This window comes from Pantoea sp. ICBG 1758 (assembly GCF_002928325.1).
Classification (GTDB): Bacteria; Pseudomonadota; Gammaproteobacteria; order Enterobacterales; family Enterobacteriaceae; genus Pantoea; species Pantoea eucrina.
This window is the reverse complement of record NZ_POWL01000001.1, coordinates 1303661-1360295: the sequence shown is the minus strand read 5'-3', so window position 1 is coordinate 1360295 and position 56635 is coordinate 1303661. Positions and strand designations below refer to the sequence as shown.

56 protein-coding genes (2 of these 56 cut by a window edge) are annotated in these 56635 nt (G+C 57.6%); 25 read left to right on the top strand and 31 right to left on the bottom strand.

The annotated features are described in order from the left end of the window. From C1Y41_RS06660 to pth, 8 genes are all read right to left on the bottom strand, one after another. Positions 1-654, bottom strand: the 5' portion of a protein-coding gene (locus C1Y41_RS06660; protein WP_039384993.1) for an amino acid ABC transporter permease. Its footprint begins 111 nt before the window's first position; the window shows 654 of its 765 coding nt (coding positions 1-654); it begins with the start codon at positions 652-654; its stop codon lies off the left edge, out of view. A gap of 45 nt (positions 655-699) precedes the next feature. Continuing rightward, the gene (locus tag C1Y41_RS06655) at positions 700-1461 is read right to left on the bottom strand and encodes a basic amino acid ABC transporter substrate-binding protein (protein ID WP_071668910.1); all 762 of its coding nucleotides are present in this window, start codon (positions 1459-1461) and stop codon (positions 700-702) included. A gap of 190 nt (positions 1462-1651) precedes the next feature. Then, positions 1652-2878 (bottom strand): MFS transporter, encoded by a 1227-nt coding sequence (locus C1Y41_RS06650; RefSeq protein WP_104085112.1) that lies wholly within the window; start codon positions 2876-2878, stop codon positions 1652-1654. Positions 2879-2889: 11 nt separating this feature from the next. Beyond that, positions 2890-3651, bottom strand: coding sequence for an ABC transporter ATP-binding protein (locus C1Y41_RS06645; protein ID WP_039384982.1), 762 nt, complete (start codon positions 3649-3651; stop codon positions 2890-2892). After that, entirely contained in the window at positions 3648-4652 is a 1005-nt protein-coding gene (locus C1Y41_RS06640; protein WP_369826786.1) for a FecCD family ABC transporter permease, read from the bottom strand. The genes C1Y41_RS06645 and C1Y41_RS06640 overlap by 4 nt, the downstream gene beginning before the upstream one ends. A 35-nt stretch (positions 4653-4687) precedes the next feature. Next, the gene (locus C1Y41_RS06635) at positions 4688-5686 is read right to left on the bottom strand and encodes an ABC transporter substrate-binding protein (protein ID WP_039384973.1); all 999 of its coding nucleotides are present in this window, start codon (positions 5684-5686) and stop codon (positions 4688-4690) included. 214 nt (positions 5687-5900) lie between these two features. Next, positions 5901-6992, bottom strand: a complete 1092-nt coding sequence (gene ychF, locus C1Y41_RS06630) for a redox-regulated ATPase YchF (RefSeq protein WP_039384969.1) — start codon at positions 6990-6992, stop codon at positions 5901-5903. A gap of 109 nt (positions 6993-7101) precedes the next feature. Then, a complete protein-coding gene (gene pth / locus C1Y41_RS06625; protein ID WP_039384967.1) occupies positions 7102-7689 on the bottom strand; it encodes an aminoacyl-tRNA hydrolase in 588 nt (195 codons plus the stop codon). Between the two features lie 262 nt (positions 7690-7951). Here pth and ychH point away from each other — a divergent pair, with 262 nt between their 5' ends. After that, positions 7952-8227: a stress-induced protein YchH gene (gene ychH, locus C1Y41_RS06620; RefSeq protein ID WP_071668907.1), complete on the top strand. Its 276-nt coding sequence runs from the start codon at positions 7952-7954 to the stop codon at positions 8225-8227. Here ychH and C1Y41_RS06615 read toward each other — a convergent pair. The 4 genes from C1Y41_RS06615 to lolB all read right to left on the bottom strand — a co-directional run bounded on the left by C1Y41_RS06615 (position 8224) and on the right by lolB (position 12186). Next, the gene (locus C1Y41_RS06615) at positions 8224-9396 is read right to left on the bottom strand and encodes a GGDEF domain-containing protein (RefSeq protein ID WP_104085111.1); all 1173 of its coding nucleotides are present in this window, start codon (positions 9394-9396) and stop codon (positions 8224-8226) included. The two genes, ychH and C1Y41_RS06615, sit on opposite strands and share 4 nt — an antisense overlap. A 225-nt stretch (positions 9397-9621) precedes the next feature. Continuing rightward, positions 9622-10569 (bottom strand): ribose-phosphate diphosphokinase, encoded by a 948-nt coding sequence (prs, locus tag C1Y41_RS06610; RefSeq protein WP_104085358.1) that lies wholly within the window; start codon positions 10567-10569, stop codon positions 9622-9624. 136 nt (positions 10570-10705) lie between these two features. After that, complete coding sequence (ispE, locus tag C1Y41_RS06605) at positions 10706-11563, bottom strand: 4-(cytidine 5'-diphospho)-2-C-methyl-D-erythritol kinase (RefSeq protein WP_104085110.1); 858 nt, start codon at positions 11561-11563, stop codon at positions 10706-10708. Next, entirely contained in the window at positions 11560-12186 is a 627-nt protein-coding gene (gene lolB, locus C1Y41_RS06600) for a lipoprotein insertase outer membrane protein LolB (RefSeq protein ID WP_039384950.1), read from the bottom strand. Before lolB ends, ispE begins: the two co-directional genes overlap by 4 nt. Positions 12187-12401: 215 nt before the next feature. Here lolB and hemA point away from each other — a divergent pair, with 215 nt between their 5' ends. The 6 genes from hemA to kdsA are packed head-to-tail and all read left to right on the top strand — an operon-like array spanning position 12402 to position 17707. Beyond that, positions 12402-13658, top strand: a complete 1257-nt coding sequence (hemA, locus tag C1Y41_RS06595) for a glutamyl-tRNA reductase (RefSeq protein WP_071668905.1) — start codon at positions 12402-12404, stop codon at positions 13656-13658. 41 nt (positions 13659-13699) lie between these two features. After that, on the top strand, positions 13700-14782 hold the full coding sequence (gene prfA, locus C1Y41_RS06590; protein WP_071668904.1) for a peptide chain release factor 1: 1083 nt from the start codon (positions 13700-13702) through the stop codon (positions 14780-14782). Continuing rightward, positions 14782-15612 (top strand): peptide chain release factor N(5)-glutamine methyltransferase, encoded by an 831-nt coding sequence (gene prmC, locus C1Y41_RS06585; RefSeq protein ID WP_104085109.1) that lies wholly within the window; start codon positions 14782-14784, stop codon positions 15610-15612. Before prfA ends, prmC begins: the two co-directional genes overlap by 1 nt. An 11-nt stretch (positions 15613-15623) precedes the next feature. Next, complete coding sequence (locus tag C1Y41_RS06580) at positions 15624-16022, top strand: SirB2 family protein (RefSeq protein ID WP_039384943.1); 399 nt, start codon at positions 15624-15626, stop codon at positions 16020-16022. After that, the gene (sirB1, locus tag C1Y41_RS06575) at positions 16019-16828 is read left to right on the top strand and encodes an invasion regulator SirB1 (protein WP_039384942.1); all 810 of its coding nucleotides are present in this window, start codon (positions 16019-16021) and stop codon (positions 16826-16828) included. The genes C1Y41_RS06580 and sirB1 overlap by 4 nt, the downstream gene beginning before the upstream one ends. 24 nt (positions 16829-16852) lie before the next feature. Beyond that, positions 16853-17707 carry a 3-deoxy-8-phosphooctulonate synthase gene (gene kdsA, locus C1Y41_RS06570; protein ID WP_039384940.1) on the top strand — a complete coding sequence of 285 codons (855 nt, stop codon included), beginning with the start codon at positions 16853-16855 and terminating at the stop codon, positions 17705-17707. Positions 17708-17770: 63 nt separating this feature from the next. On the opposite strand, the gene chaA is transcribed toward kdsA, so the two are convergent. Continuing rightward, positions 17771-18856, bottom strand: coding sequence for a sodium-potassium/proton antiporter ChaA (gene chaA, locus C1Y41_RS06565; RefSeq protein ID WP_039384935.1), 1086 nt, complete (start codon positions 18854-18856; stop codon positions 17771-17773). Positions 18857-19222: 366 nt separating this feature from the next. Here chaA and chaB point away from each other — a divergent pair, with 366 nt between their 5' ends. Together chaB and C1Y41_RS06555 are read left to right on the top strand one after the other, a co-directional pair. Further along, positions 19223-19453, top strand: coding sequence for a putative cation transport regulator ChaB (chaB, locus tag C1Y41_RS06560; RefSeq protein ID WP_039384929.1), 231 nt, complete (start codon positions 19223-19225; stop codon positions 19451-19453). Positions 19454-19684: 231 nt separating this feature from the next. Further along, a complete protein-coding gene (locus C1Y41_RS06555) occupies positions 19685-20359 on the top strand; it encodes a gamma-glutamylcyclotransferase (RefSeq protein ID WP_166713929.1) in 675 nt (224 codons plus the stop codon). Here C1Y41_RS06555 and C1Y41_RS06550 read toward each other — a convergent pair. From C1Y41_RS06550 to C1Y41_RS06515, 8 genes are all read right to left on the bottom strand, one after another. Further along, positions 20356-21774, bottom strand: coding sequence for a serine/threonine-protein kinase (locus C1Y41_RS06550; protein ID WP_104085108.1), 1419 nt, complete (start codon positions 21772-21774; stop codon positions 20356-20358). The genes C1Y41_RS06555 and C1Y41_RS06550 overlap by 4 nt on opposite strands. 64 nt (positions 21775-21838) lie before the next feature. Beyond that, positions 21839-22789, bottom strand: a complete 951-nt coding sequence (locus C1Y41_RS06545; protein ID WP_104085107.1) for a hypothetical protein — start codon at positions 22787-22789, stop codon at positions 21839-21841. 15 nt (positions 22790-22804) lie between these two features. Then, on the bottom strand, positions 22805-23581 hold the full coding sequence (locus tag C1Y41_RS06540; protein WP_104085106.1) for a PP2C family serine/threonine-protein phosphatase: 777 nt from the start codon (positions 23579-23581) through the stop codon (positions 22805-22807). Next, positions 23578-24708, bottom strand: coding sequence for a type VI secretion system-associated FHA domain protein TagH (gene tagH, locus C1Y41_RS06535; protein ID WP_104085105.1), 1131 nt, complete (start codon positions 24706-24708; stop codon positions 23578-23580). Before tagH ends, C1Y41_RS06540 begins: the two co-directional genes overlap by 4 nt. Positions 24709-24741: 33 nt before the next feature. Further along, positions 24742-25440 carry a type VI secretion system-associated protein TagF gene (gene tagF, locus C1Y41_RS06530; RefSeq protein ID WP_071668900.1) on the bottom strand — a complete coding sequence of 233 codons (699 nt, stop codon included), beginning with the start codon at positions 25438-25440 and terminating at the stop codon, positions 24742-24744. A gap of 13 nt (positions 25441-25453) precedes the next feature. Then, a complete protein-coding gene (gene tssM, locus C1Y41_RS06525) occupies positions 25454-27568 on the bottom strand; it encodes a type VI secretion system membrane subunit TssM (protein ID WP_104085104.1) in 2115 nt (704 codons plus the stop codon). Next, complete coding sequence (icmH, locus tag C1Y41_RS06520) at positions 27568-28782, bottom strand: type IVB secretion system protein IcmH/DotU (protein WP_071668898.1); 1215 nt, start codon at positions 28780-28782, stop codon at positions 27568-27570. Before icmH ends, tssM begins: the two co-directional genes overlap by 1 nt. 85 nt (positions 28783-28867) lie before the next feature. Further along, positions 28868-29356, bottom strand: a complete 489-nt coding sequence (locus tag C1Y41_RS06515; RefSeq protein WP_104085357.1) for a hypothetical protein — start codon at positions 29354-29356, stop codon at positions 28868-28870. A gap of 594 nt (positions 29357-29950) precedes the next feature. Between C1Y41_RS06515 and flhB the strand changes: the two genes are divergently transcribed. From flhB to C1Y41_RS06500, 3 genes are read left to right on the top strand one after another with little or no spacing between them, the layout of a single operon-like run. Beyond that, entirely contained in the window at positions 29951-31105 is a 1155-nt protein-coding gene (gene flhB, locus C1Y41_RS06510; RefSeq protein ID WP_039384913.1) for a flagellar biosynthesis protein FlhB, read from the top strand. Beyond that, positions 31098-33185 (top strand): flagellar biosynthesis protein FlhA, encoded by a 2088-nt coding sequence (flhA, locus tag C1Y41_RS06505; RefSeq protein ID WP_039384912.1) that lies wholly within the window; start codon positions 31098-31100, stop codon positions 33183-33185. Before flhB ends, flhA begins: the two co-directional genes overlap by 8 nt. 2 nt (positions 33186-33187) lie before the next feature. Further along, a complete protein-coding gene (locus C1Y41_RS06500; RefSeq protein WP_071668897.1) occupies positions 33188-33589 on the top strand; it encodes a flagellar protein FlhE in 402 nt (133 codons plus the stop codon). Between the two features lie 45 nt (positions 33590-33634). On the opposite strand, the gene argS is transcribed toward C1Y41_RS06500, so the two are convergent. After that, positions 33635-35365: an arginine--tRNA ligase gene (argS, locus tag C1Y41_RS06495; protein ID WP_104085103.1), complete on the bottom strand. Its 1731-nt coding sequence runs from the start codon at positions 35363-35365 to the stop codon at positions 33635-33637. 174 nt (positions 35366-35539) lie between these two features. Next, on the bottom strand, positions 35540-35662 hold the full coding sequence (locus tag C1Y41_RS20335; RefSeq protein WP_255402039.1) for a hypothetical protein: 123 nt from the start codon (positions 35660-35662) through the stop codon (positions 35540-35542). A gap of 310 nt (positions 35663-35972) precedes the next feature. On the opposite strand from C1Y41_RS20335, the gene C1Y41_RS06490 reads away from it, so the two are divergent. Then, positions 35973-36533 carry a VOC family protein gene (locus C1Y41_RS06490; protein WP_094111062.1) on the top strand — a complete coding sequence of 187 codons (561 nt, stop codon included), beginning with the start codon at positions 35973-35975 and terminating at the stop codon, positions 36531-36533. Here C1Y41_RS06490 and C1Y41_RS06485 read toward each other — a convergent pair. Then, positions 36530-37669, bottom strand: coding sequence for a MalY/PatB family protein (locus tag C1Y41_RS06485; protein ID WP_104085102.1), 1140 nt, complete (start codon positions 37667-37669; stop codon positions 36530-36532). The genes C1Y41_RS06490 and C1Y41_RS06485 overlap by 4 nt on opposite strands. Before the next feature lie 85 nt (positions 37670-37754). Between C1Y41_RS06485 and cutC the strand changes: the two genes are divergently transcribed. Beyond that, on the top strand, positions 37755-38507 hold the full coding sequence (cutC, locus tag C1Y41_RS06480) for a copper homeostasis protein CutC (protein WP_071668894.1): 753 nt from the start codon (positions 37755-37757) through the stop codon (positions 38505-38507). A gap of 268 nt (positions 38508-38775) precedes the next feature. Continuing rightward, complete coding sequence (locus tag C1Y41_RS06475) at positions 38776-39624, top strand: hypothetical protein (RefSeq protein WP_104085101.1); 849 nt, start codon at positions 38776-38778, stop codon at positions 39622-39624. 45 nt (positions 39625-39669) lie between these two features. On the opposite strand, the gene cmoB is transcribed toward C1Y41_RS06475, so the two are convergent. The 3 genes from cmoB to C1Y41_RS06460 all read right to left on the bottom strand — a co-directional run bounded on the left by cmoB (position 39670) and on the right by C1Y41_RS06460 (position 42262). Beyond that, a complete protein-coding gene (gene cmoB, locus C1Y41_RS06470; RefSeq protein WP_039384896.1) occupies positions 39670-40638 on the bottom strand; it encodes a tRNA 5-methoxyuridine(34)/uridine 5-oxyacetic acid(34) synthase CmoB in 969 nt (322 codons plus the stop codon). Next, positions 40635-41363: a carboxy-S-adenosyl-L-methionine synthase CmoA gene (gene cmoA / locus C1Y41_RS06465; protein WP_039385978.1), complete on the bottom strand. Its 729-nt coding sequence runs from the start codon at positions 41361-41363 to the stop codon at positions 40635-40637. The genes cmoB and cmoA overlap by 4 nt, the downstream gene beginning before the upstream one ends. 77 nt (positions 41364-41440) lie before the next feature. Then, positions 41441-42262, bottom strand: a complete 822-nt coding sequence (locus C1Y41_RS06460; RefSeq protein ID WP_071668892.1) for a DUF72 domain-containing protein — start codon at positions 42260-42262, stop codon at positions 41441-41443. 201 nt (positions 42263-42463) lie between these two features. Here C1Y41_RS06460 and aspS point away from each other — a divergent pair, with 201 nt between their 5' ends. The 6 genes from aspS to ruvB all read left to right on the top strand — a co-directional run bounded on the left by aspS (position 42464) and on the right by ruvB (position 48023). Continuing rightward, the gene (gene aspS, locus C1Y41_RS06455; protein WP_039384894.1) at positions 42464-44245 is read left to right on the top strand and encodes an aspartate--tRNA ligase; all 1782 of its coding nucleotides are present in this window, start codon (positions 42464-42466) and stop codon (positions 44243-44245) included. Further along, the gene (gene nudB, locus C1Y41_RS06450) at positions 44245-44676 is read left to right on the top strand and encodes a dihydroneopterin triphosphate diphosphatase (RefSeq protein ID WP_039384893.1); all 432 of its coding nucleotides are present in this window, start codon (positions 44245-44247) and stop codon (positions 44674-44676) included. Before aspS ends, nudB begins: the two co-directional genes overlap by 1 nt. 270 nt (positions 44677-44946) lie before the next feature. Next, complete coding sequence (locus C1Y41_RS06445) at positions 44947-45690, top strand: YebC/PmpR family DNA-binding transcriptional regulator (RefSeq protein ID WP_039384891.1); 744 nt, start codon at positions 44947-44949, stop codon at positions 45688-45690. Positions 45691-45726: 36 nt separating this feature from the next. Continuing rightward, entirely contained in the window at positions 45727-46254 is a 528-nt protein-coding gene (gene ruvC, locus C1Y41_RS06440; protein WP_039384890.1) for a crossover junction endodeoxyribonuclease RuvC, read from the top strand. A gap of 141 nt (positions 46255-46395) precedes the next feature. Next, positions 46396-47010 (top strand): Holliday junction branch migration protein RuvA, encoded by a 615-nt coding sequence (gene ruvA / locus C1Y41_RS06435; RefSeq protein WP_039384888.1) that lies wholly within the window; start codon positions 46396-46398, stop codon positions 47008-47010. Positions 47011-47018: 8 nt separating this feature from the next. Then, the gene (ruvB, locus tag C1Y41_RS06430) at positions 47019-48023 is read left to right on the top strand and encodes a Holliday junction branch migration DNA helicase RuvB (RefSeq protein WP_065649104.1); all 1005 of its coding nucleotides are present in this window, start codon (positions 47019-47021) and stop codon (positions 48021-48023) included. Between the two features lie 68 nt (positions 48024-48091). Here ruvB and znuB read toward each other — a convergent pair whose 3' ends face one another. Together znuB and znuC are read right to left on the bottom strand one after the other, a co-directional pair. Beyond that, positions 48092-48877 carry a zinc ABC transporter permease subunit ZnuB gene (znuB, locus tag C1Y41_RS06425; protein ID WP_071668887.1) on the bottom strand — a complete coding sequence of 262 codons (786 nt, stop codon included), beginning with the start codon at positions 48875-48877 and terminating at the stop codon, positions 48092-48094. After that, positions 48874-49629 carry a zinc ABC transporter ATP-binding protein ZnuC gene (gene znuC, locus C1Y41_RS06420; RefSeq protein WP_039385977.1) on the bottom strand — a complete coding sequence of 252 codons (756 nt, stop codon included), beginning with the start codon at positions 49627-49629 and terminating at the stop codon, positions 48874-48876. The genes znuB and znuC overlap by 4 nt, the downstream gene beginning before the upstream one ends. A gap of 77 nt (positions 49630-49706) precedes the next feature. Here znuC and znuA point away from each other — a divergent pair, with 77 nt between their 5' ends. The 3 genes from znuA (at position 49707) to lpxM (ending at position 53106) form a co-directional block, all read left to right on the top strand. Then, positions 49707-50666 (top strand): zinc ABC transporter substrate-binding protein ZnuA, encoded by a 960-nt coding sequence (gene znuA / locus C1Y41_RS06415; protein WP_104085100.1) that lies wholly within the window; start codon positions 49707-49709, stop codon positions 50664-50666. Between the two features lie 14 nt (positions 50667-50680). Further along, on the top strand, positions 50681-52006 hold the full coding sequence (mepM, locus tag C1Y41_RS06410; RefSeq protein ID WP_071668885.1) for a murein DD-endopeptidase MepM: 1326 nt from the start codon (positions 50681-50683) through the stop codon (positions 52004-52006). Positions 52007-52131: 125 nt separating this feature from the next. Further along, the gene (gene lpxM / locus C1Y41_RS06405) at positions 52132-53106 is read left to right on the top strand and encodes a lauroyl-Kdo(2)-lipid IV(A) myristoyltransferase (RefSeq protein WP_039384875.1); all 975 of its coding nucleotides are present in this window, start codon (positions 52132-52134) and stop codon (positions 53104-53106) included. 45 nt (positions 53107-53151) lie between these two features. On the opposite strand, the gene C1Y41_RS06400 is transcribed toward lpxM, so the two are convergent. Both C1Y41_RS06400 and pyk read right to left on the bottom strand, forming a co-directional pair. Continuing rightward, positions 53152-54387 (bottom strand): MFS transporter, encoded by a 1236-nt coding sequence (locus C1Y41_RS06400; RefSeq protein ID WP_104085099.1) that lies wholly within the window; start codon positions 54385-54387, stop codon positions 53152-53154. 90 nt (positions 54388-54477) lie between these two features. Next, entirely contained in the window at positions 54478-55953 is a 1476-nt protein-coding gene (pyk, locus tag C1Y41_RS06395; protein ID WP_052246499.1) for a pyruvate kinase, read from the bottom strand. A 617-nt stretch (positions 55954-56570) separates the two neighbouring features. Here pyk and zwf point away from each other — a divergent pair. After that, on the top strand, positions 56571-56635 hold the beginning of the coding sequence (zwf, locus tag C1Y41_RS06390; RefSeq protein ID WP_071668883.1) for a glucose-6-phosphate dehydrogenase. The gene runs 1414 nt beyond the window's last position; the window shows 65 of its 1479 coding nt (coding positions 1-65); the start codon lies at positions 56571-56573; its stop codon lies beyond the right edge, outside the window.

The following is a 56635-nucleotide window of genomic DNA, read 5'->3' as shown; positions in this document are numbered from 1 at the left end:
AGTCGCATAGGCGCCTGAAACCGTACGGGCAGCATACGCCAGATCGGCGAGGCCGATCGCTGACGCCAGCGATGAATCCTTAACAATAGCGATCGCGTTGTTGCCGAGCGGCGGCAGCATGCGGCGAAACGCCTGCGGCAGGATCACTCTGCGCATAGTGCGACCATATGGCATGCCGAGCGATCGCGACGCTTCCATCTGGCCGCGATCGATCGACTGGATCCCGGCGCGAAAAATCTCTGATACGTAAGCGCCTGCATTAAGAGTGATGGCCACAACGCAGGAAAGAAAAGCGCCATAGTTAGCGCGCAGCTCGCGGGCAAACTCTGCCGGCATAATGCCGTTCGCCACCAGCACGCCGTCGCGCGGATTGATAAATAGCGGGATCAGCGCAAAGTGCACGACCATAATCTGCACGAACAGCGGCGTGCCGCGAAAAGCGCTGATATAGATGCGCACCGGCCACTGAATGCCGTAATGCAGTATATATTTCCACGGGCCGTGCGGCGCCGACGCCAGGCGGCCTAAGCCGAGCGTCAGGCCCCACAGGGTGCCCGTGATCACACAGATAAGCGTGCATTTGAGGGTCATCATCGCGCCGTCGATAAACAGCGGCATATATTCCCCGATGATTTCCCAGCGGAAGCCAGTCATAAAAACGTCCTTATTGTGCCGCGCGAGCGCGCGGCGACGGGAAAATTACTGCGCGGGAAGAGCAGGAACGTTGCTGTCGAACCAGGTCGCGTAAATTTTCGCATAGGTGCCGTCGGCAATGATTTTTTGCAGGCCGGCGTTGATCTTGCTGCGTAATTCATCGTTGCCTTTTGCTACCGCGATGCCGAAATACTGGCGCTCAAACTTGTTATCAGAAACCAGTTTGAACTGCTTTTCCGGATGCGTTTTTATGTAGTATTTCACCACGCCAACATCCCCCACGGCCGCGCCAATACCATCTTCATACAGCTCCTGCAGCATCAGCGGCGTATTATCAAAACGTTTAATCGCCGTGCTGTTTTTGCCCAGCACATCGGAGACCACGATATCACCGGTACTGGAGTTCACCACGCCTACGTTCAGGTTCTTCAGCGACGCCAGTGACGATACGCTGGCGGTTTCCGGTACCACAATAGCCTGTTCAGCCGGGAAGTAGGGCGCGGAGAAATCCACCATCTGTTTGCGCTTATCGGTGATGGTAATGCCGGAGATAATGATGTCGCGATCGCCCGAATTGAGTGTGGCAAAGATGCCTTCCCACGGGGTATTGACCAGCTTAATATCAAAATTTTCCGCTTTGGCGACGGCCTTGATAATGTCGATATCAAACCCTTCCAGCTGCTTCTGCGCGTTTTCAAATTCGAACGGACGGTAAGTGCCACCAGAGCCGACAACATAGGTAACGGCCTGCGCCGCCGTGGCTGACAGTGCCAGCACTAAGCCCAGCAGGGCTGAACGGGTAAACATAGTGATTCTCCTGGAGAAGGGACAAGATGCGTAATTTATGCAAATTTAATGCATAAAAATACACATTGCTGCATGCTCTGGCAAGCGGAATAGTCAGCGCTGAGGACAATATTCATCAAAGCGTGAAGGGGGGCATCCGCCCGTTGTGGCACAGTGCGGAACGCAGGAGAGCAGCGCGTCCGGCCGCAGGTCACGCTTTGCGCAATGGCGCACAGATAATGCGCATGGCAATCGCGCTGGCGAGAGGAAACAGCGCCAGCAGTAGCCACGGCAGCCGTGCCGCCTCTGAGGGTTCGCGCGCCTGTTCCAGCACGCCTCCCAGCAGGACGTTACCCAGCAACACCGCCACGCCACCGGCAGTGGCCAGGGCGCCATAGTGCGCGCCTAGCGATGACGGCTCCGCAAACCACGGCACCAGGTCTTTTGCCGCCGGCACCAGCAGCATCTGTCCCAGCGTCAGCAGCGTGACAAAAGCTGCTGCGGGCAGCAGGCGTAGCCAGCCCGCGGCGGGAGTAGCATCAGCACACAGCGCTACGCTGAGAAATGCCACGGTAATCAGCGCAAAGCCCCACGGCACAACCCGCGCCGCGCCGGTGTGGCGGGCGAGACGCGCCAGCGGCAGCTGCAGCGTAATGATCAGCAGCGAGGCCAGCATAAACAGCGGCGCCAGATCGCTCTCCTGACCGCCGGCGCGCTGGATCTCCACCGGCAAGGCCAGATAGAGCTGGTTATAGCTCAGCAGCCAGCTGCTGTAAGCGATAATAAATGCTACAAAGCGCGGCTGGTGAAAGGTGCGCCACCACGGCACGATCTGCAGCGAAGCGCGGCGTACTGGCGCGGCGGGCAGGGTGAAAAAGAGCACAATCATCGCCAGCACAAATACCGCCGCGCCGGCATAGGCGATCTGGCGAAAACCGTAGCCGGTCAGCAGCGCGCCCGCGGCCGGACCGATAACGGCACCCAGTTCACCGCAGACGGCAAACAGGGCGAACCACTCTGCCCGGCTGCGTTTACCTTCAGCTTCACTCTGCGTACCCGCTTTCGCCAGCAGCGCTTCAATAGAGGGCGAAAACAGCGCGCCGCCAATACCGGTCAGACAGGCACCCATGATAACCGGCGTTAAAGATTCACCGCCTGCCAGCAGCAGATAGCCGCTAATACGCACCATGCAGCCTGCCAGCACCACACGCCGGGCACCAAAGCGATCGGAGAGCGCGCCGCCGAGCAGAAACATACCCTGCTGACAGAAGGTGCGCAGTCCCAGTATCAGCCCGACAAGCGTGCCGGAGAGCGCCAGATCGTCGCGCAAAAAAATGGCCAGGAAAGGCACCACGGCGTAAAAGCCAAGGTTGAAAATAAACTGGCAGCCCGGCAGCAGAGGCAGCCAGAGCCGCGTGGCGGGCCGGGGCACAGACATGAAGGTTTCCGTCAGGCGATATAGTGAATGTGTTTACCGCTGTGGTAAGGGGAGTTTTCAATTTTTGCCCGCACGCGGAAAACATCCCACAGCAGATCCTCATTCAGAATCGCCTGCGGCGTGCCGGTGGCAACAATCTCTCCCTGCTGCATCACAATCAGCGTATCGCAAAACATCGAGGCGTGATTGAGATCGTGTATTGCGACGATGCTGGTCACCGGCAGTTCGCTGATCAGTTTCATTAACTGCATCTGGTGATGAATATCGAGGTGGTTGGTCGGCTCGTCCAGCAGAATTTCGCTCGGCATCTGCGCCAGCGCCCGCGCAATATGCACCCGCTGCCGCTCACCCCCGGAGAGGCTCTGCCAGCCCTGTTCACTTTTCTCTACCATATCCACGCGCTGCAGCGCCGCCAGCACCGCGGCGTCATCCTGCGCACTCCAGCTGGAGAAAGGGGAGTGATGCGGAATACGTCCCAGTTTCACCACGTCGCGCACGCGCATATTGGCCTCCGTCATCCCGTGCTGCTCAACAAAGGCCACCCGGCGCGCCAGCGCTTTTTTGGCGATAAAGCGGATATCGTTGCCATCCAGCGTGACCTGTCCTGCATGCGGACGCCGCAGGCCCGCCAGCACGCGCAGCAGCGACGATTTACCGGAGCCGTTTGGCCCCAGCAGGCCCACGGTCTCTCCGCGCGCTACGTTCAGCGAGACATCATTAACAATGACTTTCCTGCCCACTTTCCACGTAATATTTTCAGCGCAAATACTCATGGTTTATTTCCTGAGCGGTAAATGATGATGGCGAAGAAAGGAACGCCGACCAGCGCAGTAACCACGCCTACCGGCAGGCTTTGCGGCGCAATCAGCAGGCGCGAGGCGATATCCGCCAGCACCATCAGAATCGCTCCCGCCAGCGCGCACGCGAGCAGCAGGGTGCGATGCAGCGGGCCGAAGAAAAAGCGCATCACGTGCGGCACAACCAGGCCGACAAAGCCGATCGAGCCGGCCATGCTGACAATGGTGGCGGTGATCAGTGCGGTAGTGGTAAACAGGATCAGGCGCACCCGCGGTACGGCGATACCCAGCGACGCGGCGGCATCATCACCAAAGGTAAACGCATCCAGCGCGCGCGCGTACCAGAGACAGATCGCCAGCCCCAGCAGCACCACAATCAGCACCAGCTGAAATTCCGGCCAGCGCACGCCGCTAAAACTGCCCAGTAACCAGAACATCACGTCACGCGCCTGCTGGGCGCTGGCTGACGTGCTGATGGTGTAGGCGGTCACGGCATTAAACAGCTGAGAGGCCGCGACGCCGGCGAGGATGGTGCGTTCATTGCCGCTGCGCGCGCCCTTAGTGAGAAAAGCGACAAACGCAAACGCGGCAAAGGCGCCGGCAAACGCCCCCGCCGAGAGCGAAACAGCGCCGGTGCCGAGACCCAGAATAACAATGGCCACCGCGCCGGTAGAGGCGCCCGCCGATACGCCCAGCACGTAAGGCTCCGCCAGCGCGTTTTTCAGCAGGCTCTGCAGTACCGCGCCGCAGATGGCGAGACCCGCGCCGCAGCAGGCGGCAACCAGCGCCCGGCTAAGCCGGAAGTCCCAGATCACGCTCTCATAAATTCGATTGAGCGGCTCTGCCGTCAGGCCCAGACGATTGCTGAACGCGTAAAACACGCTTCTGAGCGGCACCGGGAGTTCGCCCACGCTGATCCCCAGGGCAATGACCAGGGTCAGAAGCAGCAGCGCCGCTGCTGTGGTCACGCTGAGCATCAGCGTCTGCCGCACGGCGGTAACAGCGGAGGGCATTAATTCAGCCCCAGCTTACGCAGCTGCTCTGCCACCTGCTCCGCGCCGTAGATGGTGCGGATAGTCGGGTTCATCGCCTGGCCATCCATGACCACGATATGCCCTTTTTTCACCGCATCCAGCTGGCTTACCGCCGGGTCGCTCTTAAGGAATTTAATCTTCTCTTCGGCGCTGTCCAGCGTCCAGCGGTTACGATCGAGGCTGGAGACAACAATCACATCCGGGTTGGCAGCAATAATGCTCTCCCAGCCCACGGTAGGCCACTCGGTCTCGGTAGTAATGGCGTTATGCCCGCCCAGCACGCTGGCAATGAAACCGGAAGCGCTGTTTTTGCCGCCCACATAGGCGTCTGCCGCAGGGGAGGAGCTGGAGAACCAGAAGACAAAAGAGAGGTTACGCTTGTTTTTACTGAAGGTTTCACGCAGTGCGGCTTCACGCTGTCTGAAATCCGCAATCAGCGCCTGACCGCGATCTTCCACATTGAAGATACGTGAGAAATCGTCAATCTCTTGATACAGATAAGTCATGTCCCACAATTTCTGACGACTGCCGTACATATCACCCGCGCCTTTTTTGGTGGCGCACATGCCGGGCGACATATAGCTGTTCAGCCCCAGCGTGGCAAAATCTTCACGCTTTGCGACCTTGCTTTCCGGACCGAGCAGCAGCGGCGCCTGCGCCGGTACAAAGTCCGGGTTCTGCGCCAGAATCGATTCCAGCGTCGGGATCTCCACGGTCAGCGTTTTGATTCCGGCGTTCTGCTTCGCCAGCTGCGGCAGCACTTTTGTCGGCCAGAAAGCGCTGGCAACAATCTTATCCTGCAGCCCGAGCAGCAGCAGGATCTCCGTGGTGTTCTGTCCCAGCGCAACCACGCGCTCCGGCGCCTTGGTAAACGTCTCTTTATAGCCACAGTTTTCGATGGTCAGCGGGTAGGGGGCAGCAGCGACTTGACTGGCGGCAGTAAACAGTAAAGCAAATGCACAAATGACGTTTTTCATCTAACCCTTTCTCGTTTAAAAACGCTGATCCGTAAAGTTTATGCCCGCGATAATAATGATAATGAATTACATTATCAATGGTTGGCTATCGCCGGTGACTGCCTGACGGTAATGGCATAAGCCGCCATAAAAAAATCCACGCCGGAGCGTGGATTTGAAAGCAGTTGCTTAGCTTCGCGAGATTAACGGTGATCCCGCGAACCAGCCGGGGTCATCAGACGTTGAACAGGAAGTTCATCACATCGCCATCTTTAACGATGTACTCTTTGCCTTCGGAACGCATTTTGCCCGCTTCTTTGGCACCCTGCTCACCTTTATAGGTGATGAAGTCATCAAAGGCGATGGTTTGCGCACGGATAAAACCTTTTTCAAAATCGGTGTGAATTTTACCGGCGGCCTGTGGGGCAGTGGCGCCTACCGGGATGGTCCAGGCGCGCACTTCTTTAACGCCAGCGGTGAAGTAAGTCTGCAGGTTCAGCAGCGCGTAACCGGCGCGGATCACGCGGTTCAGACCTGGCTCTTCCAGACCCAGCTCAGCCATAAACTCATCGCGCTCTTCATCATCCAGCTCAGCGATGTCAGATTCAACGGCAGCACACACCGGCACCACTACCGAGCCTTCTGCTTCAGCAATAGCGCGTACCTGGTCAAGGTACGGGTTGTTCTCAAAGCCATCTTCATTGACGTTGGCGATGTACATGGTGGGCTTCAGCGTCAGGAAGCTCAGGTAGCGAATAGCGGCTTTTTCATCAGCGTCCAGCTTCAGGGCACGCAGCATACCGGCGTTTTCCAGGTGTGGCAGGCACTTCTCCAGCGCAGCCAGCTCCGCTTTCGCGTCTTTATCACCGCCTTTGGCTTTTTTCTGGCAGCGCTGGATGGCGCGCTCACAGGTATCAAGGTCAGAAAGCGCCAGCTCAGTATTGATGATATCAATATCCTCCGCCGGGTTAACTTTGCCTGAGACGTGAATAATGTTCTCATTCTCAAAGCAGCGCACTACGTGACCAATTGCTTCAGTTTCACGGATGTTGGTCAGAAACTGGTTGCCGAGGCCTTCGCCTTTCGATGCGCCTTTTACCAGTCCGGCAATATCCACGAACTCCATGGTGGTAGGCACCACGCGCTGGGGTTTAACAATCTCGCTCAGCTGATCGAGGCGCAGATCGGGCATCGGTACTACGCCAGTGTTTGGCTCGATGGTGCAGAACGGAAAGTTCGCTGCTTCGATACCCGCTTTGGTCAGCGCGTTAAACAGGGTAGATTTACCAACGTTTGGCAGGCCCACGATACCGCATTTAAATCCCATGATCTGATTACCTTTCTCACTGAGGGTGGCACACCGCCGGGCGGTACGCCTGATTCAAAAAATTTCGCGCATTATACACAGAATTGCCCGGCGCGGCGCGGGAATTGCCTTAGCCCGCTTTGAAAGCGTGCAGACGATTCATCGCTTTAATCTTATCCTCTTTCAGCCATAGCTCCGTGCAGCGCACCGCTTCATCAACCGCGTCATCAATCAGCTTCTGCTCGCTGGCCGGCGGTTTCCCCAGCACAAATCCGGTCACCTTGTTGCGATCGCCAGGATGACCGATACCTACGCGTAAACGGTGAAAATTATTGTTGTTACCCAGCTTGCTGATAATGTCTTTCAGGCCGTTATGCCCGCCGTGCCCGCCGCCCTGTTTAAATTTGGCAACGCCCGGCGGCAGATCCATCTCATCATGCGCCACCAGAATCTCTTCAGGCGTAATGCGGTAAAACGTGGCCATTGCCGCCACCGCTTTACCACTGAGATTCATATAGGTGGTCGGCACCAGCAGCCGCACATCATTCCCGGCCAGAGCCAGGCGCGCCGTATAGCCAAAGAATTTAGGCTCCTCTTTTAGCGCCTGATTATGGCGGCTGGCCAGCAGATCCAGATACCACGCGCCGGCGTTATGACGCGTCGCCGCATATTCGGCACCGGGATTTGCCAGTCCCACAATCAGTTTAATGCTGCTCACAATAGTTATCCTGTTCTCCTGCAGAAAGGTGGCTAGTTTACTGTCTGCTGAGAGGGATGACAAAGATTGTCAGGCAAAAGTAGTGTCAGAGTGTGATTAGTCAATTTCTATATAAAACAAGATGCTGCAGGTAAATTTTTGTCATTTGCACATTGTGTTGTGTGATCCTGGGCGCAAAATGTCCCGCTATCATTGCCTAAACTTATGACAGGTTAACGTTATGTGCGGTTTTTTACTTTGCTCATAAGGATGGAGGTGATTCATGAAACGTCATCAATGCCGCGTTATAGGCAATAGCCTGATGTGTCTGGGACTGCTGACCATGGTTGCAGGCGTCGCCTCATCCGTGATCAATCAGCTGCCGTCAGTGAATATGCCGCCTCTGCTGGCCAGTGGAGCCATGTTTGGCATCTTTATCGGGGCGCTGTTGTGGCTGGCGGGCGCCCGCGTCAGTGGCCGCGAGAAGATTGAAGATCGTTACTACTGGCATCGTCACCATGGTGACGTCCGCTGTCGCCGTAACCATACGCCACATTAAATCGCCACTTCAGTAACCGGCTGTGGCCGGGCAATGTAGCACTCTGTCCGGTTGCGGCCGTGGGCTTTCGCGCGATAGAGCGCTTCATCAGCCAGCACCAGCAGCGCCGGAAACTGACTGACGGTCGGATCGGCCGGCGCATAGCCAATGCTGACGGTATAACCGATGCCGGCCGGCTGCGACCGCTGCGTTGCCACGCGAATAGCTTCGCACACGCGCTGCACCTGTGCACTGTCGCCTGTCACCAGCGCGGCAAACTCCTCGCCGCCAAGTCGGGCGAAATAGCTCTCTGCCGGCATTTGCGCCTCAGCTATCTGACAAAAGTCGATTAACACCCGGTCACCCTGCAGGTGGCCGTAGCGGTCGTTAATACTCTTAAAATGGTCAAGATCGAACAGCACCGCGCTAAACCCGGCGGCAGAGGAGATTCTGACCCGCCGCCGCAGCACATTATCCGCCTGCTCAAACAGCGCGCGCCGGTTCCATGTGCCGGTCAGCGGATCGCGCAGTGACGCCAGCCTGTGCGCCACCTGCGACCGTTCATTAACCATGGCCAGCAGGGTAAAGGTCAGGCCAATCACAAACAGAATCGACTCAAGGATCACGTAAATCGAGAAACCCGAGCCGCCAATGGCGCCCGGCAGGCGGCTGGCCACGGCGTCATCGAGAAAAATCCGCGCAAGATGAAAGCCGAGATGGATCCACAGCAGCGTCTGCGCAGGCCAGAACGTCACTTTCAGCATGCTGCGCGCGCGCCACAGCAGAGTGATAAACGCTGCGGTGTAGAGTATGCAGAGCAGGCAGAGCACCAGCACCCGCAGTGGCTGACTGTGATAGAAATCGGGCAGCAGGCAAAGCAGCGCCCAGAGCAGCGCGCCACCGGGCCACAGCAGGCCAGCGGGTCGTTTACAGAAAGTACGAAATGCGCACAGCAGCGTACCATAAGCCAGCATAACTATGACATTGCCCAGCGCAACCGGAAGAAACTGCAGGCCGGCACTGCGCAGGCTGCTGAGAAACACCGCGCACAGCGTCAGGATCAGGGTCAGCGTGGTAAAGCCCAGCACGCGATCGTACTGAGCGCCGACCCAGGCAAATATCATAATGATGCTCAGAAACCCCAGCACATAAAGCTCGCAAACAAACAGCGTATAAATATCGAGCATCATGGCAGTGGGCGTTCCCGGAAAAAAGTGGCGCTGAAAATAGCACTATTTCCGGGGCTGCTGAAGTGCCGGACAGCGCGAAAGTGAAAAAGAGCAGAAGGCAGGGGAAATAGTGCACAGACTGAAAATTTATAGGGCGAAGCGCGCGGGAAAAAGCAGCTTCAGCAAGGCAGGAGGAAGCGGATAAGCATAAAAAACCGGGCGCGAGGCCCGGTTAAGCGTGAACAATTAATGTTCAAACATAGCAGAGATAGATTCTTCGTTACTGATACGACGAATAGCTTCAGCCAGCATGCCGGAAAGCGTCAGCGTGCGCACGTTTGGCAGCGCTTTCATCTCTTCCGAGAGCGGGATGGTATCGCAAACAATTACTTCATCAATGACGGACTTGCGCAGATTTTCAACCGCGTTGCCTGAGAAGATAGGGTGGGTGGCATATGCAAATACGCGCTTGGCGCCACGCTCTTTCAGTGCTTCAGCCGCTTTGCACAGCGTACCGCCGGTGTCGATCATATCGTCGACCAGCACGCAGTCACGGCCTGCGACATCACCAATAATATGCATAACCTGAGAAACATTCGCGCGCGGGCGACGTTTGTCGATGATAGCCATATCCGTGTCATTAAGCAGTTTGGCAATTGCGCGGGCGCGCACCACACCACCAATATCCGGAGAAACCACGATAGGGTTTTCCAGGCCAAGCTGCAGCATATCTTCCAGCAGAATCGGGCTGCCGAAGACGTTGTCTACCGGCACATCAAAGAAGCCCTGGATCTGTTCGGCATGCAGATCAACGGTCAGCACGCGATCCACGCCGACGCTGGAGAGGAAGTCAGCCACCACTTTAGCGGTGATCGGTACACGCGCTGAGCGCACGCGGCGATCCTGACGGGCATAACCGAAATAGGGGATAACAGCGGTAATTCGACCAGCAGAAGCCCGACGCAGCGCGTCGACCATCACAACCAGCTCCATCAGATTATCGTTGGTGGGGGCACAGGTGGACTGGATGATGAAAATATCGCCACCGCGTACATTTTCGTTAATCTGTACACTTACTTCGCCGTCGCTGAAACGACCGACAGCGGCGTCTCCGAGGCTGGTGTAAAGGCGGTTGGCAATACGTTGTGCTAGTTCCGGGGTGGCGTTACCAGCAAATAGCTTCATATCAGGCACGAGAAGAACCTCAGGCTTGGACGTCCAGAGAATGAACCGCTCAAACATAACCGGCGAATATGTTTGAGCCTGTTCATACGGTGTGTTAATGCGCAACGTGCCATATCTGGAACGGGTAATACGGTCACGTAAACGCTTAAAGCCCGGAAAGGATTTGCTGCAACGGCGAGAGGTTAAGCCCGCGCGCCACAAATCCGCGAATCCATTTCGGGGCAAGCTCCAGCACCTGACGAGCGTCGGACTCGGTGTCAAATTCAGCAAACACGCAAGCGCCGGTCCCGGTCAGGCGCGACGGCGCGTATTCTAGCAGCCAGGAAAGCAGCGCATCAACCTCACGAAAACGTTTTCTTGCCACAGCTTCACAATCATTGTGAAAAGGCAGGCTCAACAGTTCATCTAATGTGCGTATCGGTGAATTGCGCGTCAGATCGGGATCGCGGAAGATATCGGGCGTGGCGATACTCACGCCCGGATGCGCCACCAGATACCACTTTTCTGGCGGCGAGGCGGGCTGCAGCAGCTCCCCGACGCCTTCGGCAAACGCAGCGTGGCCGCGCACAAACACCGGCACATCGGCACCCAGCGTGACGCCAAGCGCAGCCAGTTCATCTGTGCTCAGCCTGCACTGCCACAGGTGGTTCAGCGCCACCAGCACCGTGGCGGCATCCGAGGAGCCGCCGCCCAGCCCGCCGCCCATCGGCAGTTTTTTTTCCAGCGCAATCTGCGCGCCCGCGCGATCGTCAAGCGTGCCTTTTGCCACCGCCGCCTGCTTCAGCGCCCGCGCCGCGCGTACAATCAGATTGTCAGCGTCCGCCACGCCGGCCAGCGGCGTCAGCAGGCTGATGCGCCCGCTGCGGTCCGGCGTCATCTCCAGCGTATCGCCGGCATCAAGAAACTGAAACAGCGTTTGCAGATTGTGGTAGCCGTCAGCGCGCTGGCCGGTAATGTAGAGAAACAGATTAAGTTTTGCCGGAGCGGGCCAGGTGGTCATCATTGCAGGGTCCAGCTATCCATACGCAGTTTGATACGCTGGTCACCTTCGGTCAGCTCCAGATTAGCGGGCAGAGAGGGCGTGACTTTCGTGTCGTAGTCGCCGATAGCGACGTGCCACTGCTGGCCGTTGCGGCTGTAGCTCAGGCTTTTCAGCTGGTAGCTATTATTGAGCTGATAATCGGTGGCATCGCCCGGCAGACCCATCATCCACTGCCGCAGGTTGGCCAGCGGAATATCCATGCCGGTGAGCTGCGAAATCATTTTCTCAGCATCGTTGCTGGTGTAGCGCTTGCCCTTGTTGTCAACAATCTGCACCACGGAGCCCTGCGCATCCAGCTGCAGTTCGGTGCTGCCCAGCGGGTTGGTCAGCAGCAGACGATAGCGGTCAGGGGCGGTCTGCTGCCAGTTGAAGCGGGCGTAGACCTTCTGTTTATCGGACAGATAAGCAAAGGCGCCGCGCGTCTGATAATGGCTGATACCGGCTACCTGCTGCTGGTGCTGTTGCCACTGCGGTGCGGTGGTAGCGGGCCCTGCGCCCTGCTGCGGTTTGTTGATGCTGCAGGCCGCCAGCAGAACGCTGGCAAGGGGTAAAAGGCGCAACAGTTTGCGCGTGGGCAATGGCATCACGTGGTCATCTCCTCAGACACGTTTTTAATTCGTAACCGATAACGCTAACTGCCCGTCTGAGAACCGTCAATGCCGGCCAGCGGAAAATTGCGCACGATCAGTTTAATCTTATCACTGTCATAGTCTTTGTATGGCTTTCCATGATCTGCCGCATCTTGTAGAATGCGCTTCACAAAACCAGACAATCAATGGGACTTCCCAGCCGCAATCACATGACGCTCCTGGCACTCGGAATCAATCACAAAACTGCTCCTGTCGCTCTGCGTGAACGCGTGTCGTTTACGCCGGACACGCTTGACCAGGCGCTGAACAGCCTGCTGTCGCAGCCAATGGTACAGAGCGGGGTGGTACTCTCGACCTGTAACCGCACCGAACTCTACCTCAGTGTAGAGCAGCAGGCGGATTTGCAGGAGAAGCTGGTGCGCTGGCTATGTGATTATCATAATTTGCCGGAAGCGGACGTGCGCAACAGCCTTTACTGGCATCAGGATAACGCTGCGGTCAGCCATCTGATGCGCGTAGCCAGCGGCCTCGATTCGCTGGTACTGGGTGAGCCGCAAATCCTCGGTCAGGTGAAAAAGGCGCATGCCGACTCCTCACGCGACCGGGCGCTGACCAGCGAGCTGGAGCGTATGTTCCAGAAAACCTTCTCCGTGGCCAAGCGCGTGCGGACCGAAACCGAAATCGGCGCCAGCGCGGTCTCTGTTGCGTTTGCCGCCTGCTCGCTGGCGCGGCAGATATTTGAGTCGCTCAGCACCGTTAATGTGCTGCTGGTCGGGGCGGGCGAAACCATAGAGCTGGTCGCACGCCATTTGCGCGAGCACAGCGTAAAAAAACTGATGATCGCGAACCGCACCCGCGAACGTGCTCAGCTGCTGGCTGACGAGGTGGGTGCCGAGGTGATCAACCTCGCTGAGATTGAAACCCGTCTTTCTGAAGCTGATATCATTATCTCCTCTACCGCCAGCCAGCTGCCAATTATTGGTAAAGGCATGGTGGAGCGTGCGCTGAAAGCGCGACGTAATCAGCCGATGCTGCTGGTGGATATCGCCGTACCGCGCGACGTTGAGCCTGAAGTGGGCAAGCTGCCCAACGCCTACCTCTACAGCGTCGACGATCTGCAGGCGATCATTGAGCAGAATATGGCGCAGCGTAAAGCGGCAGCCCTGCAGGCGGAAAGCATTGTCGTGCAGGAGAGCGGAGAGTTTATGGCGTGGCTGCGCGCGCAAAGCGCCGGCGAATCGATCCGTGAATACCGCATGCAGGCAGAGCAGGTGCGCGCTGAACTGCAGGAGCGCGCGCTGGCTGCGCTGCGGCAGGGAGCAGACGCAGAAAAAGTGCTGCAGGAGCTGGCACATAAACTCACCAACCGCCTGATCCATGCGCCAACCAAATCACTTCAGCAGGCCGCCCGCGATGGCGATGGCGAACGCCTGCAGATCTTACGCGACAGCCTCGGTTTAGAGTAATCTCCGCTGTCACGACCTATCACCGGGATACCTACAATTAAATGAAAAGCTCGATTATTGCCAAGCTGGAAGCGTTACAGGAACGCCATGAAGAAGTGGAAGCGTTACTGGGCGATGCCGGCGTGATTGGCAATCAGGAACGTTTCCGCGCGCTGTCACGCGAATATGCCCAGCTGAGCGATGTGACCCGCTGCTTCCGCGACTGGCAGCAGGTGCAGGATGATGTGGATACCGCTGAAATGCTGCTTGAGGACCCGGAAATGCGCGAAATGGCGCAGGACGAACTCAGAGTGGCGCGCGACAAACGCGAGGTGCTTGAGCAGCAGCTGCAGGTGCTGCTGCTGCCGAAAGATCCGGATGACGAACGCCCCTGCTTTATTGAAGTGCGTGCCGGAACCGGCGGCGACGAAGCGGCGATTTTTGCCGGCGATCTGTTCCGGATGTACAGCCGTTACGCTGAAGGGCGGCGCTGGCAGGTAGAGATCATGAGCGCCAATGAAGGCGAGCATGGCGGCTATAAAGAGGTGATCGCGCGGGTGACGGGCGAGGGCGCTTACGGGCGGATGAAGTTTGAGTCGGGTGGTCATCGCGTTCAGCGCGTGCCGGAAACTGAATCGCAGGGGCGTATCCACACTTCGGCCTGTACCGTGGCCGTTATGCCGGAGCTGCCGGAAGCGGAACTGCCGGACATTAATCCGTCCGATCTGAAAATCGATACCTTCCGCTCCTCAGGCGCGGGCGGGCAGCACGTCAACACCACCGACTCGGCTATCCGCATCACCCACCTGCCTACCGGCATTGTGGTTGAGTGTCAGGATGAGCGTTCACAGCATAAAAACAAAGCCAAAGCGCTGGCGGTGCTGGGTGCGCGTATTCACGCAGCTGAGATGGCAAAACGCCATGCGGCTGAGGCATCAACCCGGCGCAACCTGCTTGGCAGCGGCGATCGCTCCGACCGTATCCGCACCTATAATTTCCCGCAGGGACGCGTGACCGATCACCGCATTAACCTCACGCTTTACCGGCTGGATGAAACCATGGAAGGCAAGCTGGATACGCTGATCGAGCCGATCGTTCAGGAGTATCAGGCCGATCAGCTCGCCGCGCTGGCCGGACAGGATTGATGGAGATCCGCTGCTGGCGTCAGCTGGCTATGACGGCGCTGAGCGGAGGCGAAAGTCCGAAGCGGGACGCCGAGATCCTGCTCAGCTTTGTGACCGGCAAAACGCGCAGCTGGCTGCTGGCCTTTGATGAGCACCCGCTGAGCGACGCACAGCTGGCACAGCTGGAGCAGCTGCTGGCGCGCCGTCAGCGGGGTGAACCGATCGCTCACCTGACGGGCGAGCGGGAGTTCTGGTCGCTGCCGCTGCGCGTCAGTGACGCCACGCTGATCCCGCGTCCGGATACTGAAGTGCTGGTGGAACAGGCGCTGCTGCGTCTGCCTGCGGGACCCTGTCACGTGCTTGATCTGGGCACCGGCACCGGTGCTATTGCGCTGGCGCTCGCCAGTGAACGACCTGACGCGCAGATCACCGGCTGCGATCGCATTCCCGCTGCCGTTGCGCTGGCGCAGGAGAATGCGGCACGGCTGGGTCTCACCAACGCCCGCTTTCAGCTCAGCCACTGGTTTGACAGCCTGCCTGCGACCCGTTATCACCTCATCGCCAGCAACCCACCTTATATCGACATGGACGATGCGCATCTGCTGCAGGGCGACGTGCGTTTTGAGCCGCGCAGCGCGCTGGTAGCCGATGACGCCGGACTGGCTGATATTCGTTTTATCATTCACAGCGCCCCGGCGTGGCTGCAGCCGCAGGGCTGGCTGCTGCTGGAACATGGCTGGCAGCAGGATGCCGACGTGCGCACCCTGATGCTTGAGCAGGGCTATCAGCAGGTTACCACTCTCAACGACTACGGCGGCAATCCGCGCGTGACGCTTGGGCAATATGCATAAAGGGGCACTGGATGGCCAGCTGGTATCCGCAGATTAAGCAGTTTCATATTTTTATCGTGATAGTCAGCGTCAGCCTGTTTCTGCTGCGCTTTTACTGGCTGACGACCGCTTCAGGCTTGCTGCAGCAGCGCTGGGTGCGGATTGTGCCGCACCTGTGCGACACGTTTTTACTGCTGAGCGGCGCGCTGCTGGTGATAATTACTCACTTTTATCCTTTCACACCACAAGGAAGCTGGCTGACGGAGAAGCTGTTAGCGGTTATTATCTACGTCGCCTTGGGTTTTGTGGCACTGAGTCGTCGTCCGCGGAAGCTGAGCACGCGCTGGATCGCCTGCCTGCTTGCGCTGGTTGCTCTGCTGTTTGCAGGCAAACTGGCGATGACCAAAATGCCGATTTTGGGGATAGTATGACCTCATCAGTAGAATTTGATTTTAATGAATCACCGTTAAGTGAAGCGGTTATCGGTGCAACCTGCGCCATCCGCGACGATTTTTCCGCGCCTTCGGTTCAGCAGCAGCTGTCAAAGCTGGTGGAAGAAGCGCGCGACTATATCAGCAGCGCCACAGATGCCGATCTGCGGCTGGAAAAGCTGCTGGAGCTGTTCTATCGCGAATGGGGCTTTGGCGGCGCCAGCGGTGTTTACAACCTTTCAGATGCGCTCTGGATTGATAAAGTGCTGAAAAGCCGTCAGGGCACGGCGGTGTCGCTCGGCGTGATACTGCTGCATATCGCCGAGCAGCTGGAGCTGCCGCTGATGCCGGTGATTTTTCCGACTCAGCTGATTCTGCGCGCAGACTGGCTGGATGGCGAAATGTGGCTGATCAATCCGTTCAACGGTGAAACGCTCGATACCCATACGCTTGAGGTCTGGCTGAAGGGCAATATCAGCCCCACGGCCAAACTCTATACCGACGATCTGGATGAAGCCAAAACGCTCAGCGTAATGCGGAAAATGCTCGACACGCTGAAAGCGGCGCTGATGGAAGAGAAGCAGATGGAGCTGGCGCTGAATGTCAGTAAAGTACTGCTGGAGATCGATCCTGACGACCCCTATGAAATCCGCGATCGCGGTCTCATCTACGCCCAGCTGGAGTGCGAGCATATTGCGCTCACTGACTTAACCTATTTTGTTGAGCAGTGCCCGGAAGATCCGGTGAGTGAAATGATTAAAGTACAGATCCACGCAATCGAACAGAAACAGGTCACGCTACACTAAGCGTTGCCGGCATAAGGAAAGGTCATGACAGAGAAAGTAGTTAAAATTGGCGATATCGATGTCGCAAACGATCTGCCGTTTGTGCTGTTTGGCGGCATGAACGTACTGGAATCACGCGAGCTGGCGATGCGCATCTGTGAGCACTACGTGACGGTTACCGACAAGCTGGGTATCCCTTACGTTTTCAAAGCCTCTTTTGACAAGGCAAACCGCTCCTCGATTAAATCGTATCGCGGTCCGGGTCTGGACGAGGGGATGAAGATTTTTCAGGAGCTGAAGCAGACGTTCGGCGTGAAAATCATCACCGACGTCCATGAATCCTGGCAGGCGCAGCCGGTTGCCGATGTGGTTGATGTTATTCAGCTGCCAGCGTTTCTGGCACGCCAGACGGACCTGGTAGAGGCGATGGCAAAAACCGGCGCGGTAATTAACGTTAAAAAACCGCAGTTTGTCAGCCCGGGCCAGATGGGTAATATCGTGGATAAGTTTGCGGAAGGCGGTAACGATAAAGTTATCCTGTGCGATCGCGGCAGCAACTTCGGTTATGACAACCTGGTTGTGGATATGCTGGGCTTTAACGTGATGAAGAAAGTCACCAACAACAGCCCGGTCATTTTCGACGTGACGCATGCGCTGCAGACGCGCGATCCGTTTGGTGCCGCATCGGGCGGTCGCCGTGCTCAGGTTGCCGAGCTGGCGCGTGCCGGTATGGCCGTGGGTATTGCCGGCCTCTTCATCGAAGCGCATCCGGAGCCAAACAGCGCAAAATGCGACGGTCCTTCCGCGCTGCCGCTGGATAAACTGGAGCCGTTCCTGGCGCAGATGAAAGCGATTGACGATCTGGTCAAGAGCTTCCCGGCGCTGGACACCAGCAGCTGACAGCCTCTGGCAAATAAAAAGGCACCCGTAAGGGTGCCTTTTTTGTTTTCGCGGTGTATCCGGTCAGAGCATTATTGTCAGCAGATAACCGGCGAACAGCGCCAGATGTGCCGCACCGTTAAGCACATTCGTTCGGCCGGTTGAAAACGAAATATGGCACAGGATCAGAACGGCGATGAGCATGACCATATGCGGTGGCTCCAGGCCAAAAATCAGCGTCTGACCCGTCAGCGTGGCGATGATACTGACCGCGGGCACGGTAAGTGAGATTGTCGCCAGCACGGAGCCGAAAAACAGGTTCATGGCGCGCTGCACCTGGTTGGTCAGTACCGCCCGGATGGCACCCAGCCCTTCCGGTGAAAGGATCAGCAGCGCGACGAGGAAGCCGGTAAACTGTTCCGGAGCGTTAAGCTCTGTGAGCAGCAGCTCAAGCGGGTTAGCGTTCATTTTAGTCACGCTGATAACCGCAATCAGATGGACGATCAGCCAGATTGTATGCCACAGCGAGCTGTGTGCTGAAGGCTTACCGTGATGCGGATCGTCCCCCTCATCCTCATGCTCATAGACAAACAGGCTCTGGTGCGTTTTGGTTTGAATCAGCAGGAAAACGCCATACATCGCCGCAGAGATAGCCGCGATAATCAGCGCCTGTGCGGTGGTGAAATTGCCGCCCGGCAGGGCGTTCGGGAATACCAGTACCAGAATGGCAAGCGGGAAGATGGCAATCATATACTGTTTGACGCCGGCCAGATTGACGTACTGAGTAGCGAATTTTCTGCCTCCCAGCAGCAGCGCGCAGCCTACCAGCCCGGATGTGACGATCATAATGATGGAATAGAGCGTATCACGCATCAGTGCCGGTGCGGCGTCGCCCGTTGCCATCAGCGCAGAGATCAGGCTTACCTCCAGAATCACCACGGAGAGGCTGAGGATCAGCGAGCCGTAAGGTTCGCCCAGCCGGTGAGCCAGCACGTCAGCATGGCGCACAACGCTGAAAGCGCTGCTCAGAATAGCCACCAGTGCCAGCAGGTTGATACCGATAACCGGCAGAAGCGCTGTCTGATCGCCAAAAAAGGTCAGCACCGTCAGCGCAGCAACGGGAAGAATCAGCGAAAACTCGCTGTGTCGTGTTTTCTCATGTCCAGGCATTCACCATCCCCATTAGCAAAATGTTTAAAAACCGGCGTCATTGCCTGTTAACTATACGCATTAATTACACTGGCGCAGTGTAGCTTTTCATCACTCGCTGAACAGTTTTTTTACGCGACTTTACTTTTTGCACTTTATTGCTCCTGGTGGCTTAAACAGGAAGTTATTGTCATATTTATATTTAAATTCAGCTAAATATAAACTGCAGGTAAGCAGACAGAGCACAGAAAATATTGTTTAACGGCTGCAATGACAGGATTTTTTTTGCCTTATGCAGGCCACTTAAGCGATGAGCGGCAAAAGACAGCATTTGCATTTTAGCTAAGCTGTTCCAGACTTTAAGTGATACCTGATACCGGAGGAGCTATGCCTTATTCATCAACCAGCGAACTGCCGGACAGCGTGCGTCATGTGCTGCCGGCTCATGCACAAACCATTTACCAGAACGCGTTTAACAGCGCCTGGGATCAGTACAAGGATAAAGAGGATCGGCGGGGCGACGCATCACGGGAAGAGGTCGCACACAAGGTCGCCTGGGCGGCAGTAAAGCATGACTACGTGAAAGGTGACGACGACAAGTGGCATCCGAAAAAGTAGTTGCTGCTGCGGGCCTGAAGAGCCCGCATCATCCCCGGTTTTAATCCTCTCATTATTTTTTCCCGCCCGCCGATACTCTGAAACAGTTGTTTATGTGAAAAGCGTCAGGACAATCTTGAAACCGCAGCAATGAATGCATTACTGTTTCTGACTGTGCCGACGCGCGTCGTTTTCGGGATACCGGTTCGGGATCCAGGCGTGCGGGATGCCAGGGCAGTAGAGGAGATCGCAGTGTTAACCCGGGAATTCTTACTTAAAGCCGATTGCAAAACATCCTTTGGTGATATCGATGAAGCACTGCTGTGGAGCTGTGAAAAGCGCGCCGCTTCGCTTTCTGCCACGCTCGCCTGTCGGCCCGATCAAAGTCCGGTGTGGATCTTTGGTTATGGTTCGCTGATGTGGAACCCGGTGTTTGACGCGGAGGAGGTGGCTTCGGGGCGCCTGGAAGGGTGGCATCGTGCGTTCTGTCTGCGGCTCACCGCCGGACGGGGCACCGAGGCCGCACCCGGACGCATGCTGGCGCTGAAAGAGGGCGGCAGCACCAGCGGCCTGGCCTTTCGTCTGCCGGAGGCGCGCCTGCATGAAGAACTGGAGCTGCTCTGGAAGCGCGAGATGATCACCGGCTGCTATCTGCCCACCTGGTGTGAGCTGCAGCTGGAGGATGGACGCTGCGTTACCGCGCTGGTGTTCATCATGGATCCGCGTCATCCGCTATATGAGGATGACTCTTGCCGCAGTACCATTGCACCCCTGATTGCGCAGGCGAGCGGGCCGCTCGGAACCAATGCGCAGTATCTTTTCTCGCTTGAGCAGGAGCTGGTCAGACGCGGCATGCAGGAAGCCGCGCTGACGCGTCTTGCCGCTGAGGTAAGAGCGCTGCAGCAGCGCAGCGCACCTCAGGCTTAATTACCGGGGTTAATGAGCCAGGTACCAGGCTGCTTAATCGTCAGGGCCTGGCTGCGCACCTGGTCGCCATGCCGCACCTCAAGACGATAGCTGCCGGCAGCGAGATTGAGTGACGCAAAACCGCTGCTGGCGGCTTTCACATCCTGCACTTCACCATTCAGCACGACGCTTTCGCCTGACTGCAGCTGCAGATAGATGGTGGCAATGGCAGGCGTACTGGCCGCCGCCGCCGGTACCTTCGTTGCTGCCGGCGCAGCGGCTTCCGGCGCGGCTGCGACAGGCGGCGTCTCACTGTGACGCACCGTCTGCCACACGACCAGACCCACAGCCAGCAGCGCCACAGCAGCCAGCGCCACTATACCCGGCGAGACGCGCCGGCCTGCTGCACTGCCAGCGATCGGCTCAGCGGCGGCGGCGGCGGGATTCACCGCCACCAGCGGAGGTTCCGGTTCAGCGGCGGTCTCCGGCAGCCCGGCGGGCAGGGCAACAACCGGCAGCGGCGTGCTGAGCGCTTCGGCATCGCTCACCGGCAGATCGATAAGCTGCGCAAAGGCGTCGATGGTCTGCGGACGATCCTGAGGCTTCATCGCCAGCGCACAGTCGATGGCGTGCAGCAGCGGCAGGGAATAGCCTTCAGGCCGGGTGACGGCAAGCGGCTGGTAATTATCCTCAATGCAGCGCACTACGCTGACCGGCGGCGCATGGCCGGTAATCAGCGTGTGTAATACCGCCCCCAGCGCGTAGATATCGGTCCACGGACCCTGTTCAACCTCACCCTCTTCGCTATATTGCTCGATCGGCGCAAAGCCCGGCTTCAGCATGATTTCAGTTTCATCTGACAGATTGCCGATCTCTTTACGCGCTGAACCAAAATCGAGCAGTACCGGCAGCTGGTTATCCTGAATCTGAATATTATCCAGCGAGATGTCGCGATGCAGATAGCCGGCAGTATGAATGGTGTTGATGGCACCAAACAGCGGCGGAAGCAGGCGACGGATCCAGGCTTCATCAACGGCGTCAGACTGGCTCGCCTGCCACGCTTTCAGCGTCATACCGCTATAGAACAGCGTGCCCATATAGGCGGTGCCGTTCTCTTCCCAGAAGCGCAGCACGTGCAGCAGCCCCGGATGATTAAAGCGTGCCAGCAGGCGTGCTTCCTGAATAAAGCTGTTGCGGCCCGCGTTGAAGAGTTTCTGAAAGCGCTCACCACGCAGTTCAAGCGACATGTCGGCAGCGCGCACGGCCAGCGACTGCGGCATATACTCCTTGATGGCGATAAACCGTTCCAGCTGGTGATCCCAGGCGCGGTAGACGATGCCAAAGCCGCCCCCGCCCACGACGTCCCTGATTTCAAACTCGTTAAACCGGTAGCCCGCAGGCAGGGCATTAGGGATATGATTTTCGTTTGCCGACATAGTGAGTTCTCTGAACACATCCTGTAGTGCCTGTTGCCGCGGGGCAGCAGGCAGCGATCGCTGATTAATTAATGTTACGCCAGGCACCGATAGCCGGATCGGCGAGATCCGCATGCAGGGTGTCAATCAGTAACACTGTCACTTTTTGCTGTGGCATAAACTGCGGCGACCAGATGCCGCGTAAACGATCGACCTGCGCTTTCACCGTGCTGCTGTCACTGCCAGCTTTTTTATCCATCTGAATCAGCAGGGTACCGCCAAAGCGCCAGACATGCTCCCGCGCATCAAACGGCAACACCAGCCAGCTCCCGGCAGCGTCCGGCCGGGTCACAATCATTCGCTGTTTATTGACCGCGACAATCTCCAGCGGTTTGCTGCCGGTCGCGAGGCTGGCGACCGGATACCCCTGATAAAAGGTCACCGGCAGCGTTGCAGGTTCACCTTTACTCAGCAGCGTTATGCTGGCTGCGCCTTCCAGCCAGCCTTCCGTTGAGCAGTGCTGCGCCGGCGCATCAGGAATAAACAGCGAAGCACCTTTGTCGTCCCACCAGGTGCGGAAATGACAGTCGCCCGGCAGCGCAAAGTGCTGCAGCGGCGTGTTGTCCGCCGGACGGGAGAGATCCAGCGGTGCGGCGGTGGTGGCGCTGGCGCTGGCGGTTGCATCATTCAGGATAATCGGGCGCCAGTTCTGCAGTTTTGCTGCGCTGCCGTTAGCCAGCACGCTGCCTTCTTTGGTCATCATCTGCCACGGCAGCTCGTCAAGGCTGCCGCACTGGTTCGCCAGCAGCGTGCCTACCCGGGGCAGGAAGCTGGTGAGAATGCGCGTGTCGCTGCTTTTACCGGAGACAATACGTAACGGCAGCGTCTCTTTGCACCAGTCGTCGGGCGCTTTACTTGCAACGTTGTCGATCCAGACCTCGAGCGCCAGGCTGGGCGAATAGACCACACGATAATCTTCTGCCTGTGCATTCTGGGCCAGCAGCAGGGCGGCAATGCCCGACAACCACACTTTCATAGGGATCCTTGCAAATCAATAGTGAGGCGGCACAAAGCGCGCCGCATCAGCCTGAGAATAGAGCAACGTGGCATCCTGCGGTTCGCCAATCCAGATTGCCAGCGCGCTCAGGTTGTCCCGCTTGTCGCTGCGATTGACCGCCTGTTCCATCAGCGTCAGCCACTCTTCACAGGCGTTAACCATGCGTAACGCCTGTTCCATCTCCTGCGTGGTCAGGTTGAGCCAGAAGCCATCCGTGCAGACCAGAAACGCATCGCCGTCCTGGAGGTCAATCGCGCTGCTGAAGGTCACCGGGCGTACCGGCTCAGTGCCGAGGGCATTATAAAGTAAATTACTGTTAATGCCGGAATTTTCATAGCCTGCCTCTTGCAGATGTTGGGCCAGACTATGGTCCCGGGTTACCTCACATAGCGTACCATGACGAAAGTGATAAACCCGGCTATCACCGGCGTGCGCCCACCATGCACGCTGTTTTTCACGGTCAATAAACAGAGCCGCGAGCGTGGTGCTCATGCGGGAAAATTTCGGATTCTTCCCCTGCTCAGCCGCCAGCGTTTGCTGACAAAGAGTGATAGCCGCCTGGGTAGTGGCAGGCGTAAAGCTGCTGCTGTTTTGCACCGCGCTGAGGAGCGTATCGCGCACCAGCTGCGCTGCGTAGTCGCCACCGGGTAATCCGGCTACGCCATCACACACCAGAAAGCAGGCGCGCTCGTCGTCGAGTTGCGCACCGGTGCGATCCTGATTTTCGTCACGCCGGCCCTGCTGACAGCGGCTGGCAAACATCATTTTCATGTCTCATCCGTCCGCGTCTGTGAATCTTTATACTGATTAACTTCCATGTCATACGCGTTGAGAAACGCTTCGCCAAACAGCGTATGGAAGTCATCTTCAATCTCGCCGGCAGTGCGCTGATAGTGTCGCGTAAAGGCGTCCCACAGGGCGGCCTTGCGCCCGCTGCTGAAGGCGATTTTAGGCAGAGCGCCATCCTCGCGCGCGCGATCTTCCAGCCGCTGCGGATTAAACGATTGCAACATGGCAGCAATGATCGCCCGGATACCGGCAATCATGCCCAGCTGATGCGCCTGCAAATCTACCAGCGCATCGCGCACTGCGGCTTCAGGCGGCATAAAACCCGGCATCTGGCTCTGATACATCTGCATCAGCACGGTTTTGCCGGAAGGCAGGATCTTAAACGGATTGTTGGCTTCGTTCAGAATCATGGTCATATCCGCTTTCACGCCGCGCTTAAGAATTGAACGCGAGGAGAGCAGGGCAACGGTTCCCTGAGAAAACAGGCTGAGCATACGACCGGTAACGCGCATCTGCTCTTCACCGAGCGATGTCTGATGACCATTATTGAGTCCCATTCCCTCCAGCAGAGCGGCGATAAGCTTCTCCTCGCCGGCTTCTGCAGGCTGGCGGGTTTGCGGTGCGCTGTCTCGGGCGGGATCGATGGCCAGCCGCGGATCGGGCCGCCGCTCCTGACGTACCGGGGCTGGGGGTTCCGGCATCAGCTCAGCACTCAGGACGGCCTCCTGCTGCATGCCAAGTGGATCGCTGGCGTCCTCGCTAAAAAACGACAGCGGATCATCCTGTAGCGCAGGCTGGTGCGCAGGATCGGTAATTTCCAGCATATATTGACCAATCTGCAGCCGATCGCCATGCTGCAGCAGGGCCTGGGCACCCCGCTGCACCACCTGACCATTGAGCTCAATCGCCGTCACGCTGCCCTGTGCGGTCAGACGGCATTCCCCTTCGGCAGAGAGATGGACAAGCGCCTGCAGGCGTGAGATGGCGCGCGTCTCATCAGGCAGTATCAGATCGTTATCCTGACTGCGGCCAATGGTGCCGCCAGGCGGCATAAAGGTGACGCTTCTGGCGGGCACATCCGTATCGCACTGCACAAAGGTAAATTGCATGAGTCATCCCGTTAACAAGGCAAACGTGCCGGCTTATTCAAACATGGGTGGATAGAGGCCATTACGTCCCGGCTGCGCACCCGCCGCCGGGTTAAATAACAGTGAAAAAAGCTCTGCGGTCAGCGGGCCGCTGTGTTTATGGGTGGCGTGGGCAAAGCCGTCACTGCGATTGCTCCACCAGTAGCTGATATGCTGCTGCGGTTCAAACCGTTCTGCCACTTCCTGCCAGCTCAGGGTGCAGGGAAGATCCGCAAAACCGATGACATCCATAATATCGCTGCGCTGATTGCCGGGCACCAGCAGGGGTGAGAGCTGCTGCATCTCTGCTTCCAGGCTCTCCGGCAGGGTGCGCTCGCGCACCGCTGACCAGAGCAGCCCGCCCAGTTCGCGAAACCAGTCGCCGGAGATAGTCAGCTGCGCCGGGTGCCACTCATTCAGCGTAAAGGTGCGCAGGGCCAGCAGCGGCCAGGCGCGTCCCACGCGATCGCACGAGGGCAGCAGGCAGCCCATCTGCACCTGCTGACGCAGCGGCGACAGCGGCAGAACAAAGTTCCACACCGGCGCGCGCAAAAAGAGCTGCGTGCTGGCATGCTGCTGCTGATGCCAGTGGGTGAGTCCCTGCTGAAACCAGTGACTCCAGGGGGAGACCGTGGCCTCGCTCAGGCGCTGCCGCAAAAAATCGCCGGTAGCGGGGAGTTTGCCATACCAGCCCGGCACGCTGTGGTTCGCCATGTTTACCTCACCGTCACTCACTATAGCGGGTCAGCTGTCCGGCAGAGGCCTCTGGCGCGGTCGCCAGCACGCTGCTCTCCTGACCCGCCCGTTTCAGGTTTTCTGCAAGCTTGCGCATCATCAGCGCGTTATCACGAGCATAGGGTGAAGATTGTATCTGCTGATCGAGCAGCTGACTGAGATGCCAGTCGAGCTGCTGCAGATCGCGCACGCTGACATCGGCCGGCAGCGTGCGCTGCAGATTTTCGATCAGCCAGCTGCGCAGAAACGTGCCGTCGTAATTTCGCGGCTGATAAAGCATCTGATAGGCGCGCAGCGCGTTGCGGCTGTAAGCGTTATCGGTGCCAGGATCGTCGCGCAGCAAATGCGTGATCTGCTGCGCCACCCGCGGCAGCAGCAGAGACTTAAGCGCATTTTGATAAAGCACCCAGGCCGCGTCGCTGACCTGTGTGCCGCGATAGAGTCCGGCGCGCATAGTAAGCGGCGGATTATCCAGCGAAAAGCGCTCGGACAGCGGCAGCTTAACCAGGTTATTTAAGAAGGGTAGCAGATCAAAAATATTATCGACGGGCTGATGTGTGACCTGCTGACTCTGCTGCGTCAGGGGCGCAATACGGCTCGCCACCTGATCAAGATAGCGCTGGTTTTGCACATAGCTGGTAAGCCATAAGCCGCACAGCAGGATCAGCGCACCCGCCAGCGCGCCATAGCCGATCCAGTGCAGCAGACGGTTGCGGTATTCCCAGTGGCGGTTGCTGCCGGCAAGGCCGCTTTCGCGAAACACCAGTTCGCTGAGCAGATCGCGGATAAAGTAGCTCTGGCCTTTATTGCCCGGAATAGGATTACTGCGGTTAACGCTGTCCCAGGCTGCCAGGGTGTGGTCACCGCTCTGCGGCAGCTGCAGCTTGCGATTAAGGGCGCCCATAATGCGGTCAAACGGCAGGCCTTCCTGGGTCCCGCTGGTAAAAAACAGCCCGCGGGCAGACCAGGCAATATCCTCCTCATGACGGGAGAAGATCACGTCCAGATACTCATTAAGCAGCGGGCGCAGGGAACCAAACTCCTGCGGAAAGAGAAAGCTGTCAGCGCGCTGCATCAGATCGCGGTCGGCCGCCATGCGCTCCGCCAGCTGCTGCTTAAGCTGCTGCTCAAGCCGCTGAAAACGTGCCGTAAAACTGCTCTGCCACTCGTCTTTGTGAGGTTTGCCCGGCTCCCAGGGAAAGGTAAATCCCCAGATGGCATCCCGCTGCGGCTTGCTGAGGCCCGCATGAAAGCTCAGAAATCCCTTCAGCAGATCCGTTTTGGTTACCATGATATAGACCGGAAAATGGATACCGGTTTGCTGATGCAGCTCAGCCATACGGCAGCGCAGCGCCGTGGCCTGCGCATGCCGCGCCTCTGCGGTGTCGGTCAGCAGGTCGGCCACGCTGATGGTGAGGATCACGCCATTAATTGGCTGACGCGTGCGGTAGCGCTTGAGCAGGTTGATAAAGCTCTGCCACTCGGCGCTGTCGCGCGCGCGCTGGCTCTCCTGCAGCGCATAGCGCCCGGCGGTGTCGATCAGCACGGCGCTGTCGGTAAACCACCAGTCGCAGTGACGGGTGCCGCCTACGCCACGCACTGCGCTATTGCCGTGCGTATCCGTAAGGGGAAAAGAGAGGCCGGCGTTCAGCAGCGCGGTGGTTTTGCCCGCGCCCGGTGCGCCGACAATCAGATACCACGGAAGCTCATAAAGATAGTGACTCTGAAAACGCGCCAGCCAGCTTTTTTGATGATGGCGACCAAACTGCGTGCGTTTCAGACGCAGCGCGGCTTCGCTAAAGCGCTGTGCCAGCACCTGTTCGGTGGAGTGACGATCGGAGAGCTCTTCCTGACTCATGCTCTGGAGACGATTCAGCAGCTTGCTATTGAACCAGCCGCGCCATATTGCCGGAATAAGCTGAAACAGCGTCCAGCAAAAAAAGAGCAGGGCCACGGCCAGCTGCCGGGAGAAAACCGGCTCCAGCGGTCGGGTCTCACCCCATACCCAGAGCGGGCCAAGCATCCACACCAGGCAGCTGAGGGCGGTAACACCAATCAGACTCCAGAGCAGGCGATGAGTCAGCAGGTGACGAACAGATGTGCGCATCAGCGTTGGCCCTCCGGGGTAGCCGCTGCTTCCGGCGCAGCGAAGAGTGTGATCTCAACCCGGCGGTTGCGGGCGCGGTTTTCATTGCTGTCGTTAGGCAGCAGCGGATTACTGTCGCCGCGCCCCTCAGCTTTAACGCTCTGCCCCGACGCCAGCTGCGTCGTCAGCAGCTGCGTAATAGCGCGCGCGCGGGCCAGTGAAAATTCATAGCTGGAGGCGAAACGGCCATCGACGGCGCGGTTATCGGTATAGACCGAGACCAGAACGGTTCCTTTAACGCTTTTCATAGCGCTGGCGACGTGCGCCAGCAGCGCGCGGCCGACCGGGTTTACAACGGTGCCGTCCGGAACAAAAAGTTTATCGGCGGGAATAATGACTTTGCTGCCAAACGCGCCATCGCTGACTTCCAGCTGACCGGCGGCAATCACATCATTCAGACGCTGGCGCAGATCGAGCAGCGCCTGCGGTGAAGCGGGGCGTCGTCCGGGCATGATCTGCGGCAGGGGAGTCTGATAGATATCGCGCAGCAGCGGTTCAGCCGCATTGCCGAGCCGCCAGTTCAGCATGCTGTAGACCATGCAGGCGATAAGCGCCGCCACGGTGGCACAGGCCCAGAGCGGGACCATCGGCCGCGTCAGGCTGTTCACTAACGGATGCACCTCGACCAGCGGCGTTGCGGTGCTACTCTCTGCAGCGCGCGCGTCGTGGATCAGCTGCGCCAGACGTTTACGGATCCCTTCACACTGTGTGCGGCCGCTTTCGCTGCCGCGGTAGCGACCTTCATATCCCAGCAGCAGACAGTAATGGATGACTTCAAGCAGCCACAGATGCTGCTGCGGACTTTGTGAAACGCGGGAGAGAAGCTGAAAGAATTTTTCACCCCCCCAGCTCTCATTGTGAAAACTCACCAGCATGCCGTTGCCTGACCAGACGCCGCGCGTCCCCCACGGCGTCTGTGCCGCCGCCTCATCCAGCACGCTGCAAAGACAGTAGCGTGCGCCGATGATCATCTCAAACGGCAGGCCAGCCTGCTTGCAGCGCTGTTCAAACAGCCGGATCTCATCAATCAGCAGCTGGCGCAACCCGGCCGGATCGTCATGCGTGGCAGCCTGCCGGATGCGGACAACAGCATTCAGCACCGGGGCGGCGGCGTTCAGCAAAAGGTTATCGTTGCCCGCGCTGATATCCTCGCGGGCAATGGGATCCTGCATCATTAACTCTCGTTTTTCCTGGCGATGACGGCGCTATTTTGCCATAAACTGCGGTATGACTGTCGCCAATATGCGCCAGATTGTTGACTCAATCCAGGATCCAGGTCGCGGTATCAGTGGTGCGGCACGCCTTACTGGCACCGCCTACTGCCACGCACACCTGTTTAGCGCGACGCGGTTTCGGGCGATCGCTGCGCAACGTGGCGTCATAGCGGCTGGTCTCAACGGCCGCTTTAGGGGGGATATAGCCTATCAGCTGGCCTTCAGGCTCTTCAGCAATCGCCAGCCAGCTATGCTCCACCCGGCCAAGCACTTCAAAGCGCTGGGCATTATCAAGGTAGCGCACGACTTTACCGCCGTAGTCAGGGGTGGTCATAACGGAAGCGGCGTAGAGTGCGCGCCAGGATGCATTGACGGGGGTGAACTCTGCCGGTGCGGCAACCGCATAACGATGCGTCAGGGTAACGCCGTTAACCGTACTGGTTACCAGCGTATCCTCTGTCACTGCCGGCGGCGGGGTTTTGCACCCGGCCAGCGTCAGGGTCGCCAGCAGCGTAAGCATAAGCGTTTTTTTCACCATCATCCTTATCATTCCATCAGATTAATTGCAGAGTAACAGTGGGCGTACCCGGCGAGTATGAACATAGTGTGTTGCGAAAAAACCACGAAAAACAGCCAGATCTCTTCAGGACAACGTGCGTCTCAGTCTACCTAAGACTTTTGAGAATTCAAACTATTGCATCGCGGTAAATTGCGTGTTAGCGCCATAACATCACGCCTGAAGCCGCAGAGGAGGTCTGCAGAAGGCTGCAACAGTTAAGCGACTTTTACGGTTCACCCGGCATCGGGCAGGCCGGGTAGCGAAGAATCTTTTCAGGCAAACGTCTGTCCGGGATAAAACATTATAAAAATTTATGTTTTACAGTGAAATTAATAATGTGATCTCTTTGCAGAAAATTCTCATTTTAAGATTTTCCGCGCCTGTTCAGATCCCCAAAACCCCGATCGCGTCACGTCTTTTGTGCGCTGTTTCTGCTGAGAAAACGGACAGGGCACGACAACGATTTTACTTATGACGCAATAAGCAGGTTATTTCGTCGTTTAATCCGCGCTTCACTCCCGGGTAAGTTTGTCATCCTGTACTCAGAATTTCTGCCAGCTGAGGTGTGCTGTGTCTGAAGAGAGTAGCAGCGAGGACAAAACAGAATCGCCCACCCCCCACCGACTTGAGAAAGCGCGGGAAGAGGGGCAGATCCCGCGATCGCGCGAGCTGACATCGGTGCTGATGCTGCTGACCGGGCTGATGATCCTCTGGCTTGGCGGTTCCCACATGGCCACGCAGCTTGCCCGTATGGTGGCAACCGGTTTTCGCTTCGATCACGGTATGGTGAACGATGACAAAATTATTGTGGCGCATATCGGCAATCTGGTCATGCAGGCAGTGGTGGCGCTGCTGCCGCTGATGGGCGGGCTGGTAATTGTTGCCATGGCGGCCCCGATGGCGCTGGGCGGCATTCATATCAGCGGTAAGTCGATCAAACTCGATTTTAAGAAGCTCAACCCGCTGCCAGGCATAAAACGCCTCTTTTCCGGCCAGAGCGCGGCTGAACTGGTGAAGGCGATCCTCAAGGCGGTGCTGGTAGGGGTGGTAGCGGGCTGGTATCTCTGGAGCCACTGGCAGGAGATGCTGCGGCTGATCGCGGAATCGCCGGTTAACGCGCTGCACCATGGCCTGAGTATGGTCGCCACCAGCTGCGGGCTGGTGATGCTGGGTCTGTTTCCGATGGTCGGTTTTGATGTGTTCTGGCAGCTCTACAGCTATTTCAAAAAGCTGCGCATGACGCGTCAGGAGATCCGCGACGAACATAAACAGAATGAGGGCGATCCGCACGTGAAGGGGCGGATCCGCCAGGCGATGCGCGCGGCGGCCCGCCGCCGCATGATGGCTGATGTACCGAAAGCTGACGTGATTGTGACGAACCCGACGCACTACTCGGTGGCGCTGCAGTATCAGGAAGGCAAGATGAATGCGCCAAAAGTGGTGGCGAAAGGCGCAGGTGACATCGCGCTGCGCATTCGTGAAGTGGCAAAAGAGCACCGCGTGCCGATCCTTGAAGCGCCGCCGCTGGCGCGAGCGCTCTATCGGCATACTGAAATTGGTCAGTTTATCCCCGGTGCGCTGTACGCTGCCGTAGCGGAAGTGCTGGCCTGGGTCTGGCAGCTGCGGCGCTGGAAGCGCGAAGGCGGCCTGATCCCGACCAAACCTAAGCATCTGCCGGTCCCGGCAGAGATGGACTTTGCAGGAGAGAACAGAGACGATGGCTAATCTGGCCGAAAAGCTGCGTTTACCGGGCAGTTTTAAAGAGACGCAATGGCAGGTGCTGGCAGGACCGGTGCTGATAATGTTGATCCTGTCGATGATGGTGCTGCCGCTGCCCGCCTTCATTCTCGATCTGCTGTTTACCTTTAATATCGCACTATCGATCATGGTGCTGCTGGTGGCGATGTTCACCCAGCGCACCCTGGAGTTTGCGGCATTCCCCACCATACTGCTGTTCTCAACGCTATTACGCCTGGCGCTGAACGTCGCCTCCACCCGTATCATTCTGCTGGAAGGGCATACCGGGGCCGACGCAGCGGGCCGCGTCGTAGAAGCGTTTGGCCACTTTCTGGTCGGTGGTAACTTTGCCATCGGTATTGTGGTGTTTATCATTCTGGTGATCATCAACTTCATGGTCATCACCAAAGGCGCCGGACGTATTGCGGAAGTTGGCGCCCGCTTTGTACTGGATGGAATGCCCGGCAAGCAGATGGCGATTGATGCCGATCTTAACGCCGGTCTGATTGGCGAAGATGAGGCCAAGCGTCGCCGTTCCGAAGTGACGCAGGAGGCCGATTTCTACGGTTCAATGGATGGTGCCAGCAAGTTTGTGCGCGGGGATGCCGTCGCCGGTATTCTCATCATGGTGATCAACGTCATTGGCGGCCTGCTGGTGGGCGTTGTGCAGCATGGGATGGATGTTGGCCACGCCGGTGAGACCTATACGCTGCTGACTATCGGTGATGGCCTGGTGGCGCAGATCCCGGCGCTGGTGATCTCCACGGCAGCAGGCGTCATCGTCACCCGCGTCGCCACTGACCAGGATGTCGGTGAGCAGATGGTCGGGCAGCTGTTTAATAATCCACGCGTGCTGATGCTCAGCGCCGGGGTAATCGGCCTGCTTGGTCTGGTGCCCGGCATGCCTAACTTTGTCTTTCTGCTGTTTACCGGCGCGCTGCTCGGGCTTGCCTGGTGGCTGCGCGGCCGTGAGATGCAGCCGAAGAAGCAGCCTGAATCAGCCAGCCTGATGAAAACCCAGGAGACGCCCGCCACGGTTGAGGCCTCCTGGACCGACGTTCAGCTGGAGGATTCGCTGGGAATGGAAGTGGGCTATCGCCTCATTCCGATGGTTGACCATACCCAGAATGGCGAGCTGCTGGGCCGTATCCGCAGCATCCGTAAGAAAGTGGCACAGGAGGTTGGTTTTCTGCCGCCGGTGGTACATATCCGCGACAACATGGAGCTGCCGCCCGCACGCTATCGCATTCTGATGAAAGGCGTGGAGATTGGCAGCGGTGACGCCTACCCTGGCCGCTGGATGGCCATTAATCCCGGCACCGCAGCCGGCAGCCTGCCGGGCGAGCCTACCGTTGATCCGGCGTTTGGCCTGGCGGCGATCTGGATCGACAGCGCCCTGAAAGAGCAGGCGCAGATTCAGGGTTATACCGTGGTCGAGGCAAGCACCGTGGTGGCAACGCACCTCAACCACCTGATTGGACAGTACGCCAGCGAGCTGTTTGGCCGGCAGGAGGCGCAGCAGCTGCTGGATCGCGTTACTCAGGAGATGCCGAAGCTGACGGAAGATCTGGTGCCGGGGGTAATCAGCCTGACCACGCTGCATAAAGTGCTGCAGAACCTGCTTACCGAGCGGGTATCAATCAGGGATATGCGCACCATCATCGAAACGCTGGCGGAGCACGCGCCGGTGCAGAGCGACCCACAGGAGCTGACCAGCGTAGTACGCGTGGCGCTGGGGCGGGCGATCACCCAGCAGTGGTTCCCGGGCAGCGGAGAGGTGCAGGTTATTGGCCTGGATGCCATGCTGGAGCGTCTGCTGCTGCAGGCGCTGCAGGGCGGCGGTGGCCTGGAGCCAGGGCTGGCCGATCGTCTGCTGATGCAGGCACAGGCGGCGCTGCAGCAGCAGGAGATGAGCGGTGCGCCGCCGGTCCTGCTGGTGAACCATCCGCTGCGTGCGCTGCTGGCGCGCTTCCTGCGGCGTAACCTGCCGCAGCTGGTGGTACTTTCCAATCTGGAGCTGAGTGACAATCGCCAGATCCGCATGACCGCCACGATTGGAGGCAAATAATAATGCGGCGCTGCTATCCGTTAATGTTGCTGCTGCTGTTCACACCGCTGGCGGGCATAGCCGCTACCGGTGCGTGGAGCGCCAGCGTCAGCGGTCCCGGACTTGGGGCACGCGGCAGCTGGCTGTTATCGCCAGCGCTCAGGGCGCCTTCTGCGGCACCCGGCAACATCGCCGTGGTGAACTGGCGCTATCAGCTCAGCCGTCCGGCACCATCCGGGCTGGTGGTGCGCCTCTGCGCCAGCCAGCGCTGCGTGGAGCTGGATGGTGCCAGCGGATCCACGCGCGGTCTGGCGCTGATCCCGGCCGAAGAGCCGCTCTATCTGGCGTTTGGCTTTCAGGGGCAGGGAGCGCTGCCGCCGGGTCTGCGGGTGCTCAGCAGTGAAGTGACCGTAAACTATCGGTAATAACAAAAAACCCGCACAAGGCGGGTTTTTTATCAGCTGCTGTCATTACATCCGTTCGACGGTTTTAATCCCCAGCGTATCCAGCCCCTGTTTCAGGGTCTTCGCGGTGAGAGCCGCCAGCTGCAGGCGGCTGTTGCGTACAGACGCCTCTTCAGCCGCCAGAATCGGGCAGTGCTCATAGAAGCCGGAGAAGAGTCCGGCCAGGTCATACAGATAAGCACACATAACATGCGGCGTACCATCACGCGCAACCTGCGTGATCACCTCTTCAAACTGCAGCAGGCGCGTGGCCAGCAGCGCTTCGCGCTCATCCGTCAGCGTAATCTCACCGCTCAGGGTCTCTGCATCCAGACCCGCTTTACGGAACACCGACAGGACGCGGGTATAGGCATACTGCATATAAGGCGCGGTATTGCCCTCAAATGCCAGCATGTTGTCCCAGTCGAAAATGTAATCTGTGGTACGGCTCTTGGAGAGATCGGCATATTTAACCGCGCCGATGCCAACAATTTCCGCCAGATCGGCCAGTTCCTGCGGCGACATCTCCGGATTTTTAGCGCTGACCAGCGTGTGGGCACGTTCAACGGCTTCATCCAGCAGATCCGCCAGCTTAATGGTGCCACCGCTGCGGGTTTTAAACGGACGGCCATCTTTGCCCAGCATCATGCCGAAGGCGTGGTGCTCAAGCGGCACGGAGGCTGGCACGTAGCCCGCTTTACGTACGATGGTCCATGCCTGCTGCAGGTGCTGATGCTGGCGTGAGTCGATATAGTAGAGCACGCGATCGGCATGCAGCGTTTCATAGCGATATTTTGCGCAGGCGATATCGGTAGTGGTATAGAGATAGCCGCCATCCTTTTTCTGGATGATAACGCCCATCGGCTCGCCTTCCTTGTTTTTATACTCATCAAGGAAAACCACCGTCGCGCCTTCGCTGGTGACCGCCAGACCCTTTTCACGCAGGTCAGCGACAATGCCTGGCAGCATATCGTTGTAGAGGCTCTCTCCCATGACATCATTACGCGTCAGGGTGACATTCAGACGGTCATAGACCAGCTGATTCTGACTCATGGTGATATCAACCAGCTTTTTCCACATGGTGCGACAATACTCATCGCCGCCCTGCAGCTTGACGACATAACTGCGCGCGCGCGCGGCGAACGCTTCATCTTCATCGTAAGTACGCTTTGCTTCGCGATAAAATGCTTCCAGATCGGCGAGAGCAATATCAGCATGATCTTCATTCTGCTGCTTTTCCAGATAGGCGATAAGCATGCCAAACTGCGTACCCCAGTCGCCGACGTGGTTAGCCCGGATCACATTGTGACCCAGAAACTCCAGCGTCCGCACTGCCGCATCGCCGATGATGGTGGAGCGCACGTGGCCCACGTGCATCTCTTTCGCCACGTTAGGTGCCGAGTAGTCGATAACAATGGTTTGCGGTTCAGGTTTGCTGACGCCGAGATCGGGCTGCTGCAGCGCCTGCGCGGCCTGCTGTGCCAGCCACTGGCGATCGAGGAAAATATTGATAAAGCCAGGCCCTGCAATCTCGGTATGACTGGCAATGCCGGTCAGATCCAGATGCTTCACCACCTGTTCAGCCAGCTGACGCGGTGCCTGGCCCAGCCGTTTTGCCGCGCCCATGATGCCGTTCGCCTGATAATCACCAAACTGGACTTTAGCTGACTGACGAACCAGCGGTTCGCAATCGTCGGGCGCACCCGCTGCACGCATCGCCTGACTGACTTTATCGGAAAGAAGAGCCTGAATATTCACCGCGTTACCTTCATATGCTGAAAAGGCCCGTCAGCAGAGGACGAGCCGATACCATCATCCCGCGCTTGTGTCGGGACGGAAAAAAAGAGAGGGGAAGTATACGTGAAATGTTAGGATGCGTCAGCAACAGCAGTCGGCCCGGACTGGTCAGCTGACGGCAAAACCGCGCGCCGATTAACGGCGGCGCGGGTGACGACGAGGATTTTTGACGCTTTTGTCTTCACGCACCTTCCAGTGACGGGAAATGGCGAATCCCGTTAATGCAATGAGAACCGCGACAACAATGAGCATAGACATAGAGCCGTTCCTTGTGAGGTAGAAACTCAAATTTATAAGAAAGGGGGGTTATCTGCAATTCATTGGCGCCCAAATAAGAGTTATCTCATTGTGTAAAGATTCGTCAATCTAATCATAAGCTTAGCTTGTTTTTATAAAGTTAAGCCTGGCCCTGATTAGGCGAATAATCTGAATGTAAGCCTGTTTTTATCTGGTTTTGGCGGTTTTTATTGACTAAATCGGATGAATCCGAAGGTTTTGTCTGGCTGAAAAAGCTGGCATATTGATTTTAATGATTAATTTCACTGAACAGACGTTGAGGTTTCAGGTAATGAAGCTGGACTTTCCCCCGGAGTTAGACGATTTAACAGAAGATTTTTGCCGTTTTGAGCAGGCGCTGCAGGCTTTTGCTGCGCGACTCGGACTTTCACCGCAGGCACACGAGATTGATCATCTGGCCGTGCGCTGTCACCAGTTTGCTACCGCCGAACGCTGGAAGCGCGGCTTTTTGCAGATTGGTGAGCTCTTTTCAGAAGCGATGATTAACGGTCGACCGATCTGTCTGTTTAAACTCCGGCAGCCGGTCACGCTGGCAGGGCAGCAGATTGATGTGATTGAGCTGCCTTGGCCGGGCGCGAAGCTGTACCGGCACGAGGGCTGGGAACATATTGAGATCGTCCTGCGCGGTGAGCCGGAAACGCTGGGCATGCGCGCCATGGCGCTGCTCTCTGATGCGGCGTTGACACAGCCCGGCATCTCTTTTAAAACCAGCGCGCCGCAGGGCGAGAATGAACGCCTGCCTAATCCTGTGCTGGCCGTCACCGATGGTGAAACCACGATTAAATTTCACCCCTGGCGACTTGAAGAGATTGTCGCCAGCGAGCGCGATTAACGCCGGGCTTCCACCGCCTGCTTCAGGCGCGCTGCCGCTTCCTGCAGGGTGGCGCGCGTGCAGCCAAAATTGAAGCGGACAAAGCGGTCATCGCCAAAATCGCCTCCGGGCGAGAAGCCGAGCCCGTACTGCTCAAAATAGCGCGCCGGGTTTTCACTCTGCAGGCCGCTGGCGTCAATCCAGCCGAGATAGGTCGCGTCCGGCACGACCATATCGAGGCCGGGCAGGGCATCAATGCGGCTCGCCAGCCAGTCGCGGTTTGCGCGCAGATAGGCAATTTGCGCCTGCAGCCACGCATCACCCTCGCGCCACGCCGCCTCGGCGGCAACCAGCGCCAGAATATCCACGCCCGGCACGATCCCCTCACGCACCTGCTTAAAGCGCCGGCGCAACGTATCATCGGGAATAATGGCCATAGAGGCGCCCAGCCCGGCGATATTGAAACTTTTAGAGGGAGAGATAAGCGTTATGCTGCGCTGTGCGGCATCCTCACTCAGCGCGGCAAACGGCGTGTGCTGCACGCCCGGCGTAAGCACCAGATCGGCATGGATCTCATCTGAACAGACGATAAGATCGTGACGCTGCGCAAATGCGAGCTGGCGGGAGAGTTCATCGCGCCGGTATACCGTGCCGCCGGGGTTTTGCGGGTTGCACAGCATCAGCAGTCGCTCGTTGCCCGTCATCTCCGCCCGATCTATGTCCATGACCCAGCGATCTTTTGTCCGCTGCAGCGGCAGACTGAGCTGCGCGCGATCGGCCAGCCGGGAAGCGCCGCGAAACGGCGGATAGATGGGCGCAGGCGCCACGGTACGTTCTCCGGCTGCGGTAAAAGCACGCACGGCAATGTTAAGTCCGCTTACCACACCCGGCAATATCACTATCCATTCCGGCCTGATAATCCAGTCATAACGCTCCGCCATGCGCTGCACGGTAATCTCTGTCAGTCCGGCAGGCGTGACACCGTAACCAAATACGCCGTGTGCGACTCGTTTTTGAATGGCCTCAATAATACAGGGTGGCGAGCGAAAATCGGTATCTGCAATCCAGAGTGGCAGCACATCACGGTCACGATATTTGTGCCATTTAAGACTATCACTGTGACCGCGGTCTATCCGTTGATCAAAATCGAATACCATAGTGCGCTTTCCACGTAAAATGAGTGAGTAACAGACTAACCGAAGCTACCCCCTCTGAGCCAGCAGTCGTGATAAGGAGAAACCGATGACGAAACTGGAAATTTGTTGCTACGGCATTGATTGCGCAGTGACCGCCCAGCGCGCCGGTGCCGATCGCGTAGAGCTTTGCAGCGCCCCGCGCGAGGGCGGGCTGACGCCATCAGCGGGCATGCTGCAGGCCGCGCTGCGCGAGCTGACTATTCCGGTGCATCCCATCATCCGGCCGCGCGGCGGCGATTTTTGCTACTCCCGTCTGGAGTTTGACATCATGAAATCGGATATCGCGCAGATACGCGAATGGGGCTTTCCCGGCGTCGTCGTGGGCGTTCTGGATGAAGATGCGCATATCGATGTGCCGCGTATGCAGCAGATTATGCAACTGTGCGATGGCCTGGCCGTGACCTTTCACCGGGCGTTTGATCTGTGCCACAGCCCCAGGCGGGCGCTGGAGGTGCTGACCGATCTGGGTGTCGCGCGCATTCTGACGTCAGGCCAGCAGCAGAGTGCAGAAACAGGAATTGCACTACTCAGGGAACTTAATCAATTAAGCACGGGTCCAATCATTATGGCCGGTGCTGGTGTACGCCTGAGTAATCTGCAGAAGTTTCTGGATTGCGGCTTGCAGGAGGTCCACAGCTCAGCCAGTCGCGCCATCGCTTCCCCTATGCGCTATCGCAAAGCGGGTGTTTCGATGTGCGCCGAAGCAGAAACCGATGAATTCAGCCGTTCCTGCGTTGATGGTGACGTAATAGAAGCCATGAAAAGCATGATGCAGATGAACGTTAACCGGGTCGCCTGATCCGCTATCGATTTTGCCGCACAGCACGCCACCAACCCTGACGTGATGTTTGCAAGTACCACGCCCCAGTCATTTGCTGGGGTTTTTTTTATGCCGTTAAAAACGCGCAGGTGAGCCGGCTGCCGGCAAACATAGCCTGTTCTGCGGTTGATTCAGCCCCTTGTATATTCGCTATACCCGGCATAATTTTCCTCTCCGCCCGCCATCTGCATAGCGATTTGCCGGAAAAGGTGCTTTGCTTAACAGATGGCTCCATGCGGATAACCCTATGAAATGCCACCTTTGTGCAACGCTGTTGCTGACATATTTAGCTGCCTGCCCGACGCAGGCGGCCACCGCTCCCTGTCCGCCGCTCAGCCATAACATCAGCAGCAGCAATCTCTGGATCCTGCTGGGCGGCGCGGCAAAAGGCGCGGTGCGGCAGGTTATTGCCGGGGAGTTTGGTAAAGACGTTGACTCCCAGAAACGCGTGCTGGGCCAGTTTGACCGCTGCGGCGACCTGATGGTGGCTGATATCAGCTACGATAAGCGCGAAGGGAATATTGTGCTGAGCATGGAGCAGCATATTGCCCGCGTACAGCGCGGCTGGGTAGCGGAGTACGCCTGGCGGGTTACCGCGATTAAGTCGGGGCGTGAAGAAGTGGTGGATCAGCGACAGGGTACGCTGAGCTGGCGCAAAGGGCCGCAGGGAAACATCATCAGCGCCACCGATAAATTCGTGAATATGGGCAGTGAGGGTTCTGCAGCGATCGCCTATCATTACGACCCGCGATTACGGGTGCAGAAGAGCGTCACGCGCGGCAGCGATAAACAGAATAACGGTGAAAACCGCTGGCGCTGGAATGCGCAGGATCGGGTGGTTGAGACGCAAAGCGCGCGCAGCCGGGAGATCTGGCGTTATGATAAGCAGTGGCGCGAGCTGGGATTAAGCGGGCTGGCGACCACGCCGGTCAGCACGCTGCACTCTACGGACACCTGTCAGCTCTGGGATGAAGCCGGCAACTGTACGCTGAGTTTTCTGCACGAAAAAGAGATGTTTGCCAAAGGCACTATCGAGCGTCATCTTACTTCCGCCTATAAATATCAGTACTGGGATCGGTCAGCAGATGAGCAGTAGCAGGATAATACCTGACGCGCCGCGATGCCGTCGCGGCGCGTATTTTCAGGGCTTGCGGGCAACCAGTACGGCGCGCAGCGGCGCGGGGTAACCCTCAACCGTTTTGCTGCTATCGGCCGGATCGAGAAACTCTGCCAGCGACTCGCTGGTCATCCAGCTGGTGCGACGCTGCTCTTCCACGGACGTGACCGCATAGTCGGCAATGCGTACATCAACAAAACCGCACTTCTCCAGCCAGCCTTTCAGCGCTGCCGCTGACGGAATAAAGTAGACGTTGCGCATCTGCGCATAGCGCTCACCCGGTACCAGGACGGCATGTTCATCGCCCTCAATCACCAGCGTTTCCAGCACCAGCTCACCCTCGCTCACCAGCTGATTTTTCAGCTGCAGCAGATGATCGAGCGGTGAACGGCGGTGGTAGAGCACGCCCATTGAGAATACGGTATCAAACGCCTGCAGCGCGGGCAGCTGTTCAATGCCGAGCGGCAGCAGATGCGCGCGGCGATCGTCACCCAGCAGCTTACGTACCGCTTCGAACTGGCAGAGAAACAGCTGCATCGGGTCGATGCCCACCACCATCTGCGCGCCAGCGCCCAGCATACGCCACATGTGATAGCCGCTGCCGCAGCCAACGTCCAGAATCGTCCGCCCGGCGAGCGGAGAGATATGGGGTAACACCCGATCCCATTTCCAGTCAGAGCGCCATTCCGTGTCGATCTCCGTGCCGTAAAGCGCATAGGGGCCTTTACGCCACGGCATCAGATTACGCAGCAGCTTTTCAATACCGGCGCGCTGGCGATCGGTCAGATCGTCACGCTGCGCGCTGACGCTGTGCACCAGATCCAGCGTTTGCGGCGTCAGCAGCGGCAGATACTCCACCGCTTTTTCCCAGTTGCGAAAATGTCCGTGCAGATTGTCACGCTGCCAGGCCGCGATTTGCGCCGGCAGAACTTCCAGCCAGCTCGCCAGCGGGCCGGTGGCGATTTGCTGATAAAAACGGCCAAAGTCGATCATTTCAGCGCCACCAGTGAACCAAAGTTGAAGCACTGGAACCAGAGTTCTGCATGAGCAAAGCCCGCCGCTTTAAGGCGGGCTTTGTGCGTTTCCACGCTGTCGGTCAGCATGACATTCTCCAGCATGCTGCGCTTCTGGCTAATCTCCAGTTCGCTGTAGCCGTTGGCACGCTTGAAATCGTGATGCATGTTAAACAGCAGTTCGCCCACCTCAGCATCTTCAAAGCTGAACTTTTCTGACAGCACCAGGGCGCCGCCGGGATTCAGGCCGCGGGCAATTTTTTCCAGCAGCGCAATGCGGGCGTCAGGCGCCAGAAACTGCAGCGTAAAGTTGAGCACCACCAGCGAAGCGTTCTCAATTTCGATATCGCGGATATCAGCCTCCAGCACCTGTACCGGCGTATCGGCACGAAAGGCGTCGATATGGCGGCGGCAGCGCTCAACCATCGCCGGCGAATTATCCACGGCAATAATCTGGCAGCCGGGTACGCGGATATTGCGGCGCACCGAAAGAGTGGCGGCCCCCAGTGAACACCCGAGGTCATACACCTGGCTGTCGGGCTGTACAAAGCGTTCTGCCAGCATACCAATCATTGAAATGATGTTGGAGTAGCCGGGCACCGAGCGCTGAATCATATCGGGGAAGACTTCAGCCACGCGCTCGTCAAAGGTCCAGTCACCCAGCTTATCGATAGGTGCGGAAAATAGCGTATCGCGGTCAGACATAATGGAAAATCCGAAGAGAAAAACGGAAAGGGCGCTATTCTGGCAGAAAGTCGCCTCTGCTGCACCCGTTTCCCTGCTCAGAACAGCGCGCTCTGCTGCGGCCACGCTGGCAGGTCGCGCAGGCCGGGTTCCAGCGCCTGCAGCTGTGGCCAGAGCGCCTGTACCAGCGGAAACACCTCTCCCATATCCGGCGTATGAATAAACAGCAGCGGATCGCTCTCTGTCTGCCACGCTGCCAGCTTGCTGCGCCACGGCGGAAAGAGGGCTTCGCTCTCTGCCACGCTATCGCTGCCGATAAACCGGACCATCGGCTGAGTGCCGGTGCGCACCGCATGTGGCGGCACGCGCGGTTTTTTCGCCCGCGCGTCGATAGCGGCAGCCGATTGTGAGGCAGAAGCGTGCACCGGCCGGCTGTCGAGTACCACCCGGTTAACGCCGCGCGCGTGCAGGCCACGGTTTAGCTGGCGCTCCGCCTCGCCACGGGCAAAAAATGCCTGATGACGCACTTCAACGCCATAGCTGAAGCTGCGCGGCAGGCTATCCAGAAAGCGCCACAAATCGTCAAGCTGTGCCGGTGAAAAACTGGCGGGCAGCTGCAGCCAGTATTGCCCCAGGCGCGTGCTGAGCGGATCCAGCAGGCGAAAAAAATCGCTGACTAAATCATCACAATTACGCAGAGCAGCCTGATGAGAGATGGTTGCGGGAAATTTAAAGCAGAAGCGGAAATCGTCATGCGTCATGTCGCGCCAGCGCTGCACCACCTCAGGTTTTGGCAGCGCATACAGCGTTGTATTCCCTTCTACGCAGCTAAACAGACGCGCATAATCCTCCAGCGTGTGCAGACCAAACTGTTTCCACTGCGGGTGATGCCATTGTGGTAGACCAATACGAAGCGTCAAAACGGACTCCGGATGCCGGTTGTAAGAGAAAGCGGGCAGAGGATAACGCATAAATGCCGATGAATTAGCTGCTTTGCAGCAGCTCTACTTATCCTGCCTGGCTTTTTCCATTATAATAGCTGCCTTTTTTGCGGCAGCATCTTCAGAGGTTACGCGCCCTGATGCTGCCTGGCAGCAGCGGCGAAGTTAAAAGGATACGTTATGCGTACAGAATATTGCGGACAGCTCAACCTGTCTCATGTGGGTCAGCAAGTTACTCTCTGCGGCTGGGTTAATCGCCGTCGCGATCTCGGCAGCCTGATTTTTATCGATATGCGTGACCGCGAAGGGATCGCTCAGGTGTTTTTTGATGCCGATTATCAGGAGGCTTTCCAGCTGGCGTCTGAGCTGCGCAACGAATTCTGCATCCAGATCACCGGTACGGTGCGCGCGCGTGAAGAGAAAAACCGCAACAGCGATATGGCGACCGGCGATATCGAAGTGTTTGCCCACGCGCTGACCATCATTAATCGCGCGGAGCCGCTGCCGCTGGACTCCAACCAGGTCAATAGCGAAGAAGCGCGTCTGACCTATCGTTACCTCGATCTGCGTCGCCCGGAGATGGCACAGCGCCTGAAAACGCGCGCCAGAATTACCAGCTTTGTTCGCCGCTTTATGGACAGTGAAGGTTTCCTGGATATTGAAACGCCGATGCTGACCAAAGCAACGCCGGAAGGCGCGCGCGACTATCTGGTGCCAAGCCGCGTGCATAAAGGCAAGTTCTATGCGCTGCCGCAGTCGCCACAGCTGTTTAAGCAGCTGCTGATGATGTCCGGCTTCGATCGCTACTATCAGATTGTAAAATGCTTCCGCGATGAAGATCTGCGGGCCGATCGCCAGCCTGAATTTACGCAAATCGACGTTGAAACCTCCTTTATGAGCGCGGAAGAGGTGCGGGAGAAGATGGAGCGCCTGATCCGCGAGCTCTGGCTTGAGATCAAAGGCGTTGATCTGGGTGATTTCCCGCTGATGACGTTTGCAGAAGCGATGAACCGCTACGGCTCTGATAAACCCGATCTGCGTAATCCGATGGAACTGGTGGACGTTGCCGATCTGCTGAAAGACGTAGAGTTTAAGGTGTTCTCTGGTCCGGCGAACGACGCCAAAGGACGGGTTGCTGCGCTGCGCGTGCCGGGCGGTGCGACGCTGACGCGTAAGCAGATTGATGAATATACGAAGTTTGTTGAGATTTATGGTGCACGTGGCCTGGCATGGATGAAAATCAACGCCCGCGCCAGTGGCGCTGAAGGCGTGCAAAGTCCGGTGGCTAAATTCCTGACGCCTGAGATCGTGGAAGCGATTCTGGATCGCACCGGCGCGCAGGATGGCGATCTGATCTTCTTTGGCGCCGATCGCGCTAAAGTTGTGGCGGATGCGCTGGGTGCACTGCGCCTGAAAGCTGGCCGCGACCTGAAGATCACCGACGAGAAAGCCTGGGCACCGCTCTGGGTCATCGACTTTCCGATGTTTGAAGAGGATGACGAAGGCGGTCTGGCAGCGATGCACCATCCGTTTACCTCACCTAAGTCGCTTACGGCGGAGCAGCTGGCAGCCGAGCCGACGCAGGCAGTGGCTAATGCCTACGATATGGTGATCAACGGCTACGAAGTGGGCGGCGGCTCTGTGCGTATCCACAACGGGACGATGCAGCAGACCGTGTTCAGCATTCTCGGCATTACGGCTGAAGAACAGCAGGAGAAGTTTGGCTTCCTGCTGAACGCGCTCAAATATGGTACGCCGCCGCACGCCGGTCTGGCGTTTGGCCTTGATCGTCTGACTATGCTGCTCACCGGCACCGATAATATTCGTGACGTGATCGCTTTCCCGAAAACCACGGCGGCAGCCTGTATGATGACGGAAGCACCAAGCCTGGCAAATCCAGCTGCGCTGAGCGATCTGGGCATTCAGATTGTCGCGAAGAAAGAAAAGCCAGAGCAGCAGTAATGGGCTTTAAACATCCGGTATCGGTGCTGGTGGTGATCTTTGCGCGAGATACCGGCCGGGTGTTGATGCTGCAGCGGCGCGACGATCACGGCTTCTGGCAGTCGGTCACCGGCAGTCTGGAGCCGGGTGAAACGCCGGCTCAGGCTGCAGCACGCGAAGTGGCGGAAGAGCTGGCGATCGATATCTGTGGCGAAGGGCTGCAGCTTGAAGATTGCCAGCGGCAGATTGAATTTGAGATCTTCCCTCATTTTCGTCACCGCTATGCACCAGGCATAACGCACAATCGCGAGCACTGGTTCCGGCTGGCGCTGCCGGCTGAACGGATGCCGCTGCTGAGTGAGCACCTGGCTGCCCGCTGGCTGATCGCTGAAGAGGCTGCGGCGTTAACCAAATCCTGGAGCAATCGCCAGGCGATTGAAGAGTTTATCTGAGCGAGCGCCGCCGCGTGTTTTCCGGTGGCAACCAGGGTAAATTCCACACATTCGACGAAGCGTATTCCCTTCGTCCAACTATCGTGTGCTGTTTTATCAAACCGCACCGCTAACATTGAGCAGTCAGGCGTTATCGGCGCAGCGCAATTGTTCATCGTCAGCGCCACCACCGCCGCGCAGATCTCTGCGTGCGGATGGCGTGGATGCTGCCGGGGATAAGAGCGCAGGCAAGATAGCCTGCACCCTGTAAAAGATCGGAGAAAATGTAAGATGGCTGGTCACAGTAAATGGGCGAACACAAAACATCGTAAGGCGGCGCAGGACGCCAAGCGCGGCAAGATCTTTACTAAAATCATTCGCGAGCTGGTCACTGCCGCGAAGCTGGGCGGCGGCGATGCAGGTTCTAACCCGCGTCTGCGCGCAGCGATGGATAAAGCGCTCTCAAATAACATGACGCGCGACACCATGAACCGCGCCATTGCACGCGGCGTCGGCGGCGAAGATGATTCCAATATGGAAACCATCATTTATGAAGGCTACGGTCCGGGCGGCTCTGCGGTAATGATCGAATGCCTGAGTGACAACCGTAACCGTACCGTCGGAGAAGTGCGCCACGCCTTCACCAAAACCGGCGGTAATCTGGGCACTGACGGCTCTGTCTCCTATCTCTTCAGCAAAAAAGGAGTGATCTCCTTTGCTCCGGGTCAGGATGAAGATGCGGTGATGGAAGCAGCACTGGAAGCGGGTGCGGAAGATGTGGTGAGCTATGATGACGGTGCCATCGATGTCTTCACAGCGTGGGAAGAGCTGGGCAACGTGCGTGATACGCTGGAAGCGGGCGGTCTGAAAGCTGACAGCGCTGAAGTCTCCATGATCCCGTCAACCAAAGCGGAACTGGATGCAGAAACGGCACCAAAACTGCTGCGGCTGATCGATATGCTGGAAGATTGCGACGACGTGCAGGAGGTTTATCACAACGGTGAGATCTCTGACGAGGTGGCGGAAACGCTGTAATGGCGTGGTTATTTTTCCGGCAACCGGAGGCGTGCTGTGGCGATTATTCTCGGGATTGACCCCGGCTCGCGCATTACCGGCTACGGCGTTATCCGTCAGACCGGCCGTCAGCTGAGCTACCTGGGCAGCGGCTGTATCCGCACCAACGTGACCGATTTACCGGGACGCCTGAAGCTGATTTATGCCGGCGTCTGCGAAATCATCACGCAGTTTTCGCCTGACTACTTTGCGATTGAGCAGGTGTTTATGGCGAAAAATGCGGATTCGGCACTGAAACTTGGCCAGGCTCGCGGCGCAGCGATTGTGGCCGCGGTCAATGCCGATTTGCCGGTGTTTGAATATGCGGCGCGGCAGGTCAAACAGACGGTTACCGGAACCGGCGGGGCGGAGAAGAGCCAGGTGCAGCATATGGTCCGCACGCTGCTGAAACTGCCGGCCAACCCGCAGGCGGATGCGGCAGATGCGCTGGCTATCGCCATCACCCACTGCCACGTTAGCCAGAATGCGGCGCGCATGAGCGACAGCAAACTGGTGATGACGCGCGGGCGGCTGCGCTCGGGTTAAGCTGCCATCAGACGCGCTAACAGGCTGGATATGCATCCAGCCTTTTTTATGTTATACATAGCCGCTATCACACCGCCAGCGGCTGCGCTGGTCACAGGGAATACCCTGCACCGCTTACTCACAGATTAAGGAATTGCTCAGGTGATTGGTCGTTTACGAGGCAACATTCTGGAAAAACAGCCGCCGCTGGTGCTGCTTGAAGCGCACGGCGTCGGTTATGAAGTGCATATGCCAATGACCTGCTTCTACGAGCTGCCGGAGATCGCCCAGGAGGCGGTCATTTTCACCCATTTCGTGGTGCGTGAAGATGCCCAGCTGCTGTTTGGTTTCAACAGCAAACAGGAGCGCGCGCTCTTTCGCGAGCTGATCAAAGTCAACGGCGTTGGCCCCAAGCTGGCGCTGGCGATCCTATCGGGCATGTCAGCGCAGCAGTTTGTGACCGCTGTTGAGCGTGAAGAGGTCGCCTCGCTGGTGAAGCTGCCGGGTGTCGGCAAAAAAACCGCTGAGCGCCTGGTGGTTGAGATGAAAGATCGCTTTAAAGGCATGCATGGCGACCTCTTTGGCGGCGACTCAGCCTTCACGCTGACGACCCCAGCGGTCGCGCCGGAGAGCAACGACGCTGAAGCAGAAGCGGCGGCTGCACTGGTGGCACTGGGATATAAACCGCAGGAAGCCAGCCGCATGATCAGCAAAGTGGGCAAACCTGACGCAGACTGCGAAACCCTGATCCGCGAAGCGCTGCGTGCAGCTATCTGAGGTAACACATGATTGAAGCCGATCGCCTGGTCTCGGGCAGTTCATATAATGAAGAAGAGAGCCTGGATCGTGCTATTCGCCCGAAGCTGCTCGCGGAGTATGTCGGTCAGCCGCAGGTGCGCGAACAGATGGAGATCTTTATCCAGGCGGCAAAGCTGCGCGGCGATGCACTTGACCATCTGCTGATTTTCGGCCCGCCTGGGCTGGGGAAAACCACACTGGCGAATATCGTGGCGAATGAGATGGGCGTTAATCTGCGCACGACGTCAGGGCCGGTGCTGGAGAAAGCGGGCGATCTGGCGGCGATGCTCACCAATCTCGAACCGCACGACGTCCTGTTTATTGATGAGATCCACCGTCTCTCCCCGGTAGTGGAAGAGGTGCTCTATCCGGCAATGGAAGATTATCAGCTGGATATCATGATCGGTGAGGGGCCGGCCGCCCGCTCAATCAAGCTCGATCTGCCGCCGTTTACCCTGATTGGCGCGACGACGCGCGCCGGGTCGCTGACCTCCCCGCTGCGCGATCGTTTCGGCATTGTCCAGCGGCTTGAGTTCTATAACGTGCCGGATCTGCAGCACATTGTCAGCCGCAGCGCGGCCTGTCTCGGTCTGACGCTGAGTGAAGAGGGCGCGCTGGAAGTGGCCCGTCGCGCACGCGGCACCCCGCGTATCGCTAATCGCCTGCTGCGCCGCGTGCGTGATTTTGCCGATGTCCGTGCCGCAGGCAACATGAGCGGTGACGTGGCGGCCAGCGCGCTGGATATGCTGAATGTCGATACGCAGGGTTTTGATTACATGGACCGCAAGCTGCTGCTGGCGATTATCGATAAGTTTATGGGTGGCCCGGTAGGGCTGGATAACCTGGCGGCAGCAATAGGCGAAGAGCGCGAAACGATCGAGGATGTTATAGAGCCTTTCCTGATCCAGCAGGGATTTATTCAGCGTACGCCGCGCGGCCGTATGGCAACGCAGCACGCTTACCGGCACTTTGATATCGTGCGCGAAGAGTAGGGTGCAGCACGCAGGCAGACAAAAAACGGGCACCTCAGGTGCCCGTTTTGCATGGCTGAACGGATAACTCAGACAGCCGGTTTTTTTATCATGCTGAGTATAAACAGCACGGCGGCGCAGAGCACCACAGAAGGTCCGGCAGGGGTATCATAGGTGGCGGAGAACGTCAGGCCACCGGTCACGGCGATCAGTCCGGCGAGCGTTGCATAGCCCGCCATCTGTTCCGGAGAGCGCGAAAAGCGGCGCGCCGTTGCGGCAGGGATAATCAGCAGTGAGGTAATAATCAGCGCGCCGACAAACTTCATTGCGACGCCAATCGTCAGGGCGGTCACCAGCATCAGCATCAGCCGGGTACGCTGAATATTCACGCCGTCAACCTGCGCCAGCTCCGGACTGATGGTCATAGAGAGCAGGGCGCGCCACTGCCACGCCATTACCACCAGTACAATGGCAACGCCGCCGCCCATCAGCCAGAGATCGTCTGGCGTAATCGCCAGCAGGTCACCAAACAGGTAGGCCATAAGATCAACGCGGACTCCCTGCATCAGGCTGACCACCACCAGACCAAGTGAAAGCGCGCTGTGCGCCATAATCCCTAACAGCGTATCAATGGCCAGATGCGGGCGACGTTCCAGCCATACCAGGCCGAGCGCCAGACAGATTGTCACCAGGATAACCGCGTAGTAAGGGTTAACGTTCAGCAGCAGGCCAAAAGCCACGCCCAGCAGCGAGGCGTGCGCCAGGGTATCGCCAAAGTAGGACATGCGGCGCCAGACCACAAATGAGCCGAGCGGTCCGGCCGCCAGCGCCAGCAGCGCGCCGCCGAGCCAGCCGGGAAGTAATAATTCAATCATGACGGGCTGTTTCCTTTGCGTAAAACGATACGTCCCTGTAGGTCGTGACGATGGTTATGCTGATGCCGGTAAATGGCCAGCTGCTGTGCGCCGCGCGGACCAAACATGGCGATAAACTCAGGATGCTGCGACACCGCTTCCGGCGTACCGGAACAGCAAATATGGTGGTTAAGGCACAGCACTTCGTCGGTTTTCGCCATCACCAGATGCAGATCGTGTGAGACCATCAGCACGCCGCAGTTAAGTTCGCGTCGCAGCTGATCGATTAAATCGTAAAGCGCCACCTGACCGTTTACATCAACGCCCTGGGTTGGTTCATCCAGCACCAGCAGCTGCGGCTGGTTCAGCAGGGCGCGCGCCAGCAATACGCGCTGCGTTTCACCACCGGAGAGTTTCTGCAGCGGCGCCTGCAGCAGATGCCCGGCCTGTACGCGCTTCAGCGCCGGCAGGATATCGGCACGCCTGCTGCCGCCTGTCAGACGCATAAAGCGTTCTACGGTAACCGGCAGCGTGGGATCGATATGCAATTTTTGCGGCACGTAGCCAATACGCAGACCCGGCGCGCGCTGTACGCTGCCGCGGTCCGGCGTCAGCAGACCTAAAACCGTTCGCACCAGCGTTGACTTGCCGGCGCCGTTAGGGCCCAGCAGGGTCAGAATTTTACCAGGCTGAAGCGTCAGCGAGATACCTGCCAGCACACGGCGCTGGGCAAAGGTCACTGAAATATCGTCAAGTGTAACAAGTGAAGACATATAATTTACGGGTTGCATTGAAATTAGAATGTTATAATATCACATTCCATCACCCAGTCACGATGGAATGACGCATTATGTTACACAATAAGCAGCGCCTGTTTTTTAACCTTTCTGCCACTGCCATTTTAGCCGCGCTTGCGCTTCCGGCCCACTCAGCGGTCGTCACGTCAATCAAACCGTTAGGATTTATCGCAGCTGCGATTTCAGAAGGCATTACGCCGGTTGAAGTATTGCTGCCGGATGGCGCCTCGGAACACGATTACGCACTCCGTCCTTCTGATGTAAAACGCATTAAAAACGCGGACTTAGTCATCTGGGTCGGGCCTGAAATGGAGGCTTTCCTGACCAAACCTGCCGCCGCTCTGCCCGCCAGCAGGAACCTGGAAATCGCCGCGCTGCCGGCGGTGAAATCTCAGCTGATTCGGGGCGGAGAAGATGAGGATGAGCACGAAGAAGGGCACGCCTCAGATAAGTCCGAAGATCAGGACTCCTCTCATACTCACCATCATCATGGTGAATATAACATGCATCTGTGGATGTCACCGAAGATTGCACAAGAATCCGCTGTTGCAATCCACGGAAAATTATTGGAACTTATGCCCGAAAGCAAAGCCAAACTTGACGCCAATCTGCAGCAGTTTGAAGCAGCACTGGCCGAGACGGACAAACACATTGGCGCGCAGCTTGCGCCGGTGCGGAACAAGGGTTATTTCGTTTTTCACGACGCGTATAGCTATTTTGAGAAACACTACGGTTTGTCCCCCGCGGGGCATTTTACCGTCAATCCTGAAATCCAGCCTGGCGTTCAGCGTTTACATCAAATACGAACACAGTTGGTTGAGCAAAAAGCCGTATGCGTTTTTGCTGAGCCACAATTCAGGCCGGCGGTCATCGATGCCGTGTCACGTGGCACCAGCGTACGCAAAGGCACGCTGGATCCATTAGGCATGGGGATCAGCTTAACCAAAGACAGTTATGTGAAATTCCTCTCACAGCTGTCGAGCCAGTATGCGAGCTGCCTGAATGGAGCATAGAGGAAAAGATAAAAGTGCAGCAGATAGCCCGCTCTGTCGCCCTCGCATTTAATAATTTGCCGCGCCCCCACCGCGTTATGCTGGGGTCATTAACCGTTGTCACACTGGCCGTCGCTGTCTGGCGGCCGTATGTCTATCATCCCCATGACGTTGCGCCGATTGTCAAAGAGATTGCGCTGGATAAAAACGCATTGCGCACTCTGCTGCCGGAAGCCAGCGAGCCTATCGATCAAACCACGGCCGAACCTGAAGAGGATTTGCCGGCGGACGATATCGACAAAGATGTGCCTGACAATCCCGATCAGCATGACTACACCATTTCATCTGGCGATACATTAAGCAGCGCGCTGAATCAGTATGGCATCGATCTCAGCGACATCAATGCGCTGGTCGCCAGTGATAAAGCGCTGCGCAATCTGCAGGTGGGCCAGCAGCTGAGCTGGACGCTGGATGCAGAAGGGCAGCTGCAGGCGTTTAGCTGGGAAATCAACCGCCGTGAAACCCGTACCTATGCGCGTCAGCCAAATGGCAGCTTCAGCATGCAGCAGGAGATGCAAAAAGGCGAATGGCAAAACAGCGTGCTGAAAGGGGAAGTGCGCGGCAGCTTTGCTGCCAGTGCGCAGCGTGCCGGTCTGAGCAGCGCTGAAACCAGCAACGTCATTAAAGCGATGCAGTGGCAGATGGATTTTCGCAAACTGCGTTCGGGCGATGAGTTCAGCGTGCTGATGTCGCGCGAGATGCTGGATGGCAAAAGTGCCCAGAGCCAGCTGCTGGGCGTGCGCGTGCGCAGCGGCGGCAAAGATTACTACGCCTTCCGCGCGGAAGATGGCAAGTTCTACGATCGCAGCGGTTCGGGTCTGGCGCGGGGCTTTATGCGCTTTCCAACGGTTAAGCAGTATCGCGTCTCTTCAAACTTTAACCCGCGCCGCCTCAACCCGGTAACCGGGCGCATCTCACCGCATAAAGGCGTCGACTTTGCGCTGCCGGTGGGGACACCGGTGCTGGCCGTCGGCGATGGCGAAGTGGTGGTGGCTAAAAATGGCGGGGCTGCGGGCAACTACGTGGCGATTCGTCACGGCCGTCAGTATATGACGCGCTATATGCACCTGAGCCGTGCGCTGGTAAAGCCGGGGCAGAAAGTTAAACGCGGCGATCGCATCGCGCTCTCGGGTAATACCGGGCGCTCAACCGGTCCTCACCTGCATTACGAGGTGTGGATTAATAATCAGGCTGTTAACCCGCTGACGGCGAAAATGCCGCGTATGGAAGGGCTGACCGGGAAAGATCGCAGTACCTACCTTGCACAGGTTAAAACCTGGCTGCCGCAGCTGGCGCTGTAAAAGTCCGGTGGCGAATAAACGTAAAACCGACGATTAATTCGTCGGTTTTTTGCTTTCAGGCGCGTGAAGATTGCAAAAATAGCTGCCGTCACTATTATTGAGCCGTCATTGTCAGAGGCGAGTGCATGGAAACCCGAAAAAAAAATAACAGCGAGTTTATTCCCGTTTTTCAACGTTCTTTTTTAAAACCTAAATACTGGGGAAGCTGGCTGGCGGTTGGTGCGCTGGCGGGCATGGCAATGCTGCCGCCACGCCTGCGCGATCCGGTCCTTGGTAGCTTAGGCACCTTTGCCGGTAAGCTGGCAAAAAGTGCGCGGCGTCGTGCGCTGATCAATCTCTATTACTGCTTGCCGGAACTGAGTGAAGCGCAGCGCGAAGAGATTGCTGACCGCATGTTTGCTACCGCGCCGCAGGCGATGGCGATGATGGCAGAACTCGGCATGCGCAACCCGGAGCGGGTGCGCCAGCGGGTAGAGTGGCACGGCCGTGAAATTATTACTGACTTACAGAATAACAATGAGAATGTGATCTTCCTGGTGCCGCACGGCTGGGGCGTGGATATTCCCGCCATGCTGCTGGCGTCGGAAGGGCAGAAGATGGCAGCGATGTTTCACAATCAGAGCGATCCGCTAATGGATTATCTGTGGAACACCGTACGTCGCCGGTTTGGTGGCCGTATGCATGCGCGCAACGACGGGATTAAGCCCTTTATCGCCTCAGTGCGTCAGGGCTACTACGGCTACTATCTGCCGGATCAGGATCACGGTGCTGAGCACAGCGAGTTTGTCGATTTCTTTGCAACCTACAAGGCTACGCTGCCGGCAGTGGGACGACTGATGAAAGTCTGCCGGGCGCGGGTAGTGCCGCTGTTTCCGGTATACAACAGTAAAACGCACCGCCTAGAGATCTACGTGCGGCCGCCGATGGACGATCTGGTGGATGCGGATGACACCAGGCTGGCACGCCGTATGAATGAAGAAGTGGAGATTTTTGTGCGGCCGCATCCGGAGCAATACACCTGGATCCTGAAGCTGCTGAAAACGCGTAAAGAGGGGGATATCGAGCCTTACCGGCGTAAAGATCTCTATCCGCGTAAGTAATTCTGTATGCTGCCGCTACCCGCAGTGCGTAGCGGCAGCGCACGGTTATACGACCTCTTCGACCCTGCTCAGTCGTCTGCGCTCACGCAGAAACAGCGTAACCAGCACAAACCACAGCAGACCCGCAGCAAAATTCAGCGTACTGAACCACGGCGTACCGCCGTGAAAATAGCCCGCTTTAGCCAGCTCAATGCCCGCTGCCAGCGTCAGGATGCTGATCATTCCCAGCATGGCGGCAATACTGCCTTTGCCTTCACTGCTGGCGTAAAGCGTCAGGCGATAGAGACCGGCATTCACCATGCCAGCCCCGAACGCGTAGAGACTGAGTCCGGCGGTTAACAGCAGGTAGGTGTGGCTGTTCATCAGGTTGGCAATCAGCGCTATGCCGAGTCCGATTAAGATGGGCCAGGCGGCCAGTTTTACCGGCTGTTCAATCGGTACGCGGCCTGCCAGTTTGCCCAGCGTCAGATTGCCGGCAATCATAGCCAGAAACACCGGCAGCTGGAGCAGGGCATAATGCATGCGCGACAGGCCCTCATCGTGCATGAGGATCACCGGAGACAGCGCCACCCACGTCAGAATGGGAATAAACACCAGGCCGATAGCAAAGGAACCGTACATCACCTGTTTATCGCGCGCCAGCCGGCCATAGCCGCGCGCCAGCACCGGCAGCGCTACGGAGCGACTGCGATCGCCTGCCGTTTCCGGCATGATGCGCCACAGTAAAATAAACGCTATCACGCTGCAGATCGCAAACAGCCAGAACATACTGCGCCAGCTGCCTGCGGTAAGCCATGCCGCCCCGGCCAGCGGACCGGCCAGCGGCGCCAGCAGCGCCACATTCGCCATCAGAGCCATTACCCGCACCGCGAGCGCCTCTTCAAACGCTTCCTGCACCGCCGCATAGCTGACGGCGCCAATAAAGCAGAGGCTGATGCCCTGAACAAAGCGCAGCGTGACAAACTGCTCAATTGTGCTGACCCAGGTGGTAAGGATGCAGGCCAGCACAAAAAACAGGATGCCGGAAAGCAATACCGGACGCCGGCCATACTTATCTGATAGCGGGCCCAGCAGCCACTGCAGCACCACGCCGCCCATCAGATAGGCAGTCAGAGAGGTGGAGACCCACTGCGGGCCGACGGCAAACTCCTGCGTGACCAGCAGCATGCCGGGCTGGATCATGTCATGAGCGATATAAGTAGCGAACTCAAACAGGACCAGCGCCAGTGGAAACAGCAGCGTACGTCCGGTTAAGCGGACAATAGGTTGGTAGCGGGCCATCAAGCCTCCCTGAAAATGCAAAATAAAACGCGACCGCCAGAGCAGTCGCGTTTGTCCATTTTTACAGCCGCTACGCGTAACGCGTCGCCGTTAGTCGACGCGCAGCACGCGGCTGGTGTTGGTGGTACCGGTTGCGCCCATCACATCGCCCTGGGTGACAATCACCAGGTCGCCGGAGACGAGGAAACCTTTATCGCGCAGCAGATTTACCGCGTCGTGGGCGGCAGCCACACCGTCGTTGTTGCTGTCAAAATAGACCGGCGTCACGCCGCGGTAGAGAGCGGTCAGGTTCAGCGTACGCTCATGGCGCGACATCGCAAAAATCGGCAAACCTGACGTGATACGTGACGTCATCAGCGCGGTACGGCCTGATTCGGTCATGGTAATAATGGCAGAAACACCCTGCAGATGGTTTGCCGCATACATAGCTGACATCGCGATCGCTTCTTCGACGTTGTCAAACTGCACGTCCAAGCGATGTTTGGAGACGTTTACGCTTGGGATCTTTTCAGCGCCGAGGCAGACTTTCGCCATCGCAGAAACGGTTTCCGCCGGATATTGCCCGGCTGCGGTTTCCGCTGACAGCATCACGGCGTCAGTACCATCCAGCACGGCGTTGGCCACATCCATCACTTCCGCACGGGTTGGCATGGGATTGGTGATCATCGATTCCATCATCTGCGTGGCGGTAATGATGGTGCGGTTCAGCTGACGGGCGCGACGGATCAGCGCTTTCTGAATACCAACCAGTTCCGGATCGCCGATTTCAACGCCCAGATCGCCGCGCGCCACCATGACAACGTCAGACGCGAGGATAATATCATCCATTGCTTCCTGTGTCGCAACCGCTTCTGCGCGCTCCACTTTGGCCACCAGCTTTGCATCACAGCCGGCGTCGCGAGCCAGACGACGGGCGTAGTTCATATCTTCGCCATTGCGCGGGAATGACACCGCCAGATAATCAACGCCGATTTTTGCCGCCGTGACGATATCCAGCTTATCTTTTTCAGTCAGCGCTTCGGCAGAGAGGCCGCCGCCCAGCTTGTTGATACCTTTGTTATTAGAGAGCGGACCACCGACGGTAACTTCAGTGAAGACTTTCACATCCTGCACCTCCAGCACCTTCAGCTGTACGCGGCCATCATCGAGCAGCAGAATATCGCCCGGCACGACATCTTCCGGCAATCCTTTGTAATCGATGCCGACTTTTTCTTTGTCGCCTTCACCTTTGCTCAGGTTCGCATCAAGCAGAAAACGATCGCCGACGCTGAGAAATACTTTCCCTTCTTTAAACGTAGAGACGCGGATTTTTGGCCCCTGCAGGTCGCCGAGAATCGCCACGTGACGCCCCAGCTTGGCGGCTATCTGACGTACGCGATCGGCGCGCTGCTGGTGATCTTCGGGCGTGCCGTGGGAGAAATTAAGGCGTACTACGTTAGCGCCTGCCGCGATGATTTTTTCAAGGTTATTGTCGCGGTCGGTTGCCGGGCCGAGGGTAGTAACAATCTTGGTTCTTCTGAGACGACGTGACGGGGATTTTGAGATGAAAGCTGTAGGGCTGGTCATTCGGTGATCCTTTTATTCTATCTGATTGATTGGCATTAAATTTACAATGCGCGTGTCTCTGTTTGGCTATTGATACTGCTTCCAGGGTGTTGACGCAAAAGGGCTTGAAGTATTAACGCCAGGTAAACGCTTACACCTAAGGTACACCAAATGTCTGACCCTGTTAAGATGGGTCTGCTTTGTCAAAGTGCGGAGCGATCTATCACGCTAAAACGCGGCACAGGATACCCCCGGTTTTGCTTGCGCATTTTTAGCATCGGTATAACACGGCTGCATAGCAGAGCTAAAATGCGCCCGAACGGCACCGCACAGACATGAAAGCGCTTACATCACCATGATTTAGTAAAAATTTGCTCTGTGAAGCACGCCTTCGCGCAGCGGCAGATAAATGCGAAGCTGAATTCTTTGTCATACTTCTGCAGGCCCCGTCTGTAATGACTGACGTAAACCCTGGTCAGGGACGCCGGCCTGTTGGTTACGCGACGTCGCGATGAACAGCGGGACGCTCGCTTGTCCTGGCGCGGCGAAAAAAGTACATTGTGCCGTAAGAACATGACAATAAAGGTCCGGGATGGTGAGGATGCACATCCGGGAGATCCTGCAACGAGGAGAGGAAAATGGCGGTAACACAAACAGCCCAGGCATGCGATCTGGTGATTTTCGGTGCCAAAGGCGATCTTGC

What these genes read in the sequence shown, in the direction of transcription:
- ychF (WP_039384969.1), bottom strand. Translation starts at nt 6,992, where the DNA reads ATGGGATTTAAATGCGGTATCGTGGGCCTGCCAAACGTTGGTAAATCT.
- C1Y41_RS06550 (WP_104085108.1), bottom strand. Translation starts at nt 21,774, where the DNA reads ATGTCGGCAAACGAAAATCATATCCCTAATGCCCTGCCTGCGGGCTAC.
- C1Y41_RS06655 (WP_071668910.1), bottom strand. Translation starts at nt 1,461, where the DNA reads ATGTTTACCCGTTCAGCCCTGCTGGGCTTAGTGCTGGCACTGTCAGCC.
- C1Y41_RS06485 (WP_104085102.1), bottom strand. Translation starts at nt 37,669, where the DNA reads ATGGTATTCGATTTTGATCAACGGATAGACCGCGGTCACAGTGATAGT.
- chaB (WP_039384929.1), top strand. Translation starts at nt 19,223, where the DNA reads ATGCCTTATTCATCAACCAGCGAACTGCCGGACAGCGTGCGTCATGTG.
- C1Y41_RS06635 (WP_039384973.1), bottom strand. Translation starts at nt 5,686, where the DNA reads ATGAAAAACGTCATTTGTGCATTTGCTTTACTGTTTACTGCCGCCAGT.
- ispE (WP_104085110.1), bottom strand. Translation starts at nt 11,563, where the DNA reads ATGATGACCACCTGGCCCGCTCCGGCAAAACTTAATCTGTTTCTCTAC.
- prfA (WP_071668904.1), top strand. Translation starts at nt 13,700, where the DNA reads ATGAAAAGCTCGATTATTGCCAAGCTGGAAGCGTTACAGGAACGCCAT.
- C1Y41_RS06490 (WP_094111062.1), top strand. Translation starts at nt 35,973, where the DNA reads ATGAAGCTGGACTTTCCCCCGGAGTTAGACGATTTAACAGAAGATTTT.
- ychH (WP_071668907.1), top strand. Translation starts at nt 7,952, where the DNA reads ATGAAACGTCATCAATGCCGCGTTATAGGCAATAGCCTGATGTGTCTG.
- tssM (WP_104085104.1), bottom strand. Translation starts at nt 27,568, where the DNA reads ATGCGCACATCTGTTCGTCACCTGCTGACTCATCGCCTGCTCTGGAGT.
- cmoB (WP_039384896.1), bottom strand. Translation starts at nt 40,638, where the DNA reads ATGATCGACTTTGGCCGTTTTTATCAGCAAATCGCCACCGGCCCGCTG.
- C1Y41_RS06540 (WP_104085106.1), bottom strand. Translation starts at nt 23,581, where the DNA reads ATGAAAATGATGTTTGCCAGCCGCTGTCAGCAGGGCCGGCGTGACGAA.
- znuB (WP_071668887.1), bottom strand. Translation starts at nt 48,877, where the DNA reads ATGATTGAATTATTACTTCCCGGCTGGCTCGGCGGCGCGCTGCTGGCG.
- cmoA (WP_039385978.1), bottom strand. Translation starts at nt 41,363, where the DNA reads ATGTCTGACCGCGATACGCTATTTTCCGCACCTATCGATAAGCTGGGT.
- C1Y41_RS06645 (WP_039384982.1), bottom strand. Translation starts at nt 3,651, where the DNA reads ATGAGTATTTGCGCTGAAAATATTACGTGGAAAGTGGGCAGGAAAGTC.
- C1Y41_RS06400 (WP_104085099.1), bottom strand. Translation starts at nt 54,387, where the DNA reads ATGGCCCGCTACCAACCTATTGTCCGCTTAACCGGACGTACGCTGCTG.
- prmC (WP_104085109.1), top strand. Translation starts at nt 14,782, where the DNA reads ATGGAGATCCGCTGCTGGCGTCAGCTGGCTATGACGGCGCTGAGCGGA.
- icmH (WP_071668898.1), bottom strand. Translation starts at nt 28,782, where the DNA reads ATGATGCAGGATCCCATTGCCCGCGAGGATATCAGCGCGGGCAACGAT.
- sirB1 (WP_039384942.1), top strand. Translation starts at nt 16,019, where the DNA reads ATGACCTCATCAGTAGAATTTGATTTTAATGAATCACCGTTAAGTGAA.
- cutC (WP_071668894.1), top strand. Translation starts at nt 37,755, where the DNA reads ATGACGAAACTGGAAATTTGTTGCTACGGCATTGATTGCGCAGTGACC.
- ruvB (WP_065649104.1), top strand. Translation starts at nt 47,019, where the DNA reads ATGATTGAAGCCGATCGCCTGGTCTCGGGCAGTTCATATAATGAAGAA.
- C1Y41_RS06475 (WP_104085101.1), top strand. Translation starts at nt 38,776, where the DNA reads ATGAAATGCCACCTTTGTGCAACGCTGTTGCTGACATATTTAGCTGCC.
- C1Y41_RS06545 (WP_104085107.1), bottom strand. Translation starts at nt 22,789, where the DNA reads ATGAAAGTGTGGTTGTCGGGCATTGCCGCCCTGCTGCTGGCCCAGAAT.
- znuA (WP_104085100.1), top strand. Translation starts at nt 49,707, where the DNA reads ATGTTACACAATAAGCAGCGCCTGTTTTTTAACCTTTCTGCCACTGCC.
- C1Y41_RS06500 (WP_071668897.1), top strand. Translation starts at nt 33,188, where the DNA reads ATGCGGCGCTGCTATCCGTTAATGTTGCTGCTGCTGTTCACACCGCTG.
- chaA (WP_039384935.1), bottom strand. Translation starts at nt 18,856, where the DNA reads ATGCCTGGACATGAGAAAACACGACACAGCGAGTTTTCGCTGATTCTT.
- C1Y41_RS06650 (WP_104085112.1), bottom strand. Translation starts at nt 2,878, where the DNA reads ATGTCTGTGCCCCGGCCCGCCACGCGGCTCTGGCTGCCTCTGCTGCCG.
- lpxM (WP_039384875.1), top strand. Translation starts at nt 52,132, where the DNA reads ATGGAAACCCGAAAAAAAAATAACAGCGAGTTTATTCCCGTTTTTCAA.
- tagH (WP_104085105.1), bottom strand. Translation starts at nt 24,708, where the DNA reads ATGCAATTTACCTTTGTGCAGTGCGATACGGATGTGCCCGCCAGAAGC.
- aspS (WP_039384894.1), top strand. Translation starts at nt 42,464, where the DNA reads ATGCGTACAGAATATTGCGGACAGCTCAACCTGTCTCATGTGGGTCAG.
- C1Y41_RS06580 (WP_039384943.1), top strand. Translation starts at nt 15,624, where the DNA reads ATGGCCAGCTGGTATCCGCAGATTAAGCAGTTTCATATTTTTATCGTG.
- kdsA (WP_039384940.1), top strand. Translation starts at nt 16,853, where the DNA reads ATGACAGAGAAAGTAGTTAAAATTGGCGATATCGATGTCGCAAACGAT.
- hemA (WP_071668905.1), top strand. Translation starts at nt 12,402, where the DNA reads ATGACGCTCCTGGCACTCGGAATCAATCACAAAACTGCTCCTGTCGCT.
- znuC (WP_039385977.1), bottom strand. Translation starts at nt 49,629, where the DNA reads ATGTCTTCACTTGTTACACTTGACGATATTTCAGTGACCTTTGCCCAG.
- nudB (WP_039384893.1), top strand. Translation starts at nt 44,245, where the DNA reads ATGGGCTTTAAACATCCGGTATCGGTGCTGGTGGTGATCTTTGCGCGA.
- pyk (WP_052246499.1), bottom strand. Translation starts at nt 55,953, where the DNA reads ATGACCAGCCCTACAGCTTTCATCTCAAAATCCCCGTCACGTCGTCTC.
- lolB (WP_039384950.1), bottom strand. Translation starts at nt 12,186, where the DNA reads ATGCCATTGCCCACGCGCAAACTGTTGCGCCTTTTACCCCTTGCCAGC.
- C1Y41_RS20335 (WP_255402039.1), bottom strand. Translation starts at nt 35,662, where the DNA reads ATGTCTATGCTCATTGTTGTCGCGGTTCTCATTGCATTAACGGGATTC.
- flhA (WP_039384912.1), top strand. Translation starts at nt 31,098, where the DNA reads ATGGCTAATCTGGCCGAAAAGCTGCGTTTACCGGGCAGTTTTAAAGAG.
- C1Y41_RS06615 (WP_104085111.1), bottom strand. Translation starts at nt 9,396, where the DNA reads ATGATGCTCGATATTTATACGCTGTTTGTTTGCGAGCTTTATGTGCTG.
- C1Y41_RS06640 (WP_369826786.1), bottom strand. Translation starts at nt 4,652, where the DNA reads ATGCTCAGCGTGACCACAGCAGCGGCGCTGCTGCTTCTGACCCTGGTC.
- tagF (WP_071668900.1), bottom strand. Translation starts at nt 25,440, where the DNA reads ATGGCGAACCACAGCGTGCCGGGCTGGTATGGCAAACTCCCCGCTACC.
- C1Y41_RS06445 (WP_039384891.1), top strand. Translation starts at nt 44,947, where the DNA reads ATGGCTGGTCACAGTAAATGGGCGAACACAAAACATCGTAAGGCGGCG.